Raw genomic sequence first — 57,671 nt, forward strand, 5'->3', positions numbered from 1 at the left:
TGCCCGGTCACCTTGACTATCGGGAAAACGGTGTTACAACCAATAGAACCCACAGTGGGGAAAAAAGATCCGCGGAGTCAATCTTTTTAACGGATTCGACTGCGGATGAATTGGATGATACTCCAGCGATGGAGACTGTTGCAGAGGGATTTGAGCATGGCTGTCGGCAAGGTGAAATGGTTCAACAATGCCAAGGGGTTCGGTTTCATCAACACCGACTCCCGCGAGGGGAAGGACGAGGACGGCAAAGAGATCGATTTCTTTGCCCACTACTCCGCCATTGAAATGGACGGATACAAAACCCTCAAAGCCGGGCAAATCGTCAAATTCGAGATCGTGCAAGGGCCCAAAGGCCTGCATGCCACAAAAATTCAGAATGCCGACGCTGCAAAAGATGCCGCCTCGACCGCTGTTCAGCATCAGTCAGTGACCAGTTGAAGCAACACGGACACCTGCCAGAAAGCAAACCGCCCGGCTCGATCACTCGAGCCGGGCGGTTTCGTTGCAGCTGCCTTTTTACATGTGCTTGACGATCGCCTCACCGAAGCCCGAAGAAGATACCAGCGTGGCGCCTTCCATCAGACGTTCGAAGTCGTAGGTCACGGTTTTGGCCTTGATGGCGCCGTTGGTGCCCTTGATGATCAGGTCGGCCGCCTCGGTCCAGCCCAGGTGGCGCAGCATCATCTCCGCCGACAGAATCACCGAGCCCGGGTTGACCTGGTCCTTGCCGGCATATTTCGGCGCAGTACCGTGGGTCGCCTCGAACATGGCCACGGTGTCGGACAGGTTGGCACCCGGCGCGATACCGATACCGCCCACTTCCGCCGCCAGGGCGTCGGACAGGTAGTCACCGTTGAGATTGAGGGTGGCGATCACGTCGTATTCGGCCGGACGCAGCAGGATCTGCTGAAGCATGGCGTCGGCAATGGCGTCCTTGACGACGACTTCGCGGCCGGTTTTCGGGTTCTTGAACTTCATCCATGGGCCGCCATCCAGCAGCTCGGCGCCGAATTCTTCCTTCGCCACCTCGTAACCCCAGTCCTTGAAGGCACCTTCGGTGAATTTCATGATGTTGCCCTTGTGCACGATGGTCAGCGACTTGCGGTCGTTGTCCACCACGTACTGCAGGGCCTTGCGCACCAGACGCTTGGTGCCTTCCTTGGAAACAGGCTTGATGCCGATACCGCAATCCTGGTCGAAACGGATCTTGGTGACGCCCATTTCTTCTTTCAGGAACTTGATGACCTTGGTGGCCTCAGGCGAGCCGGCCTTCCATTCGATACCGGCATAAATGTCTTCGGAGTTCTCGCGGAAAATCACCATGTCGACGTCGCCAGGCTTTTTAACCGGGCTTGGCACGCCGTCGAACCACACCACCGGACGCAGGCAGACATAGAGATCGAGCTGTTGACGCAGGGCAACGTTGAGGGAGCGGATACCACCACCGACCGGAGTGGTCAGCGGGCCTTTGATGGAAACCACGTAATCCTTGACGGCGTCCAGGGTTTCCTGGGGCAGCCAGGTGTCCTGGTCATAAACCTGAGTTGCTTTTTCGCCAGCATAAACCTCCATCCAGGAAATCTTGCGCTTGCCCCCGTAGGCTTTTTCTACGGCAGCATCAACCACTTTGATCATCACAGGGCTGACGTCGACGCCAATGCCGTCACCTTCGATGAAGGGAATGATCGGGTTATCAGGGACATTGAGAGAATGGTCTGCATTGACGGTGATTTTGTCGCCGACGGCTGGAACCTGAATCTTCTTGTAACCCATGCTGAACTCCATTGTTTGGATTGAACATCTGGCTTGGTTCGAGCGTAACCCAGTTGAATCAACACGCAAACCCTCTGTTCCGGGCCCGACCACATCTCGTTTCGTACAAGCCTGAAAGCAAAGGGAAAAGCGCCAATCTCAAGCATTCACGGCGACTCTACGCCCCACCCCGCCCTGCGACCTTTAGACCAATGGACGAGAATCGTTGCATATGAACCATCGGCAGATTGCCAGCTACCTATGTATAATGCCGCCCGCTGACCAAAGGGTCACGACGGCTGGCCTCTCTAGCACGAGACTTTCCGCCTGATTGGTCGGGTTGTTACCGCAGTCCGACTGCTTGACGCTCTACTGATGCACCCAACATCACCGCGAAGATTCTCGACATTCGGTTCATGGATGACTTTGAACGAACGCGCTTACCCGGCGCCCCTCGAGTTTCTGCGCACGCTTTAGCAAAGAAGAGAGAGTTAATCCGAATATGCCCACCCGCTCGAAGATCATCTATACCTTCACCGACGAAGCTCCAGCCCTCGCCACCTATTCCCTGCTGCCGATCATCGAGGCTTACACCGCCTCGGCCGATATCGCCGTGGAAACCCGCGATATCTCTCTTGCAGCACGCATTCTGGCCAGCTTCCCCGAGCAACTGGGCGACAAAGCCGTAGCCGACCACCTCGCCGAACTGGGCGACCTGGCCGTTACGCCTGAAGCCAACATCATCAAGCTGCCGAACATCAGCGCCTCGGTTCCGCAGCTGCAAGCCGCGATCAAAGAACTGCAAGCCCAGGGCTACAACCTGCCGGACTACCCGGAAACCGTGACCAACGACGCCGAAAAAGAAGCCAAGGCGCGCTACGACAAGGTCAAGGGCAGCGCCGTGAACCCGGTCCTGCGTGAAGGCAACTCCGACCGTCGCGCTCCGCTGTCGGTCAAGAACTACGCTCGCAAGCACCCGCACAAAATGGGCGCCTGGGCCAAGGACTCCAAGTCCCACGTCGCTCACATGAGCACCGGTGATTTCTACGGCAGCGAAAAAGCTGCCCTGATCGACGCCGCTGACGCCGTGAAGATCGAGCTGATCGCCAAAGACGGCACCGCGACCGTCCTGAAAGAAAAAACCACCGTTCAGGCGGGCGAGATCCTTGACTGCTCCGTCATGAGCAAAAAGGCCCTGCGCGCGTTCATCGCCGCTGAAATCGACAGCGCCAAGCAACAAGGCGTGCTGCTGTCGGTTCACCTCAAAGCCACCATGATGAAGGTCTCCGACCCGATCATGTTCGGCCAGATCGTTGCCGAGTTCTACAAGGACGCCCTGACCAAGCACGCCGATGTGCTGGCCGAAATCGGCTTCAACCTGAACAACGGCATCGGCGACCTGTACGCCCGCATCAAATCCCTGCCGGCCGAACAGCAAGCCCAGATCGAAGCTGACATTCAAGCGGTCTACGCCGTTCGTCCGTCGCTGGCGATGGTCAACTCCGACAAAGGCATTACCAACCTGCACGTGCCGAGCGACGTCATCGTCGACGCCTCGATGCCGGCCATGATCCGTGACTCCGGCAAGATGTGGGGCACCGACGGCCAGTTGCACGACACCAAGGCTGTGATCCCGGATCGTTGCTACGCCACCATCTACCAGGCCGTGATCGAAGATTGCAAAGCCAATGGCGCTTTCGATCCAACCACCATGGGCAGCGTGCCAAACGTTGGCCTGATGGCTAAAAAGGCTGAAGAATACGGCTCCCACGACAAGACCTTCCAGATCAAGGCCGACGGCGTGGTTCGCGTGACCGACAGCAAAGGCTCCCTGCTGATGGAGCAGGCTGTTGAAGCCGGCGACATCTTCCGCATGTGCCAGACCAAAGACGCGCCGATCCAGGACTGGGTCAAACTGGCCGTCAATCGTGCTCGCGCAAGCAGCACCCCGGCCATTTTCTGGCTGGACCCGATGCGCGCCCACGACGGCGTGGTGATCGAGAAGGTTCAGGCTTACCTGAAGGATCACGACACCGCCGGTCTGGACATCCAGATCATGTCGCCGGTCGACGCCATGAAGTACACCCTGCAGCGCACCCGCGAAGGCAAGGACACCATCTCGGTGACCGGCAACGTACTGCGTGACTACCTGACCGACCTGTTCCCGATCATGGAACTGGGCACCAGCGCCAAGATGCTGTCGATCGTGCCGCTGATGAACGGTGGTGGTCTGTTCGAAACCGGCGCTGGCGGTTCCGCGCCCAAGCACGTGCAGCAACTGGTCGAAGAGAACTTCCTGCGCTGGGATTCGCTGGGTGAATTCCTGGCCCTGGCCGCTTCTCTCGAGCACCTGGGTGTTAACTACAACAACCCGAAAGCGCTGGTTCTGTCCAAGACCCTGGACCAGGCCACTGGCCAGTTCCTGGACAACAACAAGTCGCCATCGCGCAAAGTCGGCAACATCGACAACCGCGGCAGCCACTTCTACCTGGCGATGTACTGGGCTCAAGCCCTGGCCGCCCAGACTGAAGACGCTGCACTGCAAGCGCAGTTCGCGACTCTGGCCAAGACCCTGACCGAGAACGAAGCGACCATCGTCGCCGAGCTCAATGCCGTTCAAGGCAAGCCAGTGGACATCGGCGGTTACTACCACGCCAATGCCGAGCTGATCAGCAAGGCCATGCGCCCAAGCGCAACCCTCAACGCGGCGATTGCTGCGCTGGTATAAGGTTGTAAAGGGAACTTCACAAACCCCGGCCATGCGCCGGGGTTTGTTTTTTTCAAAAGGTTGAAATTTTGTTTTCGGTCTTACTTACCCCCCCGAGAATCGAGCGCCTTATTCCACATCGTCGCAATGGACGATCGCAAAAAAGCATAATCAACTGTCAAAGTTGACAGGTCACAAGACTCGAGCAAGCCACTAATCTCAGAACACTCGAAATAAAATATCTGCCACCTCACTCACGCTCCCGATAACACAAAACACCGAAATAGCCGGCCGGCCATTACTCCGGAATCAATAATAAAAAACGAGCGAGTCGAATCAACACCTTGCATCCCCGATGCAGACATCCGAGCCCAACAAAAACTTTGAGAGACAACTTTTTCAGATACCTTTAAACCTCGCAAGGAGATAAAAATGAAACCGTCGAGCCTACTCACCAGCTTTGCATTGGCCGCACTTATATCTTCAGCATCTGCCGACACTCTCTCATGGAATGACCCGGCAATCAGTGATGGACCATGCACTGACCCTCCCGCCCTCCAGGTCCCTATGCAACTCTTCAACACTCTGAAAGGCCTGCCACAAGGTTTCAGAGTTTATTTACCTTTTGGAAATCAGGCGTATTACCGCTGGATCCATCAAAAAATAAATGGTGGCATGGCTGCGACAGACGAATCCCAGATTCTGGCAACCAAACCCCGGGTGACTTTCCCGGACTTGCTGGCACCCATATTTTGGGCAGTGGGAAAAGTTGATGTCTACGATCACAACCCCGTCGATAAATGGTATTACGTACAAGCCATCCCCAAGAATCTCATCGCCACAGACTTGAGTGTCAACATTGTCAATCCAAGTCCAGGATCTGCGCCTTATGGATTTGGAGGCACGAACATTCCATCTCGGTATATTTGGGCGGACCCCTACGCACTTGTCGAGTGGCACTGCTTTGCGGGCAACGTTCAAGTCTTTAATGTAATTTCATTAATACCCGCACTTACGAACGAACAGATTTCAAAAATCTCGACTTTCCTGAAAAGTTATGGCTTTCAATCAAAAAACTTTATGAGCATGCCTTATTAAGCAGACTTGCATGAATCGGTTGAGGACTACGACGCCTTGTTGTTTACTTGCGCCCCTCCCCCGAGCAAGAGCAGTCCATGAACTGGCAACCCCACATCACCGTCGCTACCATCGTCGAGGACAACGGTCGTTTCCTGATGGTCGAGGAACACAAGGCCGGGCGTAACGTGCTCAATCAGCCTGCCGGCCATCTGGATCCGGACGAAACCCTGATCGAAGCCGCCGTGCGCGAAACCCTCGAAGAAACCGGCTGGGATGTCGAACCCACCGCCGTGATCGGCATTTATCTGTACACCGCACCGAGCAACGGCGTGACTTACCAACGCGTGTGCTTCAGCGCCAAAGCCGTCAAGCACCACCCGGATTATCAACTGGACGACGGCATCGTCGGCGCCAAGTGGCTGACCCGCGACGAATTATTGGCCCAGCGCGATAACTGGCGCAGCGAGCTGATCATCCGTTGCATCGATGATTATCTGGCCGGCAATCGCTTCGGCCTCGAACTGATCCGCCCTTCCCTTTAGCCTTGAGGGCGTGAGCCTGATAGAATCGCGTCCTTTTTCAAGACACTCATTGAATCCCTATGCGTGATCCAGCCCCTTCTGACACATCCAAGAAGCGCGTCATTGTCGGCATGTCCGGCGGCGTGGACTCTTCCGTTTCCGCTCTCCTGCTGATCGAGCAGGGCTATGAAGTGGAAGGCCTGTTCATGAAGAACTGGGAAGAAGACGACGGAACGGAATACTGCACCGCCATGGACGACCTGGCGGATGCACAGGCCGTGTGCGACAAGATCGGTATCAAGCTGCACACCGCCAACTTCGCCGCCGAGTACTGGGACAACGTGTTCGAGCACTTCCTGGCCGAATACAAGGCCGGCCGCACGCCGAACCCGGACATCCTGTGCAACCGCGAGATCAAGTTCAAGGCGTTCCTCGACTACGCCATGATGCTCGGCGCGGACCTGATCGCCACCGGTCACTACGTGCGCCGCCGCGACATCGATGGCCGCACCGAACTGCTCAAGGGCCTGGATCCGAACAAGGATCAGAGCTACTTCCTGCACGCTGTCGGCGGTGAACAGATCGCCAAGACCCTGTTCCCGGTCGGCGAGCTGGAAAAACCGGAAGTCCGTGCCATTGCCGAGAAATACGAGCTGGCGACCGCCAAGAAGAAGGATTCCACCGGGATCTGCTTCATCGGCGAGCGCCGTTTCAGCGATTTCCTCAAGCAATACCTGCCGGCACAGCCGGGCGAGATCAAGACCACCGAAGGCGAAGTCATCGGCCGTCACCACGGCTTGATGTATCACACCATCGGCCAGCGCCAAGGCCTGGGCATCGGCGGACTGAAAGACGCTGGCGACGAGCCGTGGTACGTGCTGCGCAAGGATCTGGACACCAACGAGCTGATCGTCGGCCAGGGCAACAACCATCCGTGGCTGTTCTCCAGCGCCCTGCTCGCTTCGGAAATCTATTGGGTCAACCCGATCGATCTGAGCCAGCCGCTGCGCCTGACTGCCAAGGTCCGTTATCGCCAGAGCGATCAGGCCTGCACCCTGGAAAAAACCGCAACCGGTTATCGCGCCGTGTTCGACGAGCCGCAACGCGCGGTCACGCCGGGCCAGTCGGTGGTGTTCTATGACGGAGAAATCTGCCTCGGTGGCGGCGTGATCGAAGTTGCCGAGCCGTGGAGCGGCCTGGCATGAGCCCGACTCAGGAGCAACTGACGGCGCTGGGCGGCGTGTTTCTCGCCGCCGTGCTGGTGGACCGGATCGCCAAGACCGGCCAGACCAACGAGGCCGGCCTGAGCTGCATGCTCGGCAGTCTGCTGGTTCGCGACCCGAAAGACACCCTGGATGTGTACGGCGGCGACGATATCAACCTGCGCGAAGGTTACCGCGCGCTGATCGGCGCCCTCGAGCGCGATCCGAGCACCTTGCAGCGCGAACCGCTGCGCTACGCGTTGTCGATGCTTGGCCTCGAGCGACAGCTGGCCAAACGCGACGACATGCTCGATGTGATCGGCAAGCGTTTGCCGCAGATCCAGTCGCAGGTCGAGCATTTCGGCCCGGCCCACGAAAACGTGATCGCGGCCTGCGGCGCGCTGTATCAGGACACCCTGAGCACGTTGCGCCAACGCATTCAGGTGCACGGCGACATGCGCAATCTGCAGCAGCCGAGCAATGCCTCGAAGATCCGCGCCCTGTTGCTCGCCGGCATTCGCTCGGCACGCCTGTGGCGTCAGCTCGGCGGTCATCGCTGGCAGTTGGTCGTGAGTCGGCGCAAGTTGCTCAAAGAGCTGTATCCGTTGATGCGCAGCGAGTAAATCGCCGCGCAATAAAAGCCTTGTAGGCTGTAACGCGTAATACGCCGGTCAGTTGGCGACGGACCGGCGGATTTTTTCATGTATGATACGCGCCCCATTTCGTTGCCCGACTGTCCGAGAACACCCCATGCAGCTCTCTTCGCTCACTGCGGTTTCCCCTGTTGACGGCCGCTACGCCGGCAAAACCCAGGCCCTGCGCCCGATTTTCAGCGAGTACGGTCTGATCCGTGCCCGCGTTCTGGTTGAAGTGCGCTGGCTCCAGCGCCTGGCCGCTCACGCCGGCATCCCGGAAGTGCCAGCCTTCTCCGCCGAAGCCAACGCCGTTCTGAATGAACTGGCCGAGAACTTCTCTCTCGAGCACGCCGAGCGCGTCAAAGAGATCGAGCGCACCACCAACCACGACGTAAAAGCGATCGAATACCTGCTAAAAGAGCAGGCGGCCAAGCTGCCGGAGCTGGCCAAGGTCAGCGAGTTCATCCACTTTGCCTGCACCAGCGAGGACATCAACAACCTGTCCCACGCCCTGATGTTGCGCGAAGGCCGTGACGACGTGATGCTGCCGCTGATGCGCCAGACTGCCAACGCCATCCGCGAACTGGCCCTGCGTTTCGCCGACGTGCCAATGTTGTCGCGCACCCACGGCCAGCCGGCTTCGCCGACCACTCTGGGCAAAGAGCTGGCGAACGTGGTTTATCGTCTCGAGCGGCAGATCGCGCAGGTCGCTGCCGTTCCGCTGCTGGGCAAGATCAACGGCGCTGTCGGCAACTACAACGCTCACCTGTCGGCCTATCCGCAGATCGACTGGGAAGCCAACGCCCGCGCCTTCATCGAAGACGAGCTGGGTCTGGCCTTCAACCCGTACACCACGCAGATCGAGCCGCACGACTACATCGCCGAGCTGTTCGACGCCATTGCGCGCTTCAACACCATCCTGATCGACTTTGACCGTGACATCTGGGGCTACATCTCCCTGGGTTACTTCAAGCAGCGCACCATCGCCGGTGAAATCGGTTCGTCGACCATGCCGCACAAGGTCAACCCGATCGACTTCGAAAACTCCGAAGGCAACCTGGGCATCGCCAACGCGCTGTTCCAGCATCTGGCGAGCAAACTGCCAATCTCCCGCTGGCAGCGCGACCTGACCGACTCCACCGTGCTGCGCAACCTCGGTGTCGGCTTCGCCCACAGCGTGATCGCGTACGAAGCAAGCCTCAAAGGCATCAGCAAGCTTGAACTGAACGCTGACAAGATCGCTGCCGACCTGGACGCTTGCTGGGAAGTCCTGGCCGAGCCGATCCAGACCGTGATGCGCCGCTACAACATCGAAAACCCGTACGAGAAGCTGAAAGAACTGACTCGCGGCAAGGGCATCAGCCCTGAAGCCCTGCAGACTTTCATCGACGGCCTGGACATGCCGGCCGAAGCGAAAGCCGAGCTCAAGCAACTGACCCCGGCCAACTACATCGGCAACGCTGTAGCGCAAGCCAAACGCATCTGATCGACTGCTTGACCCGTTTGAGACGCCCGGCCGCGCCGGGCGTTTTTATTCCCGTCTGAAAAATGCTTTTTTTCAATAGGTTACATATGAATCCCGATATTCCTCTTCAACTTCTGGGTGGTCTTACGGCGCGCGAATTCATGCGCGATTACTGGCAGAAAAAACCACTGCTGATCCGCCAGGCGATCCCTGATTTCGAAAGCCCGATCGACGCCGACGAACTCGCCGGCCTGGCCCTGGAAGAAGAAGTCGAATCGCGCCTGGTGATCGAGCACGGCGAGCGACCTTGGGAACTGCGTCGCGGCCCGTTCGCCGAAGACGAATTCAGCAAGCTGCCGGAGCGCGACTGGACCCTGCTGGTGCAAGCGGTCGATCAGTTCGTGCCGGAAGTCAGCGAGCTGCTGGAAAACTTCCGCTTCCTGCCGAGCTGGCGCGTCGACGACGTGATGATCAGCTTCGCCGCCCCGGGTGGCAGCGTCGGCCCGCATTTCGACAACTACGACGTGTTCCTGCTGCAAGGCCACGGCAAGCGCAACTGGAAAATCGGCCAGATGTGCGATTCGGAAAGCCCGCTGCTGCAACACGCAGACCTGCGCATCCTCGCCGAATTCCACGAGACCGAAGAGTGGGTCCTGGAACCGGGCGACATGCTCTACCTGCCGCCGCGCCTGGCTCACTGCGGCGTTGCCGTCGATGACTGCATGACCTACTCGGTCGGCTTCCGCGCACCAAGCGCCGCTGAAGTACTGACCCACTTCACCGACTTCCTCAGCCAGTTCCTGACTGACGAAGAGCGCTACACCGACGCCGACGCCAAACCGGTCAGCGACGATCCACATCAGATCCAGCACGATGCCCTCGATCGTCTGAAAGCGCTGCTCGCCGAGCACATGAGCGACGAACGCCTGTTGCTGACCTGGTTCGGCCAGTACATGACCGAGCCGCGCTATCCAGAGCTGGTGGTAGGCCCGGAAGAAGTCGAGGAAGAAGACCTTCTCGGTGCGCTCGAAGACGGCGCCATCCTGATCCGCAACCCGAGCGCGCGCCTGGCGTGGTCGGACGTCGATGACGATCTGCTGCTGTTCGCCAGCGGCCAGAGCCGATACCTGCCGGGCAAGCTGCGTGAATTGCTGAAGCTGATCTGCTCCGCCGACGCCCTGCACACCGACAACCTTGGTGAGTGGCTGAGCGACGAAGACGGTCGCGGCCTGCTGTGCGAACTGGTCAAACAGGGCAGTCTGGGGTTCGCCGACGATGAATAAGATTCGCGTACGTGTTGCAGACTGGCAAAAGGACAACGCCGAGATCCGCCGCATTCGCGAAACGGTGTTCATTGCCGAACAATCGGTTCCACCCGAGCTTGAGTGGGACGCCGATGACGCCACGGCGGTGCATTTCCTGGCTTTCGAAGGCGACTTTCCGATCGGCACCGCCCGCCTTTTGCCCGACGGGCATGTTGGCCGGGTTTCGGTACTGAAGGACTGGCGCGGGCTGAAGGTCGGCGATGCGCTGATGCAAGCGGTGATTGCCGAAGCGGAAGCGCGTGGCTTGAAGCAGCAGATGCTCAGCGCGCAGGTGCAGGCCACGGCGTTCTATGAGCGCCTGGGTTTCAACCTGGTCAGCGAGGAATTCCTCGAAGCCGGGATTCCGCATGTCGACATGGTTCGCCATTCGGCATAACGCTTGATGAGCACCACAAAACGCCCCGCCATCGACCGATGCCGGGGCGTTTTGCTGTCTACGATTCAACTTGCCCCACCCCGGGCCGACAAACTGGCAATATCAAGCCTTTCGAAAGCGGAGATAACGGACATGTCCCTACGCACCCTGCTCACCACCCTGCTGCTCGGCTGCAGTTTTTCGGTGATGGCAGCCACAGAAATCGTTCCCCTCAAGCACCACACCAGTGCCGACATGCTGCCAGTCGCTCAGGACTTCATCGGTAAGGACGGCCAGGTCAGCGCCTACGGCAACCAACTGATCGTCAAGGCCGAGCCCGGCAAAATCGAAGAGCTCAAGGATTTGCTCTCGCAACTCGACACCGCACCCAAGCGCCTGCTGATCACGGTCGATACCAACGAAAACAACGGGCGTGGCGACGAAGGCTATTCGGTCAACGGCGCGCAGACCCGCATCATCAGCCGCAGCACTGCCAGCCGAGACGGCGGAATTCAGCAGATTCAAGCCAGCGAAGGTGCGCCGGCGCTGATTCAGGTCGGCCAGAGCGTACCGATCACCAGCAGCCAGACCAACTCGTACGGCGATTACAGCAGCCAGACCCAATATCGCAACGTCACACAGGGGTTCTACGTCACCGCCAGCGTCACTGGCGAAACCGTTCATCTGGCAATCAGTACCAACCGTGACCGCATGAGCCAGGAACGTCCCGATGTAGTGAACGTGCAAAGCACCGACACAACTGTCACCGGACGACTGGGCGAATGGATCACCCTTGCCGGCGTGAATCGCCAGACTCAAGCCGACAAACAAGGTCTGGCCCGCAGCTACTCGACTCAAGGCCGGGATGACATGACCTTGCGGGTGAAAGTCGACACACTGGACTAAAGCACCAAAAACTGACTGGTTAGTCGTATTAGACGAAAGATGTAGTGCTTTAAAAAAAGCACTACAAAATGTTTGACGAGCCAAAAAAGCGAAGGCATGATGGCCTCGCTCCCGCTAATCAGAGGCCCTGGCAAGGGCCTTCGAAGCGCTGCTCGCAACCATCCCCGCGAGCCGTTTCGTGTCTGTACCGCCCACAAGGTGTGTTTGACGAGGTTGCCGACTGGAACGAAGTTGTCCCGAGGGACGGAAGCGTAATTAGGTAACCCGGCTTTACACTGTAGTTCGCATAAAGGCCCACGACACCCGAATGCGCCCACCAGTTGCCTTTACCTGCTCACTTCCCCTCGAGCCCATCGTTCATCCCGTCGCCTGCCCCGCCGAACCCGACCTGACCACCTAAGCTTCTGGTCAGCGAGCGCAAGGAATTTTCCACCGCAGAACAACTTTTCATAAAGACGCGACGAGGTTTATCTCCATGGCACTGACACGCGAACAGCAAATTGCAGCCCTTGAAAAAGACTGGGCTGAAAACCCGCGCTGGAAAGGCGTGACTCGCAATTACTCCGCTGCTGACGTCGTCCGTCTGCGTGGCTCGGTTCAACCAGAGCACACCTTTGCAAAAATGGGCGCCGAAAAACTGTGGAACCTGGTCACCCAGGGTGCCAAGCCGTCCTTCCGCCCAGAGAAAGATTTCGTCAACTGCATGGGCGCCCTGACCGGCGGCCAGGCTGTTCAACAGGTGAAAGCCGGTATCCAGGCGATCTACCTGTCGGGCTGGCAAGTCGCTGCGGACAACAACTCCGCCGAATCGATGTACCCGGACCAGTCGCTGTACCCGGTGGACTCGGTTCCAACCGTGGTCAAGCGCATCAACAACTCGTTCCGTCGTGCCGACCAGATTCAGTGGAAAGCCGGCAAGAACCCGGGCGACGAAGGCTACATCGACTACTTCGCGCCAATCGTGGCTGACGCCGAAGCCGGTTTCGGCGGCGTACTGAATGCCTACGAGCTGATGAAGAGCATGATCGAAGCAGGCGCCGCCGGCGTTCACTTCGAAGACCAACTGGCTTCCGTGAAGAAATGCGGCCACATGGGCGGCAAGGTTCTGGTTCCAACCCAGGAAGCCGTGCAGAAGCTGACCGCCGCTCGTCTGGCTGCCGATGTGGCCGGTGTACCGACCATCATCCTGGCCCGCACCGACGCCAACGCCGCCGACCTGCTGACTTCCGACTGCGACCCGTACGACCAGCCTTTCGTGACTGGCACCCGTACCCAGGAAGGTTTCTACAAGGTTCGCGCAGGTCTGGACCAGGCAATCGCCCGTGGTCTGGCCTACGCACCGTACGCCGACCTGATCTGGTGCGAAACCGCCAAGCCAGACCTGGAAGAAGCCCGTCGCTTCGCCGAAGCGATCAAAAAGGAATACCCGGACCAGATCCTGTCGTACAACTGCTCGCCTTCCTTCAACTGGAAGAAAAACCTGGACGACGCGACCATCGCCAAGTTCCAGCGCGAACTGTCCGCCATGGGTTACAAGCACCAGTTCATCACCCTGGCCGGCATTCACAACATGTGGCACAGCATGTTCAACCTGGCGCACGACTACGCCCGCAACGACATGACTGCCTACGTGAAGCTGCAAGAGCAGGAATTCGCTGACGCCGCCAAGGGTTACACCTTCGTGGCTCACCAGCAGGAAGTGGGCACCGGTTACTTCGACGACATGACCACCGTGATCCAGGGCGGCACGTCCTCGGTGACTGCGCTGACCGGTTCGACCGAAGAAGAACAGTTCCACTGATCGACTTCACCAAGTAAACGGCCTTTGCGGACCGTTTAGAAAGCTAACCGCATTGCCGAAAGACTGACGCCCCGACTGGTTCGGGGCGTTTTTTTACTCGCGCTTTCACCATCACTGCCATTTAAACAGGCCATTTCAGACTGCAGTCGCATAGCGGCTCTTTCTGGTAGCAAGTAAAAGACAAGCGCTTCCGAACAAAATGCCCACCAGCCCGTAGACACTCCAGCTCAACTGGAAACCGATCCCGGCGATCAAAGAGGCGCCGATGCCCACAGAAACCATCCTCGCCAACGCCAGCACTACAGGAATTATCGAAAACAGACTGGCCTGGGTTTGCAACGTGGTTTTCTGCGCAATCAACGCAGTGATGTAGGTAACACCGAGAATCTCACCCAGCGTCCAGAGGAAAACAAACGAGAGGATCAGTGCGGTTTGCTCGAAAAAGGCATAGGCTCCAAATCCGATACCGTAAAAAACCGCCGCCAGGGACAAATTGGTCAGCGCCCCGAAACGCGACGTCAATGCAATCAGAGGCTGCGTCACCACGACCACCAGCAATGCATTGACGATACCTACCGCACCAAACAGCCCGGCGGCCTTCCCCACCGTCACCTGATCAAGCCATAGAGGCAGCTGATACTCGCGCTGGGCATCCAGCACCGACAACGCAAAAAACATGGCGCCCGCCACGATCACGATCCTTGGCACATCGGCCAGTGCGCGAATGGAAGCACTTCTGGTTTCAGTTAAAACATTCTGACGCTCCGGCAACACCAGAAACACACTCGCCAACAGGCACAACACACTGGCAACCATCGCAAACAGCACCAGATAGTGACTGTCGAGACCGAGCAAGTACCCACCCATCACAAATAGCAGCGCTCCCCCCAGATTGCTGGCCAGGTGCAGATAACCAAAGGAGGCGATGCGATTGCTGTCGTCCGCGGCCAGGGACGTAAGCACACTGAATACCGGCGTGATCAGGCCTGCGCACAGCATGAACAACAGCACCATCGCAATTGATGCGATCGTTGAACTGAATACGGCAGCGAACAACAAAAACAGTGATGAACAGGACGACGTACAGATCAAAAGTGCCCGGAAGGTAAAACGACCGATCAGCGCTCCACCCAACAGATTACCCAGCAGATAAAATGCCGACATCAGCGTGATCACCCAGGCCACCGCCGCGCTGTCGAGCTCGTAATGCCGCTGGAAAAACAATGCCGCAAAAGGCCCCAATGCGTTGGCCATGACGAACAGCAAGCGCAGCGCAATGATATTGCGCATCCCTGCCGCCAGACCGATCCTTTTCAGCCATCTCCTCATATGAGCATCACCGCGATGCTCCGCCAGTGCGCAGCTTTGGTCTTCCGGCAATCCAGCGTTCTATTTTCACATCGCTCAAACAAGCCGCGCCGCCGCTCCCGCGCAATATCGCCATCAGCAATAGTTTGAGATCCGACGATGAAGGGACAGCCACCCGCAGTAAATTGTCGAGCAGGCCAAAACTGTGCGGGTATTGCGAGCAGTTGCTTACGCGGATATTGGCCTGAGCGAAAGCGCTGGCCAGACGACCGTCGTGCTCATCCTGCAGCAGCAGAAAGTTCGTGTCGCTCTCATAGACGACGATCGCGTTGGCCCGACAGACTTCGATTATTTCAGTCTTGATCTGCGCAAGATGATCGTGCGCCTGCTGCAAGACTTTCTGATTCTGCAAACAGAACAGCCCGGCTTTCACCGCTACATGGTTCACATCCCATGGGCCACGCACTTTCATCAGTTCACGTATGGATTCCGGTCGCGTGACCACATACCCCAGGCGCAACCCGGCAAGACCGAAGTACTTGGAAAACGAACGAATCACAAACAACTGCCTGACCGCACTGAATGCATCCAGACAAGATTGTTGCAAATACTCGAAATAACATTCGTCCACGATCATCGGTTTGTCTTGCCTGACACAAGCCTCGACGAACACCTGCAATTGCTCTGGATCGATGCGAACACCCAGTGGATTGTTGGGGTTGCACAGGATCAGCCCTTGGCTGGTTTGCAGGGACTGGAGTACCGCCTCGGTGGACAGCACGAATTTTTCGGCCTGTTTTTCAAACCCCACGATCACGGGAGCCACACCGTTTACGTCGAGCATCTGGTAATAAAAGGAAAAAACCGGAGACGGCACCACCACCCGATCCCCTGGCGAAAACAGTAACCGAATCACCAGATCGATGGCCTGATCCGCGCCATTGGTCAGCAGCAAACGGTCGGTGGAGACCTTGCAGTACTGTGCGAGCTGGTTAAGGAGCGGCCGGTAATTGGGATAGGCGAACAGATCCTGGGGCTTCAATTCGTTGGCGATGAACCCTGCCAGAAACCTTTGTAAAAACTGGTTTTCGTTCAAATCCAGCAACACCGATGAAAGATCGCGCTCCGGCGCCTTCCATAATCCGGAACATGAGATGTGAGGGTGAAACTTCATTTGCGCATCCCTCCATAGATCACCTGCTCGCCAAGCGCATACATCTGCCTGACCTCTTCGTGACTGGCATACACCACCGATTTCCCCGTGGCGGCCGATAGAAACTGGCTGGTAATCAAGCGGCTGATTTCGGCAGTGAATGCCACGGCGCGATGAAACGCCTCCGACAGGTCGCGGCCAAAACAGGTAATGCCATGACCGGGCATGACAATGCAGTTGGTGTCACCCGCGCAGCGGGCAATGGCACTGACATCCAGCTCGATATTCACACCTTCGCCGAGAATGCACGGTGGTTTGCCCATGACCAATGCCGTGTCGTTCGACACGTATTTCATCTCACGCCACTGCGAGACAGCGAAGAAGGAAATGACTTCATTGGGATGCAGATGCACCGTCGCATTGACATCGGCGCGACAGCGCATGATTTCCCGATGCATCCGGTGCCCCTGGCTGGGCCGGAAACAACCGTGCAAAAGCTCATCGGATTGCATGTCCAGCACCGACAAATGCTCAAGCCCGCACTCTTCCAGAGAGATGCCGCGGTGTTTGGTGTAGATCACGTCGCGTTGCCAGTACGGAGAGCGGCTGCGTACAGCGATATTGCCCAGCGTATTGACCAGTAGTTGTCGCGCCGCCAGCCGCTGACCGTATTGAACAATGCTGTTGCCGATCGCCATGTCGAACCAAGGTGGCAACCCGGCTCGGGACGATTCAAATCCCGCACGTTTCAATTCAGGCATATCCGTCTGCCTCCCGCGATACACAATCGGAATTGACCACAGTTTCGACTGTTTTCCCCTGTAACAGAGCCAGCAGGGTTTCCAGGGCATTGGCTTTGAGTTGGGCCAGAGAGCGCTCGCTGTAAAAAGCGGCATGCGGCGTTAATAACACCCGCTCATGCTCGATCAAGGCCTGGAGAGGAGCAGGCTCTTCCTGCACGACATCCAGCAGAGCCATGGACACGCCCCCTGCCTGCAAGGCCCGAAGCAGCGCATCGGTGTCGACGATGCCACCTCGCGCGGTATTGACTAAGGTCGCACCGTGCTTCATCCGTGAAAATGCCGCGTCGTTCATAAGATGTGCAGTGTCCGGGGTAAGCGGCAGATGCAGCGACAGAATATCGGCCGTTTCGAGCAGCGAATCCAGCGTCACGCCCGTGGCAATGCCTTCGGCACAGCGCTCGACCCCGGGGTCGTAAAAACAGATGCGGTAACCCAGGGCCGCCGCCCTGCGGGCCAACGCTCGCCCTGTTGCACCATAACCCACGACTCCCAGAACGGTGTCTGCACAGGCTCTCACTTCACCGGTATGGGCTCGCCAGTTCCAGCCTCCCTGGCGGGTGTGTCCCGCGTAGTCGAACAGCTTGCGCTGGGCAAAAAGGATCAATGCCAAGGCGTGCTCGGCAACTTCCTCCACCCCTACAGAACCGATGTTGGCGCACACAATGCCTCGCGCGCTCAACGCCTCGACGTCCACATCATCAAGGCCGATCGTGGCCTTAACCAATGCGCGGCAACGATGCATTCTGGCGATCAGCGGCGCGTCGATGACCACCGAATGAAAGGCGATGATGCCGTCGGCTTTGGCCAGTTGTTCATCCGAGGGCCGGAACGTCACCTCCACGCCGTAGTGTCGATACTCCGACCCCGGGCCATATTCCCCGGGGTCGACGTAGTTCACTCGCTGCGAATCGATCATCAAAATATTCATGGGCATCCTTTTCCTTCCTGCGTCGTTGGCACTGCTGATTCAAAACGTTGCGCCCGGCGACTCTCAGGCATTGAGGTAGTCGCACTGTTGGCCGATATGCCCCTCCACGGCCGCGCCATAGACGCAGGCGGCAACCACCATGTCCTGACTGGCATGGCCAACACTGCGGAAGTAACTGAGGCCTTGTTTGCGGGTAACCGGCGAAGGCTGCTCGACAACCAAAGTACTGATCTCACGGATGTCCTTGCGGTTGATCACCGACCACGCCAAGGCCTGGGCAATTTCGCCCGATTCGCGGCATGCGGCGTCCAAATGATCGACATGTACTTGAGCACTGCCCAGCAATTTTGGATCGACCTCGCACGCCTGCTGCGTACTGCCGCCAACGGCATTGATATGGGCATTGGGTTTGAGCTGATGTACCCCGATCAACGGCAGCGGACTGTCGTAGGAGGTTGTCGTACAGACAATATCCGCGTCTGCCAAAGCATCCTCCATGCGCTCAACAGCCTCGACCGGCTGCGCAAGTTCAATGGACAGACGTTCGGCCAAGGCGACACTGCGGGCCATCGAGCGGGAAAAGATCCTGACCTGCCCCAATTCCCTGATAGCGGCCATCGCCTGGATATGCGCCGCCGCTTGAGCCCCAGCCCCGATCACCGCCAGATTGAGCCGGGCCTGCAGGCAGAGTTTGTCCGTCACCAACGCACTCAGGGCACTGGTGCGAATTGCTGTAAGAGCGGCACTGTCGAGCATCGCCAATAACCTGCCGCTATCGACGTCGATCAGCAAAACCGCGCCATTGACCGCCGAGCGCCCCAGCACTGCGTTGCCGGGATGAAACGACGACACTTTGATGCCCAGCGTCTGGCTCACAGGCAAAAAGGCCGGCATGAACAAAGAGAATGCTTTTTGTCGCGAGTGCGTGATTATCGAACGTGGCGGAACCACGGGTGCCGCGAGAGAAAAACCCTGGTGAGCTTTTTCGAGTACGCGCACAAGCGACGGCAACTCGACACAACGCCCTATATCTTCACGATTAAGCAGCAGCATGGTTTGTCCTTTTCATCAAGGCTCTTTGAAGGTCCCGGCCATTCCCTCACCGGCAGCGCTTCCACGCTGACTGAAGCTGACCTTCAGCCGAGGGGGTAGCCCTGGGAAAACCCCTGCTTTGGAACCAGAAAAGTGCGCAGGTAGGTGATGACCGGAGTGCCATCCTGCTTACGCCCAATCACCCTGATGGTGACGATGCCCTGGCCCGGACGCGACCGGGACTCACGCTTGGAAACCACCTCGCTCTCCGCGTACAGTGTGTCGCCGACATACACCGGGCTGGGCAGGCGTATTTCATCCCAGCCCAGGTTGGCGATGGCTCGTGCGCTCATCGTCGCGACCGTCATGCCGCTGATAATCGACAAGGTCACGGAGCTGTTCACCAGCAACTTTTCGAACTCGGTGCGCTGTGCGTAAGCCACATCGATATGCACCGGATGGTTATTCATGTTCATCAGTGACTGCCAGATGTTATCCAGCTCCGTCACCGTGCGCCCGGGGCGGTGCTCGAACACATCGCCCACCACAAACTCTTCGTAATGCAGCCCATAAGATTCACGGTAGCGATTCGCCCCAATCCGTTCATGCGCCGGAATCATCGGTTCCATGGCGTCCTCCTTAAAGACCCAGTTCCTGGGCGCGCTGGATGACTTTGCGGGCTAGCTTCACAAAGGGCGGCCCGACCATCAGATTCTTCAATCGGGTGATTTTTTCACCGCTGTTTTGCGCAGCCTGCACAACGGCCAAGGCATGTTCGTACTCCGCGATCGAAGGCGTGAATGCCTCATTGATGATCGATATCTGCCTTGGGTGAATGGAGGTCTTGCCACTGAAGCCCAACTCCCGGGTGTCCTGGCATTCCTTCAGTAACCCGGCTTCGTCATCGAGGTTGAAGTAAGCGGTGTCGAACGCGGGAATACCCGCTGCGCTGGCGGCGGCAATGATGCTTGCACGGGCGTGGAGGATGTTGCTCCAGCCGCCAATCGGCACACCCAGGCTGGCCGCGTAGTCGGCGGAACCGAAGATCAGTCCGTCGGCGCTGGATGCAATGGCGTAAATATCCCGAAGACAGGCCGGGGTTTCGACGGTGACCAGGATTTTCGGACTGCTTCCCTGCCCCCCTAAGTTGGCGCGTACCACGTCTATCTCGGCCGCGGCTTCAGTCATTGCCAGGACGACATACTCGGGTCGCTGTTCAAGTGACTGCACCATCAGCAAATCGAGCAATCCCTGATTGTCACGCAAGGGATTGATACGCAGTGCCGTACGCTGCACCACAGCGGATCGATAGAACTGCTCGACACATAGGCGGGCTTCGGCTTTTTTGAGGAGCGGGACGCCGTCCTCCAGATCAATCACCATGACATCCGTCAGGGCACTCTTGGCATATTGCTCAGGGTGCAAGGCAGAGCAATACAACAAGCTTCGTGGTATCGGATGAGTCATCACCACCTCGCGTTCGGCAGGTTCGGGTTCAGACGGGCTTCTTCGATCTCTGCCCAGACTGCGGAGCAAAAACTGCGGATATCTTCTTGCGACATATCGGCACGCATCATCACGCGTAAACCGGACTTGTTTCTGGCCACAATGGGAAAGAACACCGCCGAGGTGTAATACCCTCGTTTGAAGACGCCCTCGGAAACGCTGATCGCCAGGTCCGGGCTGTCCAATGGAATAACCCGAATCGGCAATTCGGACCCCGCGTGTTCCGTATCAAACAAACTGTCGAAGAGGCGAATGTTGCAACGTAGCTTGTCCTGCAAGACGCCAAGCTCAGGACTCTTATGGATATCCAGCGAAGCCATGGCCGCCCCGACAGCCGCCGGATTTATATATTGAGAATAAGACATCGGACCACCAAAGCGTCGGAAGACACTTTGATAATCGGCCTTCTCCGACATGAATATGCCTCCACCATTGGCACCAAATGCCTTGGCCAATGAATAAACCAGAAGCGTTCTGGGATTGAGCTCAGGCATATAAGTACGGATATAACCTTCACCCCGATCGCCATAGGCACTCAAGGAATGAGAGTCGTCAAAATAAAGAAACAGCCCATATTTATCCTGCAACGCCAACAACCGTTCAATAGGCGCACTTCCGCCCATGCTGTAGGCACCATCAGCAACATATGCGACCAACGGATGTCGCTTGCACATATCCTCAATAAAATCTACATCGTTATGATTGCAGGTCATCACCTGCGTTTCATCACCACAAATGGCCTTGACCTGATTCAGTGCAAAATGGGCGTGCTTGTCAAAGATCAAAAAGGGGCGCTGCCCTTCAGTAAACATGCCAGCAGCCAGAAGCGGCAACGAGGCAACAATACCCGCACTGCAGGACGTCGCGGTGAAGGCTCGACAGTTGAAATGCGCGGACAAGGCATCCTCAAGCTCATCGAGTTCTCGCAACCTTATTCTGATACGCGAGGTGGGCAGATTCACCGTACCGCTATTGAGCACATAATCTGCGGCGCGGCGCGCCAGACGCTGATCGACCTCAAGACCCAGGTATGAACAAGAGCACATGTTCATGAATGGATGACCGTTCTGATCCTGCATACGCCCCTGCTGGGTATGTTTGACGCTCAAATCGGTCAATCCCGATTGTTGCGCGAGGGCCCAGGAAGGGTTACCGATATCGACGGACCTGGCGGTATTAATGAATTTATTTCGTTGTTCTGACATACACGACCTCAGTATAAGTCCATATAACAGGAACAATTACTTACATGCGCTCGCACGTAGCCGACTCAATGACAATGCTGAACACCCATAAACATCCGACCTCTACTCAACCAAAGCTTAGCTGACAACAGCCCGCCACCGGCGGTTAAAATCAGAGCCCTTATAGACACTCAAGAAACTTCCTTCACCCATTAATGAATGATCCGTAGGAACACTCTTAAATAATCATTTACACATGCCGAATCACATTAACGGATCTACGTTCTAACCGTGCGCTGCGTACAACTTATAGGCGCGCGCACTGCAGCTTTGTATTATGGAGAACTATTCATGAATGGAAGATTAAGAGGAAAGCGAGCGCTTATAACCGGCGCGTCCTCAGGCATTGGAAGAGCGATAGCCGAAGCCTTCATTACCGAGGGCGCTGATGTATTCATTACCGCTCGCACCGATGAAGCTGCGGCTCGTGAAGTTCTTGAGTTCGCAGCGCGCCAGGGTCAGCGCGCCAGCTTCACCCTCATGGAAGCCACGAGCGTCTGCATCGAGGCGCTCTTTGATGAAGCGCACGCCGCCATCGGGCCCATTGATGTACTCGTCAACAATCCCGCGTTTATCACCCGCACGCCTTTTCTTGAACTGAGCAACGATGAGTATGAGCAGACGCTGGCGGTCAATCTGCGTTTTCCTTTTTTTGCCACTCAGCGCTTCGCAAAAAACTGCATCGCTCGCGGTCAGGGCGGTAGCGTCATCAACATCTCATCTGTCAGTGCTTTCAGGGCGGTCAGTCGCCTGTCGGCTTATCAAGCCAGCAAGGCGGCGCTGTCGATGCTCACACGAAGCTGCGCGGTGGAACTGGCTCCTCATGGCGTCAGAGTCAATACGATTTCACCCGGACTGACCGCGACAGGTGGTAACGCCAGCCAGTGGCGGGACGCCCCGGCGATATGGCAGAAAAGAAAAAAGCACATTCCCCTGCAGCGAGCGGGAATACCTTCAGACATGGCAGGCGCGGCGATCCTTCTGGCCTCTGATGACTCCTCCTGGATGACCGGTGCCGATCTGGTCATTGATGGAGGCCACAGCGCGATTTGAATTACGGAGGTCGGCCGCCTGTTGCGGACCGACCCAAGGCTAACCGACGGGTTGGGAGGTTTTTGCCCGCGATTCGCCCCGCGCCTTGCCATGCCTTCGGCAGAAACATTGATCCAGAGCAGATCCGCCCCTCGAAAAATGCGGTAAAACGACCTCGGCTGCTACTTGCAGTAACCGCTATTCAAGACAACTTCCCACCCACACACCCGCCTAACAATCTAAAAAACCCCGCAAACAATATTGATTATCATTTGGCCGCAACTATGTTCGTTACATTCCAAACAAAACATATTTCCCGTAAACCCGGCTAATGCCCGCAACGCATGGGCTGCGGGCCCTTCGAGGAGCGCTATGTCCTTATTCCAATAAATAATTTCGCTATAGGAATTTTACTTGCAGGGTGTTTAGCCATAAAATCAGCGCGATTGATTGCTGCGACATATCGTCACTGCCTTATTTCTTTATCAAGCTCAGAGACCTTTGCTCTCTGTTAAGGATTTCCAGCATGCCCGAAGCGACAGGACTCATGGCCCACAACTGGGGCTTTGCCATTTTCCTTCTGGGTGTAGTCGGCCTGTGTGCCTTCATGCTCGGCGTCTCCAGCCTTCTCGGGTCAAAAGCCTGGGGCCGCAGCAAAAACGAACCGTTCGAGTCCGGCATGCTACCTACCGGTGGCGCCCGCTTGCGGCTCTCAGCCAAATTCTATCTGGTCGCGATGCTGTTCGTGATCTTCGATATCGAAGCCCTCTTTCTCTTTGCATGGTCTGTGTCCGTCCGCGAAAGCGGCTGGACCGGATTCGTCGAAGCTCTCGTTTTCATAGCAATTCTGTTGGCAGGTCTTGTCTACCTGTTCCGAGTGGGCGCCCTTGACTGGGCTCCGGAAGCTCGTCGCAAGCGGCAGGCGAAGCTGAAACAATGAGGCTTTGGCAATGCAATACAATCTCACCAGAATCGACCCCGATGCTCCTAACGAGCAGTATCCGATTGGCCAGCGGGAAACCGTTTCCGATCCGTTAGAAGATCAAGTCCACAAAAACATTTTCATGGGCAAGCTGGAAGACGTGCTGAGTGGCGCGGTCAACTGGGGACGTAAAAACTCCCTGTGGCCGTACAACTTCGGCCTTTCCTGCTGCTACGTGGAAATGACCACCGCCTTCACGGCGCCCCACGACATCGCGCGCTTCGGCGCCGAAGTAATCCGGGCATCACCGCGTCAGGCCGACTTCATGGTTATCGCCGGGACCTGCTTCATCAAGATGGCGCCGATCATTCAGCGCCTGTATGAGCAGATGCTCGAGCCCAAGTGGGTGATCTCGATGGGTTCGTGCGCCAACTCCGGCGGCATGTACGACATCTACTCCGTGGTTCAGGGGGTGGACAAGTTCCTGCCCGTTGACGTCTACGTACCTGGCTGCCCGCCCCGTCCAGAAGCGTTTCTGCAAGGCTTGATGCTGTTGCAGGAATCCATTGGCCAGGAGCGTCGCCCACTTTCCTGGGTCGTTGGCGATCAAGGCGTTTATCGCGCCGACATGCCTTCGCAGAAGGAACAGCGCCGCGAACAGCGAATCGCAGTCACCAACCTGCGCAGCCCTGACGAAGTCTGATCCAGTCTGTTTCAAAGAAACGAGAAGCTGGCTTCATTCTTTACGTTGACCGAAAGCGAAAAAATAACCATGACTACAGGCAGTGCTCTGTACATCCCGCCTTATAAGGCAGACGACCAGGATGTGGTCGTCGAACTGAACAACCGTTTTGGCGCCGAAGCGTTCACCGCTCAGCCGACCCGCACCGGCATGCCGGTGCTGTGGGTCGCGCGCGCCAAACTCGTCGAAGTCCTGACTTTCCTGCGCAACCTGCCCAAGCCGTACGTCATGCTTTATGACCTGCACGGCGTGGACGAGCGTCTGCGCACCAAGCGTCAAGGGCTGCCGGGCGGTGCCGATTTCACCGTGTTCTATCACCTCATGTCGCTGGAACGTAATAGTGACGTGATGATCAAGGTCGCCTTGTCCGAGAGCGACCTCAGCTTGCCGACCGTCACCAGCATCTGGCCGAACGCCAACTGGTACGAGCGTGAAGTCTGGGACATGTACGGCATCGACTTCAAAGGTCACCCGCACCTGTCGCGCATCATGATGCCGCCGACCTGGGAAGGTCACCCGCTGCGCAAGGACTTCCCGGCGCGCGCCACCGAATTCGACCCGTTCAGCCTGAACCTGGCCAAGCAACAGCTTGAGGAAGAAGCCGCGCGCTTCCGTCCTGAAGACTGGGGCATGAAGCGTTCCGGCCCGAACGAGGACTATATGTTCCTCAACCTGGGGCCGAACCACCCTTCGGCTCACGGTGCGTTCCGCATCATCCTGCAACTGGACGGTGAAGAAATCGTCGATTGCGTTCCGGACATCGGTTACCACCACCGTGGCGCCGAAAAGATGGCCGAGCGTCAGTCCTGGCACAGTTTCATTCCGTACACCGACCGTATCGACTACCTCGGCGGCGTGATGAACAACCTGCCGTACGTGCTCTCGGTCGAGAAACTGGCCGGCATCAAGGTGCCGGAGAAGGTCGACGTCATCCGCATCATGATGGCCGAGTTCTTCCGGATCACCAGCCACCTGCTGTTCCTGGGTACCTACATCCAGGACGTCGGCGCCATGACTCCGGTGTTCTTCACCTTCACCGACCGTCAGAAGGCGTACACGGTGATTGAAGCCATCACCGGTTTCCGTCTGCACCCGGCCTGGTACCGCATCGGTGGCGTCGCCCACGACCTGCCGCGCGGCTGGGACAAACTGGTGAAAGACTTCGTTGAATGGCTGCCGAAGCGCCTCGACGAATACACCAAGGCCGCCCTGCAGAACAGCATCCTCAAGGGTCGTACCATCGGCGTTGCCCAGTACAACACCAAAGAGGCCCTGGAATGGGGCGTCACCGGTGCCGGCCTGCGTTCCACCGGTTGCGACTTCGACCTGCGTAAGGCGCGTCCTTACTCCGGCTACGAGAACTTCGAGTTCGAAGTGCCGCTGGCCGCCAACGGTGATGCCTACGACCGCTGCATGGTTCGCGTCGAAGAGATGCGCCAGAGCGTCAGGATCATCGACCAGTGCCTGCGCAACATGCCGGAAGGCCCGTACAAGGCGGATCACCCGCTGACCACGCCGCCGCCGAAAGAGCGCACGCTGCAGCACATCGAAACCTTGATCACGCACTTCCTGCAAGTTTCGTGGGGCCCGGTCATGCCGGCCAACGAATCCTTCCAGATGATCGAAGCGACCAAGGGCATCAACAGTTATTACCTGACGAGCGACGGCGGCACCATGAGCTACCGTACCCGGATCCGTACTCCGAGCTTCGCCCACCTGCAGCAGATCCCTTCGGTGATCAAAGGCAGCATGGTCGCGGACCTGATTGCGTACCTGGGTAGTATCGACTTCGTTATGGCCGACGTGGACCGCTAAGCATGAACAGCACGCTTATCCAGACAGACCGTTTCACCCTGAGTGAAACCGAGCGCTCGGCCATCGAGCACGAGCTGCATCACTACGAAGACCCGCGCGCGGCGTCGATCGAAGCCCTGAAGATCGTCCAGAAGGAACGCGGCTGGGTGCCGGACGGCGCTCTGTACGCCATCGGCGAGATCCTCGGCATCCCGGCCAGCGACGTTGAAGGCGTCGCCACGTTCTACAGCCAGATCTTCCGTCAGCCGGTCGGCCGTCACATCATTCGCGTCTGCGACAGCATGGTCTGCTACATCGGTGGCCACGAGTCGGTGGTCAGCGAAATCCAGAACAACCTGGGTATCGGCCTGGGTCAGACCACCGCCGACGGTCGCTTCACCCTGCTGCCGGTCTGCTGCCTCGGCAACTGCGACAAGGCACCGGCGCTGATGATCGATGACGACACCTTTGGCGATGTCCAGCCTGCCGGCGTCGCCAAACTGCTCGAGGGCTACGTATGACCCTGACTTCTTTCGGCCCGGCCAACCGCATTCAGCGTTCGGCCGAGACTCACCCGCTGACCTGGCGCCTGCGTGACGACGGCGAAGCCGTATGGCTCGACGAGTACCAGGCCAAGAACGGTTACGCCGCTGCACGCAAGGCCTTCGCCGACATGGGACCGGACGACATCGTCCAGACCGTGAAGGACGCCGGTCTCAAGGGTCGTGGTGGTGCAGGCTTCCCCACTGGCGTGAAGTGGGGCCTGATGCCCAAGGACGAATCCATCAACATCCGCTACCTGCTGTGCAACGCGGATGAAATGGAGCCGAACACCTGGAAAGACCGCATGCTGATGGAGCAACTGCCTCATCTGCTGATCGAGGGCATGCTGATCAGCGCCCGCGCGCTGAAAACCTATCGTGGCTACATCTTCCTGCGTGGCGAGTACACCACCGCCGCCAAGCACCTGAACCGTGCCGTGGAAGAAGCCAAGGCAGCGGGCCTGCTGGGCAAGAACATTCTGGGCAGCGGCTTCGATTTCGAACTGTTCGTCCACACCGGCGCCGGGCGTTACATCTGCGGTGAAGAAACCGCACTGATCAACTCCCTCGAAGGCCGCCGCGCCAACCCGCGCTCCAAGCCGCCCTTCCCTGCCGCCGTTGGCGTGTGGGGCAAGCCGACCTGCGTGAACAACGTTGAAACCCTGTGCAACGTGCCGGCGATCATTGCCGACGGCGTGGACTGGTACAAATCGTTGGCCCGCGACGGCAGTGAAGACATGGGCACCAAGCTCATGGGCTTCTCCGGCAAGGTCAAGAACCCGGGCCTGTGGGAACTGCCATTCGGCGTGACCGGTCGCGAGCTGTTCGAAGACTACGCCGGCGGCATGCGCGACGGTTACAAGCTCAAGGCCTGGCAGCCAGGCGGCGCCGGTACCGGTTTCCTGTTGCCGGAACACCTCGACGCACAAATGTACGCCGGCGGCATCGCCAAGGTGGGCACCCGTATGGGTACCGGCCTGGCCATGGCGGTGGACGACAGCGTCAACATGGTGTCCCTGCTGCGCAACATGGAGCAGTTCTTCGCTCGCGAATCCTGCGGTTTCTGCACCCCTTGCCGTGATGGCCTGCCATGGAGCGTCAAGCTGCTGATGGCCATCGAGCAAGGCCGCGGCCAGCCAGGCGACATCGAGACCCTGCTGGGTCTGGTCAACTTCCTCGGCCCGGGCAAGACCTTCTGTGCTCACGCACCGGGTGCCGTGGAGCCGTTGGGCAGTGCCATCAAATACTTCCGTCCAGAGTTCGAAGCCGGTATCGCGCCTGCAAGCGCCGCCGTCCCGCCTCTGGCGAAGCCGATCACAGTCGGCGCGTAAACGCTTAAAAGGCGAAGGGTCCGTGCCCTTCGCCTTTCGTCCGATGACGCCTTTCGGGGCTGACTGGATTCGGACGGATAACAAGATTCCATTAGCCACGCCCGCTGACACCGGGCCAACGAAGACCTTTGAACCATGGCCACTATCCACGTAGACGGCAAAGCGCTCGAAGTCGACGGGGCAGACAACCTGTTACAGGCATGTCTGTCGCTGGGCCTCGACATCCCTTATTTCTGCTGGCACCCCGCGCTTGGAAGCGTCGGGGCGTGCCGCCAGTGCGCGGTCAAGCAGTACACCGACGAGAACGACACCCGTGGTCGCATCGTCATGTCCTGCATGACCCCTGCCACCGACAACACCTGGATCTCCATCGACGATGAAGAATCCAAGGCGTTCCGCGCCAGTGTCGTTGAATGGCTGATGACCAACCACCCGCACGACTGCCCTGTGTGCGAGGAAGGCGGTCACTGCCACCTGCAAGACATGACGGTGATGACCGGCCACAACGAGCGCCGTTATCGCTTCACCAAGCGCACCCACCAGAACCAGGATCTGGGCCCGTTCATTTCCCACGAAATGAACCGTTGCATCGCCTGCTACCGCTGTGTGCGTTTCTACAAGGACTACGCCGGCGGCACCGACCTCGGTGTGTACGGCGCCCACGACAACGTGTATTTCGGTCGCGTTGAAGACGGCACGCTGGAAAGCGAGTTCTCCGGCAACCTCACCGAGGTCTGCCCGACCGGTGTGTTCACCGACAAGACTCACTCCGAGCGCTACAACCGCAAGTGGGACATGCAGTTCTCGCCGAGCATCTGCCATGGCTGCTCGAGCGGTTGCAACATCTCCCCGGGCGAGCGTTACGGCGAACTGCGTCGCATCGAAAACCGTTACAACGGTTCGGTGAACCAGTACTTCCTGTGCGACCGTGGCCGTTTCGGTTATGGCTACGTCAACCGCGCCGACCGTCCACGTCAGCCAATGCTGGCCGACGGTACCAAGCTTGGGCTGGATGCTGCGCTGGACAAAGCCGCCGACCTGCTGCGCGGTCGCAACATCGTCGGTATCGGTTCGCCGCGTGCCAGCCTCGAAAGCAACTACGCGTTGCGTGAACTGGTCGGCGCCGAGCACTTCTATTCCGGTATCGAAGCCTCCGAGCTGGAGCGCATCCGTCTGGTCCTGCAAGTGCTGAAAGACAGCCCGCTGCCCGTGCCAAACATGCGCGACATCGAAGACCACGACGCCGTGTTCGTCCTCGGTGAAGACCTGACCCAAACTGCCGCCCGCATGGCCCTGGCCCTGCGTCAGTCGGTCAAAGGCAAGGCCGAAGACATGGCCGAAGCCATGCGCGTCCAGCCTTGGCTCGACGCCGCGGTGAAGAACATCGGTCAGCACGAGCTGAACCCGCTGTTCATCGCCAGCCTGGCTGAAACCAAGCTCGACGACATCGCCGAAGAGTGTGTACACGCCGCTCCGGACGATCTGGCCCGCCTCGGTTTCGCCGTGGCCCACGCCCTGGACGCCAGCGCGCCTGCCGTTGAAGGTCTGGACGCCGAAGCCCTGGAACTGGCCAAGCGCATCGCCGATGCCCTGCTCGCTGCCAAGCGTCCGCTGATCATCGCCGGTACTTCGCTGGGCTCCAAAGCCCTGATCGAAGCTGCGGCGAACATCGCCAAGGTCCTGAAGCTGCGTGAGAAGAACGGTTCGATCAGCCTGATCGTGCCGGAAGCCAACAGCCTCGGCCTGGCCATGCTCGGTGGCGAATCGGTTGATGCCGCGCTGCAAGCTGTGATCGACGGCAAGGCCGACGCCATCGTCGTGCTGGAAAACGATCTGTACACCCGCACTGCCAAAGCCAAGGTCGATGCGGCACTCAACGCTGCGAAAGTAGTGATCGTTGCCGACCATCAGAAGACCGCCACCAGCGATCGCGCGCACCTGGTTCTGCCAGCCGCCAGCTTCGCTGAAGGCGACGGTACGCTGGTCAGCCAGGAAGGTCGCGCCCAGCGCTTCTTCCAGGTTTTCGACCCGCAATACATGGACGCGAGCATTCTGGTCCACGAAGGCTGGCGCTGGCTGCACGCCCTGCGCTCGACGCTGCTGAACCAGCCGATCGACTGGACGCAACTCGACCACGTCACCGCTGCGGTTGCTTCGAGCACCCCGCAACTGGCCCGAATCGTCGACGCCGCGCCGTCCGCCTCGTTCCGCATCAAGGGTCTGAAACTGGCGCGTGAGCCGCTGCGTTATTCCGGTCGCACCGCAATGCGCGCCGACATCAGCGTTCACGAACCACGCACCCCGCAAGACAAGGACACCGCGTTCGCCTTCTCGATGGAAGGTTACTCGGGCTCCGCCGAACCGCGTCAGCAGGTTCCTTTTGCATGGTCGCCGGGCTGGAACTCGCCGCAAGCCTGGAACAAGTTCCAGGACGAAGTCGGTGGTCACCTGCGCGCTGGCGATCCGGGCACCCGCCTGATCGAAAGCACCGGTGATTCGCTGAACTGGTTTGCCGCTGCGCCACGTGCGTTCAACCCGGCGCCGGGCACCTGGCAAGCCGTGCCGTTCTTCCACCTGTTCGGCAGCGAAGAAACCTCTTCGAAGGCTGCTCCGGTTCAGGAACGCATTCCGGCGGCTTACGTTGCTCTGGCCAAGTCCGAAGCGGATCGCCTGGGCGTCAACGACGGCGCACTGCTGAGCCTCAATGTTGCCGGCCAGACCCTGCGTCTGCCGCTGCGCATCAATGAAGAACTGGGCGCAGGTCTAGTGGCATTGCCTGCGGGCATCGCCGGCATTCCACCGGCATTCGCCGGCGTATCCGTTGATGGTCTGCAGGAGGCAGCGCAATGACCTGGTTCACCCCTGAAGTGATCGATGTGATCCTGACGGTCATCAAAGCCATCGTGATCCTGCTGGCCGTGGTGGTCGCAGGCGCGTTGCTCAGCTTTGTCGAGCGTCGCCTGCTGGGCTGGTGGCAGGACCGTTACGGTCCGAACCGTGTCGGCCCGTTCGGCATGTTCCAGATCGCAGCCGACATGCTGAAGATGTTCTTCAAGGAAGACTGGACCCCGCCGTTTGCCGACAAGGTGATCTTCACCCTGGCACCGGTGGTGGCCATGTCCGCCCTGCTGATCGCTTTCGCGATCATCCCGATCACCCCGACCTGGGGCGTGGCGGATCTGAACATCGGCCTGCTGTTCTTCTTCGCCATGGCCGGTCTTTCGGTCTACGCGGTGCTGTTCGCCGGCTGGTCGAGTAACAACAAGTTCGCCCTGCTCGGCAGCTTGCGTGCCTCGGCGCAGACCGTGTCCTACGAAGTGTTCATGGGCCTGGCCCTGATGGGCATCGTGGTGCAGGTCGGCTCGTTCAACATGCGCGACATCGTCGAGTACCAGGCGCAGAACCTGTGGTTCATCATTCCGCAGTTCTTCGGCTTCTGTACCTTCTTCATCGCTGGCGTGGCCGTGACTCACCGTCACCCGTTCGACCAGCCGGAAGCGGAACAGGAACTGGCCGACGGTTACCACATTGAATACGCCGGTATGAAATGGGGCATGTTCTTCGTCGGTGAATACATCGGCATCATCCTGATCTCGGCGCTGCTGGTCACCCTGTTCTTCGGTGGCTGGCACGGTCCGTTCGGCATCCTGCCGCAACTGTCCTTCGTCTGGTTCGCACTGAAGACTGCGTTCTTCATCATGCTGTTCATTCTGCTGCGCGCTTCCATCCCGCGTCCGCGTTATGACCAGGTGATGGATTTCAGCTGGAAATTCTGCCTGCCACTGACCCTGATCAATTTGCTGGTGACCGCTGCAATCGTGTTGTGGAACACGCCTGCGGTTGCGGTTCAGTGAGGATTTGACCCATGTTCAAATATATTGGCGACATCGTTAAGGGTACCGGTACCCAGTTGCGCAGCCTGGTCATGATCTTCGGCCATGGCTTTCGCAAGCGCGACACCCTGCAATACCCGGAAGAGCCGGTCTACCTGCCGCCACGCTACCGTGGCCGCATCGTCCTGACCCGCGACCCCGATGGCGAAGAACGCTGCGTAGCCTGCAACCTGTGCGCCGTGGCATGCCCGGTGGGTTGCATCTCGCTGCAGAAAGCTGAAACCGAAGACGGTCGCTGGTACCCGGACTTCTTCCGTATCAACTTCTCGCGCTGCATTTTCTGCGGTCTCTGCGAGGAAGCCTGCCCGACCACCGCGATCCAGTTGACCCCGGATTTCGAAATGGCCGAGTTCAAACGTCAGGACCTTGTGTACGAGAAAGAAGATCTGCTGATCTCCGGCCCCGGCAAAAACCCTGATTACAACTTCTATCGTGTTGCAGGTATGGCCGTTGCGGGCAAGCCGAAAGGCGCCGCACAAAACGAAGCCGAGCCGATCAACGTGAAGAGCTTGCTGCCTTAAGGAAGAACGATGGAATTCGCTTTCTATTTCGCATCGGGTATCGCTGTTGTGTCCACACTGCGTGTGGTCACCAACACCAATCCTGTGCACGCCCTGCTCTACCTGATCATTTCGCTGATCTCCGTGGCCATGACCTTCTTCGCCCTCGGCGCACCGTTCGCCGGCGTGCTGGAAGTGATCGCCTACGCCGGCGCCATCATGGTGCTGTTCGTGTTCGTGGTGATGATGCTGAACCTTGGCCCGGCCTCGGTTCAGCAGGAACGCACCTGGCTCAAGCCCGGCATCTGGGCAGGACCGGTGATTCTCGCCGCCCTGCTGCTGGCCGAACTGCTGTATGTGCTGTTCGCTCACCAGAGCGGTCAGGCCATCGGTCAAACCACCGTTGACGCGAAAGCCGTGGGCATCAGCCTGTTCGGTCCGTACCTGCTGGTGGTCGAACTCGCCTCGATGCTGCTGCTCGCTGCAGCCGTCACGGCGTTCCATTTGGGCCGTAATGAGGCTAAGGAGTAGAACATGCCTGTTATCCCTCTCGGTTCTATACCTATGGAGCATGGCCTGGCCGTTGCCGGCATCCTGTTCTGCCTTGGTCTGGTCGGCCTGATGGTCCGCCGCAACATTTTGTTCGTGTTGATGAGTCTGGAAGTGATGATGAACGCCTCTGCACTGGCCTTCATCGTCGCGGGCGCCCGCTGGGCGCAACCGGATGGACAGATCATGTTCATCCTGGTGATCAGCCTTGCAGCCGCCGAAGCCAGTATTGGCCTGGCGATCCTGCTGCAACTGTATCGCCGCTTCCACACGCTCGATATCGACGCTGCCAGTGAGATGCGCGGATGAACCTACTCTTTCTGACTTTCGTATTCCCTCTGATCGGGTTCCTGTTGCTGTCGTTCTCGCGCGGCCGCTTCTCGGAAAACCTGTCGGCGCTGATCGGTGTCGGCTCCATCGGCCTGTCTGCCATCGTCGCGGCTTACGTGATCTGGCAGTTCAACGTCGCTCCACCGGAAGGTGGCGTCTACACCCAGGTGCTGTGGCGCTGGATATCGGTGGAAGGTTTCCAGCCTGACTTTGCGCTGTACCTGGATGGTCTGTCCGTGACCATGCTCGGTGTGGTCGTCGGTGTCGGCTTCCTGATCCACCTGTTTGCCTCCTGGTACATGCGTGGCGAAGACGGTTACTCGCGCTTCTTCTCGTACACCAACCTGTTTATCGCCAGCATGCTGTTCCTGATCCTGGGCGATAACCTGCTGTTCATCTACTTCGGTTGGGAAGGCGTGGGCCTGTGCTCGTACCTGTTGATCGGTTTCTACTACAGCAACCGCAACAACGGTAACGCCGCACTCAAAGCCTTCATCGTCACCCGCATCGGCGACGTGTTCATGGCGATCGGCCTGTTCATCCTGTTCCAGCAACTGGGCACGCTGAACGTCCAGGAACTGCTGGTGAAGGCGCCTGAGCACTTCAAGGTCGGCGATTTCTGGATCGTGCTGGCGACCCTGATGCTGCTGGGTGGTGCAGTCGGTAAGTCGGCTCAACTGCCGCTGCAGACCTGGCTTGCGGACGCGATGGCCGGTCCTACCCCGGTTTCGGCACTGATCCACGCTGCAACCATGGTGACTGCGGGTGTCTACCTGATCGCCCGTACCCACGGTCTGTTCGCCCTGGCGCCGGATATCCTGCACCTGGTCGGCATCGTCGGTGGTGTGACCCTGGTACTGGCCGGTTTCGCCGCGCTGGTGCAAACCGACATCAAACGTATCCTCGCCTACTCGACCATGAGCCAGATCGGCTACATGTTCCTGGCGCTGGGCGTTGGCGCCTGGGAAGGCGCGATCTTCCACCTGATGACCCACGCCTTCTTCAAGGCCCTGCTGTTCCTTGCCTCCGGTGCGGTGATCGTTGCCTGCCACCACGAGCAGAACATCTTCAAGATGGGCGGCCTGTGGAAGAAACTGCCGCTGGCCTACGCCAGCTTCATCGTCGGTGGTGCCGCCCTGGCCGCCCTGCCGCTGGTGACCGCAGGTTTCTACTCCAAGGACGAAATCCTCTGGGAAGCGTTCGCCAGCGGCAACCACGGTCTGCTCTATGCAGGTCTGGTCGGCGCATTCATGACGTCGCTGTACACCTTCCGCCTGATCTTCATCGCGTTCCACGGTGAAGCCAAGACCGAAGCCCACGCCGGTCACGGCATCGCTCACTGGCTGCCGCTGTCGGTGCTGATCGTGCTGTCGACCTTCGTCGGCGCCATGATCGTTCCACCGCTGCACGGCGTACTGCCCGAGAGCGTTGGCCATGCCGGTGGCGAAGCCAAGCACAGCCTGGAAATCGCCTCGGGCGCCATCGCCCTGGCCGGTATCCTGCTGGCGGCCCTGCTGTTCCTTGGCAAGCGTCGCTTCGTGACCGCGATCGCCAACAGCGGCATCGGCCGTCTCCTTTCGGCCTGGTGGTTCGCTGCCTGGGGCTTCGACTGGATCTACGACAAACTGTTCGTCAAGCCGTACCTTGCGATCAGCCACATGCTGCGCAAAGACCCGCTCGACCAGACCATCGGTCTGATCCCGCGCATGGCCAAGGGTGGTCACACTGCCCTGAGCCGTACCGAAACCGGTCAACTGCGTTGGTACGCTGCTTCGATGGCTACTGGTGCCGTGTTGGTCATCGGTGCTGTCGTGCTGGTAGCGGTCTGATATGAACCTTGCGAATTTGCGAAAGGAAACGAGCCCGTCATGATTCTGCCTTGGCTAATCCTGATCCCCTTCATCGGCGGCCTGCTGTGCTGGATGGGTGAGCGCTTCGGCGCTACCCTCCCCCGCTGGATTGCGCTGTTGACCATGACCCTGGAACTCGCCCTCGGCCTCTGGCTGTGGGCCCACGGTGACTATTCATTTGCTCCGGCGCCTGGCGCCGATCCGACCTGGGCGCTTGAGTTCAAGCATGTCTGGATCCAGCGCTTCGGCATCAACGTGCACCTGGCCCTCGACGGTCTGTCGCTGCTGATGATCCTGCTGACCGGTCTGCTGGGCATCCTGTCGGTACTCTGCTCGTGGAAAGAGATCCAGCGTCACGTTGGCTTCTTCCACCTGAACCTGATGTGGATCCTGGGCGGCGTCGTCGGCGTGTTCCTCGCCCTCGACCTGTTCATGTTCTTCTTCTTCTGGGAAATGATGCTGGTGCCGATGTACTTCCTCATCGCGCTCTGGGGTCACAGTTCTTCGGACGGCAAGAAAACCCGTATCTACGCCGCGACCAAGTTCTTCATCTTCACTCAGGCTTCCGGCCTGATCATGCTGGTGGCGATCCTGGGTCTGGTCCTGGTCAACTACAACAGCACCGGCGTGATCACCTTCAACTACGCCGATCTGTTGAAGACCAAGATGTCGATGACCACCGAGTACATCCTGATGCTCGGCTTCTTCATCGCCTTCGCGGTCAAGCTGCCAGTGGTCCCGTTCCACTCCTGGCTGCCTGACGCTCACGCCCAGGCACCGACTGCAGGTTCCGTCGACCTCGCCGGTATCCTGCTGAAAACCGCGGCCTACGGTCTGCTGCGTTTCGCACTGCCGCTGTTCCCGAACGCCTCGGCCGAGTTCGCGCCGATCGCCATGACCCTCGGTCTGATCGGGATCTTCTATGGTGCTTTCCTCGCTTTCGCACAAACCGACATCAAGCGTCTGATCGCCTTTTCGTCCGTTTCCCACATGGGCTTCGTACTGATCGGCATCTACTCCGGCAGCCAACTGGCGCTGCAAGGCGCCGTGGTCCAGATGCTGGCCCACGGTCTGTCGGCAGCCGCGCTGTTTATCCTCAGCGGTCAGCTGTACGAGCGCCTGCACACTCGCGACATGCGTGAGATGGGCGGTCTGTGGTCGCGTATCGCATACCTGCCGGCGATCAGCCTGTTCTTCGCAGCCGCTTCGCTGGGTCTGCCGGGCACCGGTAACTTCGTCGGCGAGTTCCTGATCCTGATCGGTACCTTCGCCAGCGCGCCATGGATCACCGCAATTGCCACCTCCGGTCTGGTGTTCGGTTCGGTCTACTCGCTGATCATGATCCACCGTGCCTACTTCGGTCCGTCCAAATCGGATTCGATCCTGCACGGCATGGACGCTCGCGAACTGATCATGGTGCTGGGCCTTGCGGTGCTGCTGGTCTACCTCGGCGTCTACCCGCAACCGTTCCTCGACACCTCTGCCGCCACGATGCATGGCGTGCAGCAGTGGCTCGGCACCGCCTTCACTCAACTCGCTTCGGCCCGGTAAGAGCGCTATGGAATTCACGATTCAACACTTTATTGCGCTAGCGCCACTGTTGATCACCAGCCTCACCATTATCGTGGTGATGCTGGCAATCGCCTGGCGCCGCAACCACTCGCAGACCTTCCTGATTTCGGTGGCGGGTCTGAACCTGGCCTTGCTGTCGATCCTGCCGGCCCTGAAAGTCGCGCCTCTGGCCGTGACTCCATTGCTGCAGATCGACACTTTTGCCTGCCTGTACATGGCGCTGATCCTGGTCGCCACCCTCGCTTGCGTCACCCTCGCCCACGCCTATCTCGGCGATGGCGGTTCGGGTTACCCGGGCAACCGTGAAGAACTGTACCTGCTGATCCTGATGGCCGCCGCCGGTGGTCTGGTTCTGGTCAGCGCGCAGCACCTGGCCGGCTTGTTCATCGGTCTGGAACTGCTGTCGGTGCCGGTCTACGGTCTGGTGGCCTACGCCTTCTTCAACAAGCGTTCGCTGGAAGCCGGCATCAAGTACATGGTGCTGTCGGCCGCCGGTTCCGCGTTCCTGCTGTTCGGTATGGCGCTGCTGTACGCAGACTCGGGTTCGCTGAGCTTCGTCGGCATCGGTCAGGCACTGGCCGCAACCGGCCTGCCAAGCTCGCTGGCGCAACTGGGTCTGGGCATGATGCTGATCGGTCTGGCGTTCAAACTGTCGCTGGTACCGTTCCACCTGTGGACGCCGGACGTGTACGAAGGTGCTCCGGCGCCGGTGGCCGCGTTCCTCGCCACCGCGTCGAAAGTGGCTGTGTTCGCGGTCATGGTTCGCCTGTTCCAGATCTCCCCTGCCGCAAGCAGTGGCGTACTGAGCAACGTGCTGACCATCATCGCCATCGCCTCGATCCTGTTCGGTAACCTGCTGGCCCTGACCCAGAGCAACCTCAAGCGTCTGCTCGGTTACTCCTCCATCGCGCACTTCGGCTACCTGCTGATCGCACTGGTGGCGAGCAAGGGTCTGGCGGTGGAAGCCATCGGCGTGTACCTGGTCACCTACGTGATCACCAGCCTCGGCGCGTTCGGCGTGATCACCCTGATGTCCTCGCCGTACAACGGCCGTGACGCAGATGCGCTGTACGAGTACCGCGGCCTGTTCTGGCGCCGTCCGTACCTGACCGCCGTACTGACCGTGATGATGCTGTCCCTGGCCGGTATCCCGCTGACCGCAGGCTTCATCGGCAAGTTCTACATCATCGCTACCGGTGTCGAGTCGCACCAATGGTGGCTGGTAGGTTCGCTGGTACTGGGCAGCGCAATCGGTGTGTTCTACTACCTGCGCGTGATGGTGACCCTGTACCTGATCGAACCGAACCTGCGCCGCCACGACGCCCAGCTGCACTGGGAACAGAAAGCAGGCGGCGTGATGCTGCTGGCGATCGCCGTTGTCGCGTTCTTCCTCGGCGTCTACCCGCAACCATTGCTGACACTGGTTCAGCAATCGGGCCTGGCGGGCTGATCGCTCAGCGATAGTCGGCTACGAACAGAAACGGCACCTTCGGGTGCCGTTTCTGTTTTTGCGGGATTTCCATTTTCTACACCCTCCCCTTTCGGCGACCCTGCCGGCGGGCCCTTGCCCGTCGAACAATAAAACCCACGCCGAAGCACGTTCCCGTCTGCCGGACTCAGGAGCGATTAATGGTCAACAACACAAAAATATCGATGCCGCTCTGGTAGTGGTCGTCGGGACGTCCACGGTGACACCGGTGACGGCCGCAACTCTGTTTCCCGCGATGAACCGGGAACGGCACTGACCCCCAAGCCGATTTGTGCGGTTTTTTCTCAAACTCCATGGGAAAAATCGCCGCACAAGTGCTGCATACAGCCTCGTAAATCCTTCAGTAAGAATTTGCCTCCCCCCCTGCGCTGAAACGTCTGACAGCGACAACAGATAGAACACCTGAGACAGCTGATTCCTTTCGCCTGGTTCGCCCGCTCCCACGCAGGGCTACCCCTCTCAGAAACACGTCCGCCCGGCGTCAATTCACGTTTTATCAGTACGTATTTCGACACCGCTGAAACCCGCTGCTGGAAACGTCTGGACATTTTTGACCCGCCCTCACCGCGCTTTTAGATTCGGCTCGTGCTTGCAACAGCACACTCCCCCAACAACTTAGGAGCGACATCATGGGCTATATGGGCAACTGGAATGCCAACCACATCGACGAACTTGAAGAGCAGGAAGCGCCCTCGGCAGAGCAGATCGAAGCACTGCAACTGACCGAGGAAGAACAGGCAGAGCTGAACGCCGAGTGACAGAACCTGCGAGGGCCTTGCGCCCTCGCAGGCTTTCCAGGAAGGGAATCATGGACAAGACAACGTTGGCCGAGCGTAAGCTCACGGCCGATCAGGCAGAACGGCGTATTCATACCGAACTTTCACGCCTGGGCCTCACGCCGCACACCCGCACCCTCGGCAGCAAAGTCGTTGCGGTTCACGCAAGTCTGCAGGGCAGCGACAACCGTCATGCCCGTGGCTGCGGCAAAGGCTATGCCGATCAGGCACACCTGGGTGCGCTTTATGAAGCACTCGAACACTACTGGACCGATGAGCTCTGTACCTCCGATGTTCACCACGAGACAGAAGGTTATTTCAAAGATGCGCCGATGTTTGCCGATGACTCGCTTCTGCACAGGCTCACCTGCCAGCAAAACGTGCGCATCGCCTGCCGGACTTATGTCTGTCCGCCGTGGCATGACCGGTTTTCCTATCCGGTTGCGCTGACTTCGCCGAACGGTTCACGTTTGCCCTCGTCACCGGGCATGGCGGACTACCGCGCCGTGCGGCGCTACGCCAGCAACAGCGGCACCGCGATTGGCGCCACTTACAACGAAGCGATGCTGCACGCCGCCAACGAATGCATCGAGCGCGATGCCGTGTCGTTGTTTCTGCTCGATCATTTTTATTACCAGAACCATCCGCCGCTGCGACGGGTAGCGCGTCTCAATGAAAGCGACCCACTCGGACGTCTGTGGGCCGATGCCGAACAGGAAATCGACGGCGAGATCATCCTGGTGGATATCAGCACCGAATTCAAGGTACGGACCTTTCTGGCCTTCACGACCAGGCCGGGCGTTCACCCACAGGTGTTTGGCAGCGGTAGCTCTCTCGACCCGCGCCACGCGGCATGGCGGGCGCTCACTGAACTGGTGCAATTGCAACTGAATGCCGCCGAACCCGAATACTGCCAGACGCTGGCCAATGCGTTACGCAACCTGCGACCCTTCCCGCGCCTGCTGCGCTGCGCGCAGTTCGATACGCAGACGCTGCTGCATCGCTGCGTTCAACACGAGGTGAGACTGCCGGATTGCGCTAAAAACCTGTCAGTGGAAAACCAGCTGTACTTGCTGACTCAAGACCTGCGGATTCATGGCCGTACGCTGGGTACAGCCGTCCTGCAACGAACCGAGCTCGACACCACCCTGCTCAACGTGGTGATCCCCGGCCTTGAGCGCTTCTTCGTGGTTTCCAGCGGCAACGTCGTCATCCCGCAAGCCCGGGGCCGTACGCTGGAGAGGCGAGCCCCATGAACCGACTCGATCGCACCCGGGAACTGACATTGGCCCGATCCATGCGCCTTCATCTCAATGAGAACGGCGCTGTTGGCCACTTCCTCGAACCGCGAGGCAGCGGACTGCATCAGGTTTTTTTCCTGCGGGTGAGCGATGAGCTCTGGGTCGGCCGCAAGCTCCTGCAACGTGACCGGCATTTTCGCTGGCAGGCCAGCAGCGTGCTCAAACCCGGCATGTTGTTTGGCCCGCATCTGCATTCATTGTGGGGGGATGACGGTTTGTCGATCGGCTATCGAACGGCCTCCCCCGCGGAGAAAACGCAGGTCTTCGAACATGCATTGCATCAGGCTGACAGCGAGATCCTGGTTCCCTTTCCACTGCTGGATGAGGCGGGCCGGGAAGCGGTCTGCCCGGCAGAGTTCTGGCAAGGCAACGAATCACTGGCCGAACAGCTGAACACTGACGAGCACCACCTGCGCGAATACTGCGCCGGGCTGCTCCAGGCCATCACTGAAAAAGGCGCACTGGTTTACGACCCGGCTTGTTCAACGGGCGCGTTCATCGCCCATCTCGCCCGCGCCCTGCCCGATTGTCTTTGCCTGGGCAGTGACCGCTCGGCCTCGATGATCGAACATGCCAGGCGATGGCACAGCGGAACATCCGTCGAGTTCGACGTGCTGGAGGCGAGTGAGGCCTTCGATACCGGGATTCGCTGCGATGTCTTGATCCTGCGTTTCCTCAACGCCGAAGTCTTGACCCGCCGAGAGGCGCAAACCGCATTCGAGTCGCTGATCCGCTGCGTCAAGCCCGGCGGCACGATCCTCGTTTTCGGTCACACCCCGGTGCTGATCCCGGTCACCTGGCTTGCCTCCATCCACCACCTGAAACTTGAATCCAGCGTCGCGGCCCGGCCGGGGCAAGTCGAGCTGTTCCAGTTTTATCGTCTGACGGTTCACGCGTCATGACCTTTTCCCTGCACAGCCGAGGTTATTACCCGACTGGTGACGGACATCGGCTCTATTGGGAACGCCATGGTGTTCCGGGACACGAACCGGTGTTTTTCCTCCATGGCGGCCCCGGCGGACGTATCAGTCGTCACCATCTGCAGTTTTTCGACCTGGGCCGGTTCGACATCATCCTGTTTGACCAACGAGGTTGCGGGCGCTCGACGCCCTACGGCGAGCTGCAGTACAACACCACCGGGTTGTGTGTCGAAGACATCGATGCCCTGCGCCAGCATTTCGGCTTCGAAAGAATCAGTGTGTTGGGAGTGTCATGGGGCAGTTGGCTGGCGATTCAGTACCAGCAGCGTTACCCGCAGCACCTGCTGAAAACCACGCTGGTTTCGGTATTCGTGCCGTTTGCCGCCAATGTCCGGGCTTACGATCAGGCGCTCAATGACGGGCTGAGGCAATCGCCAGAATCATCGTCCGGCCAACGCGCCAGGGACATCTACCGGATACTCGGCGAAGGCCGCCCATCGCAGCAACACCGCGCCGCCATCGAATGGTTGAACGCTGTTCTACGTCGCACAGGGCAGACGATCTGCCCCGACACCCTGGAGCGCTTTGTCGATCAGGAAGCGGTGCTCGCCATCCGCCTCGAACTGCATTACCACCTGCAGAACTACGGCTTCACGCCAGAGGATGAAGATCTGACTCTCGATGACAACACCCAGCTGATCCAGGGCATTCGCGACACCCATGGCATGGCCAGCGTGCGCTGGCTCAGGCAACGCATGAACATCCACTGCCGACTGCTGCACACCGGGCACAACGCTTTTGAAAACGCCACACTCAAAGCGGTGCGCCGGGCGGTGAAACGTGAAATCGAAGGCTAAAAAAAACGGCACCCGAAGGTGCCGTTCCGTCCTGCAAAAGCGCTTACTTGCGTGCCGCCTCCCACGACTTGAGCAGTTCGTTGTAGCTCACGGTTTCGCCTTTTGGTTTCTCGTTGGCCAGTTTCGGTTTTGGTGCGCCCGGCTGGTCGAACCAGTATTGCGCGTCGCGCTCGGGGTTCATTTTCGGTGCGCACACCGCCTGGGCCTTGGAGCGTTCCAGGCGAGTCATGATCGCGTCCTGATCCTTGGCCAGACCATCGAGGGCCTGTTGCGGGGTCTTCTCGCCGCTGGCGGCTTCGGCGATGTGGCTCCACCACAGTTGCGCCAGGCGTGGATAGTCCGGCACGTTGGTGCCGGTCGGCGTCCATTGCACCCGGGCCGGGCTGCGGTAGAACTCGACCAGACCACCGAGTTTCGGCGCCAGATCGGTCATCGCTTGCGAGTTGATGTCCGACTCGCGGATCGGCGTCAGGCCGACGATGGTTTTCTTCAGCGACACGGTTTTCGAGGTCACGAACTGCGCGTACAGCCAGGCTGCGAGTTTCTGCTTCTCAGGCGTGGATTTCATGAAGGTCCAGGAACCCACGTCCTGATAACCGAGTTTCATCCCCTCTTCCCAGTAAGGCCCGCGTGGCGACGGCGCCATGCGCCATTTCGGCGTGCCGTCGGCGTTGACCACCGGCAGGCCCGGTTTGGTCATGTCGGCGGTGAACGCGGTGTACCAGAAGATCTGCTGGGCGATGTTGCCCTGGGACGGCACCGGGCCGGACTCGGAGAAGGTCATGCCCGCCGCTTCCGGTGGCGCGTACTTCTTCAGCCAGTCGACGTATTTGGTGGTGGCGAACACCGCGGCCGGGCCGTTGGTGTCGCCGCCACGGGTCACGCTGGAACCGACCGGATGGCAATCCTCGACACGAATCCCCCACTCGTCCACTGGCAAGCCGTTGGGAATGCCCTTGTCGCCGCCACCGGCCATGGAGAACCAGGCATCGGTGAAGCGCCAGCCCAGGGACGGATCTTTCTTGCCGTAGTCCATGTGTCCGTAAATGCGCTTGCCGTCGATTTCCTTGACGTCTTCGCTGAAGAACTTGGCGATGTCTTCATAGGCCGACCAGTTCACCGGCACGCCCAGTTCATAGCCGTACTTTTCCTTGAACTTGGCTTTCAGGTCGGGGCGTTCGAACCAGTCGGCGCGGAACCAGTACAGGTTGGCGAACTGCTGGTCGGGCAATTGGTAGATCTTGCCGTCCGGCGCGGTGGTAAAGGAGATGCCGATGAAGTCCTTGATGTCGAGGGTCGGCGAGGTGAAGTTCTTGCCTTCGTTGGCCATCAGGTCGGTGATCGACTCGGTCTTGCCGTAGCGAAAGTGCGTACCGATCAGATCCGAGTCGTTGACCCAGCCGTCGTAGATGTTCTTGTCCGACTGCATGACGGTCTGCATTTTTTCCACGACGTCGCCTTCCTGCAACAGGTCGTGGGTCAGCTTGATGCCGGTGATTTCGCTGAAGGCCTTGGCCAGTACCTTGGATTCATATTCGTGGGTGGTCAGGGTTTCCGAGACGACCTTGATGTCCATCCCGCGAAACGGCTCGGCCGCCTTGATGAACCACTTCAGTTCTTCGAGCTGCTGCTCGGCTGTCAGGGTCGACGGCTTGAACTCGCTGCCGATCCATTTTTTTGCGGCATCTTCGTAGGCGTCGGCCCAGGCGGACGCGCTCAAACCGCTGAGTGCCAGCATGGCTGCCAATGAAATGCTATGTCGCAGCTTATTTTTCTTATCGAACATAGAGACCTCCTGTTAGGTTTTCGGAGCAAAATTGCCGAGCGATTCGACTAGCCCCAACGCATCACAGCCAACAGCCACACCAGGGACAACGCGGACGCTACCCAGATGCTCCAGTCGGTCACGCCAATTACCAGCAAATGCAGGTAGGCGCTGCCGAGAAGACCAATGAACAAGCGATCGCCACGGGTGGTGGCAATCGGCAGAAACCCTCGCCGCAAGATGCTCGGCGAGCGCAGTTCCCAGGTGGTCATGCCCACCAGGATCAAACCAATCACGATGAAAAACGCCGCCGTCGGGACGGTCCAGCTCATCCATTCCATCATCAGTTCCTCAGACCCGGCCCAGGGCAAAGCCCTTGGCCACGTGGTTGCGAACGAACCAGATCACCAGCATGCCGGGGAGAATAGTCAACACCCCCGCCGCCGCCAGTACACCCCAGTCAATGCCGGACGCCGACACCGTGCGCGTCATCACCGCTGCGATCGGTTTGGCGTTGACCGAGGTCAGCGTGCGCGCCAGCAACAGTTCGACCCAGGAAAACATGAAGCAGAAAAACGCCGTCACACCGATGCCGGAGCCGATCAGCGGGATGAAGATCTTCACGAAGAACTTGGGAAAGCTGTAGCCGTCGATGTAGGCGGTTTCGTCTATTTCCTTCGGCACCCCGGACATGAAGCCTTCGAGGATCCACACCGCCAGCGGCACGTTGAACAGGCAGTGCGCCAGCGCCACGGCTATGTGGGTGTCGAACAGGCCGATCGACGAATACAGCTGGAAGAACGGCAGCAGGAACACCGCCGGTGGCGCCATGCGGTTGGTCAGCAGCCAGAAGAACAGGTGCTTGTCGCCGAGAAAGCGATAACGCGAAAACGCATAGGCCGCCGGCAGTGCCACGGTCAGAGAAATGATCGTGTTCAGACTGACGTAGTACAGCGAGTTGATATACCCGGTGTACCAGCTCGGGTCGGTGAAGATCACCTTGTAGTTCGCCAGCGTGAAATCCTGTGGGAAAAGGGTCAGTCCGCCGAGGATTTCGGTGTTGCTCTTGAACGACATGTTCAGCAGCCAGTAGATCGGCACCAGCAGGAACAGGATGTAGAGCAGCAGGGGAATCAGCTTTCTTTTGCTCATGGCCGGGCCTCAGCGGTTGGCATCGTTGTGGGTCATGGCGGTGTAGAACAGCCAGGACACCAGCAGGATGATCAGGAAGTACACCAGCGAGAATGCCGCCGCCGGCCCCAGGTCGAATTGGCCTACGGCCATCTGGGTCAGGGTCTGACTCAGGAAGGTCGTCGAGTTACCCGGCCCGCCGCCGGTGAGCACGAACGGCTCGGTGTAGATCATGAAGCTGTCCATGAAGCGCAGCATCACCGCGATCAGCAGCACACTCTTCAACTTGGGCAACTGAATGTGCCGGAATACGGCCCAGGCCGAGGCCCGGTCGATACGCGCAGCCTGGTAGTACACATCGGGAATCGCCCGCAGCCCGGAGAAACACAACAGCGCCACCAGCGAAGTCCAGTGCCACACGTCCATCACCAGCACGGTGACCCAGGCGTCCATGGTGTTGGCGGCATAGTTATAGCTGATGCCCATGGCGTTGAGGCTCGACCCGAGCAGGCCGATGTCGGCGCGGCCGAAAATCTGCCAGATGGTGCCGACCACGTTCCACGGAATCAGCAGCGGAATCGCCAGCACGATCAGCACCACTGACGACCAGCGCCCCTTGGTCGGCATGGTCAGCGCGATGGCGATGCCGAGCGGGATTTCGATCAGCAGCACGCACGCCGAGTAGATGAACTGACGCAACAACGAGTCGTGCAGACGCGGATCGAGCAGCACCTGCTTGTACCAGTCGGCGCCCACGAAGTAGCGGCTGGACTGGTCGAAGATGTCCTGCACCGAATAGTTGACCACGGTCATCATCGGAATGACGGCACTGAAGGCCACCAGCAGGAACACCGGCAACACCAGCCACCAGGCCTTGTTGTTTTGCACCTTGTTCATGGCTGTACCTCGCTGTCGGTGGCATCCAGCAGAAACTCGTCGGCATAGACCATCAGCCACTGCGCCGGAAAACTGATGTAAGCCGTGCCCTGCGGCACCGGTTTGTCTTCGGCCAGACGCACCTTCAGCGGGGCGCCGTCCAGGTCCAGGGTCATGATCTTGTAGGTGCCGAGGTCTTCGACGTGTACGACCCGTGCCTGCATCGCGTCATCAAACGGCTCGTCCCACACATGGATGAACTCGGGGCGGATGCCGACCTTCAGATTTTTCCACTGGCAGTGTTCGATATGGCGCTGCAAGGCGTCGGACAACGGCAGATGGGTCGAGTTGAAACCGACACCGCCCGGTTGCGGCTGTACCTCAATCAGATTCATCCCCGGGCTGCCGATGAAGTAGCCGACAAAGGTGTGGCTCGGCCGCTCGAACAATTCCCGTGGCGTACCGAACTGGACGATCTGCCCGCCGTACATCACCGCAATCTTGTCGGCGAAGGTCGACGCCTCCAGCTGATCGTGGGTGACGTAGACCATGGTGATGTTGAACTGCTCGTGGATCTGCTTGAGCTTGCGCCGCAGTTTCCATTTCAGGTGCGGGTCGATCACCGTCAGCGGCTCGTCGAAGAGGATCGCCGACACGTCGTCGCGCACCAGGCCACGGCCCATGGAGACTTTCTGTTTTTCGTCGGCGGTGAGGTTGCGCGCCTTTTTGCTCAACAGGTTTTGCAGATCGAGGACTTCGGCGATTTCCTGCACCTTGCTGTGTACTTTCGCCTCGGCCAGGCCCTGATTTCTCAAGGGAAAGGCCAGGTTGTCGAACACGGTCATGGTGTCGTACACCACCGGAAACTGAAAAACCTGAGCGATGTTGCGCTTCTCCGGGGTCAGGTCGTTGACCGCTTTGCCGTCGAACAACACATGCCCCTGGGACGGGCTGAGCAAACCGGAAATGATGTTGAGCAAGGTCGATTTGCCGCAGCCCGAAGGGCCGAGCAAGGCATACGCGCCGCCCTGCTCCCAGATGTGGTCCATCTCGCGGATCGCGTAATCCTCGGGCCCGCTCGGGGTTTTGCTGTAGCTGTGGGCGAGGTGCTGCAAACGGATTTCGGCCATCAGGCAACCCTCGCGACACGCCGGCCCGGTGCCTGCACCAGCCGGCCCTGCGCATCGAACACAAACAGTTTATGGGTCGGGATATAGATGCGGATCGGCGCATCGACGTCGTATTCGTGAACACCCGGCAGATGCAGCACCAGCAGGAAATGCTCGTTGCGCACGTGCAGGAAGGTTTCCGAACCGCTGATCTCCGCCACCTCGACGGTCACCGCCAGTTCCAGGTCGTCATCGTTGCTCGGTACCAGCGAGATGTGGCTCGGGCGCACGCCAAAACGGTACTCGCCCTCGCCCACCGGCCGCAGATCGACGTTCAACGGAAAGTGTACGAAGTTGGCGAAGCTCACTTCGTTGCCGGCGATACGTCCCGGCATCAGGTTGATCGGTGGCTCGGAGAACAATTCGGCCGCCAGCACGGTTTTCGGCTGGTGATAGACCTCGGTCGAAGGGCCGCTCTGGATCACCCGACCTTCGTGAAGAATGGTAGTGGTGCCGCCCAGCGCCAGCGCTTCGTTGGGTTCGGTGGTGGCGTAGATGGCGATGGTATGGCGCGCCTTGAACAGCTCGCGCATCTCCTGGCGCAGCTCTTCGCGCAATTTGTAGTCGAGGTTGACCAGCGGCTCATCGAACAGGATCAGCTCGGCATCCTTGACCAGCGCTCGCGCCATGGCGGTGCGCTGCTGCTGGCCGCCGGACAGTTCCAGCGGATAGCGCTTCAGAAACTTCTCGATGCGCAGCATCTTCGCGGTTTCCTGCACCTTGCTCTGGATCAGCTCGTTGGAGATCCCGGCCTGGCGCAACGGCGAGGCAATGTTCTCGAACACCGTCATGGTCGGGTAATTGATGAATTGCTGATAGACCATCGACACGTTGCGCAAACGCACCGGGCGCTGAGTAACGTCGACGCCGTTCATCAGGATGCGGCCGCTGTCGGGCTTGTCCAGACCGGCCATCAGGCGCATCAGACTGGTTTTGCCGGACAGCGTACGTCCGAGCAAAACGTTAAAGGATCCAGGTTCGAATTTCAGGCTCGCATCGTCGATCCAGGTCTGGCCCTCGACGGTACGGCTGACGTGCTCCAGGGTGAGTGACATTGCTCGGCCTTTTTATTATTGGAGTCAAGCGACCTGTCCTGTAGAGCGACATTCGTGCCAGAAACGGCAAGCTGTTGATTTACCGTCGAATTCACTGAAAGCCACGCAAACCGTGGTTCGTAGCTGAACACAAATGAACAGTTGTGACTGAACAATTGAACAGTCGCGCGATTGACAATGAACAATAGTGAACAACACTCTATGGATGCTTTTTGGCACGGATCCTGTGAGAGCGAGCTTGCTCGCGATGGCGGTATGTCATTCACCGTTGATGTAACTGACACATCGCTATCGCGAGCAAGCTCGCTCCCACAGAGATCTCAATAACAATAATAAAAATGCTGTATTCAGAGGCTGACTGCCATGGCCGCACCTGCCCCGCCGCTTTCCCATGACGCCATCGTCCAGGACTCCTGGTCCCGTTGCCGCGCCTTCGGTCTCAATCATCAAAGCGCCCCGGCTTTCGATCAGCTGCCCGCCGCCGGCATCGCGCAGTTGCTCGACCGCCATCATTCGCTGGTGCAGACCACTCACCAGGAAGTGCTGCCGTATTACGAGAACATCCTGAGCAACTCCAACTGCCTGATCATGCTGGCCGACAATCAGGGCCAGGTTTTGACGTCCTGGGGCACCCAGCGCTTTATCGAGCCGAATCTGGCGCGGGGTTTCCAGGCCGGCGCCAGTTGGGTCGAGCGCGCCAGCGGCACCAACGCCATCGGCACGGCGCTGGCCTGTGAGCAGGCGGTGCACATCGAACACGATGAACACTTTCTCAAGGCCAACCGTTTCATGACCGGTTCCGCTGCACCGATTTTCGATGCCGAGCGCAAGGTCATCGCCGTGCTCGACGTGTCCAGCGACAGCTACCTGCCGCCCTCGCACACCCTCGGCATGGTCAAGATGATGAGCCAGACGGTGGAGAACCGACTGATCCTCAACCTGTTCCACGGCCAGCACTTTCAACTGACATTCAACACCGGGTTGAACAACCTCGACAGCCAGTGGGCCGGGCTGCTGATCTTTGATGAGAGCGGTCAGGTGCTGTCGGCCAACCGTCGGGCCGACAATCTGTTGGGTGTGCGGTTATCCCGGGTCAGCGTTGAAAGCCTGTTCAAGGTGTCGTTGCTGGAGTTGATCAATCAGCCGGACGGATTGCCGTTTGCCTTGCAGACCTCGGGGCGCAATCGTTTCCAGTGTTTGTTGAAACGGCCTAAACAGGTGCCGATTCAGGCGCGGGTCTTCAATGAAACCAGAACCGCTGAAACCAGAACCGCCGAACCGAAAGTCGCCGTACCGACGGCGATCAGCCTGAGCACTTTGCATTTCGGCGACAGCCGCGTGGAAAAAGCCGTGCGCCAGGCTGAACGCCTGCTGGAAAAGGACATCCCGCTGCTGATTCACGGCGAAACCGGGGTTGGCAAGGAAGTTTTCGTCAAAGCCCTGCATCAGGCCAGCTCACGCTGCAAACAGGCGTTCATCGCCGTCAACTGCGCGGCGATCCCCGCCGAACTGGTGGAGTCAGAGCTGTTCGGCTACGAGAAAGGCGCGTTCACCGGCGCCAACCAGAAAGGCAGCATCGGGCTGATCCGCAAGGCCGACAAAGGCACGCTGTTTCTCGATGAAATTGGCGATATGCCCCTGCCAACCCAGGCAAGGCTGTTGCGGGTGTTGCAGGAGCGCTGCGTGCAACCGGTGGGCAGCAGCGAGCTGTTTCCTGTGGATCTGCGGATCATCTCCGCCACCAACCGTTCGCTCAGGGAACAGGTGCAACTGGGGCGCTTTCGCGAAGACTTGTACTACCGCATTGGCGGTTTGACTCTGGAGTTGCCACCGCTACGCGAGCGCAGCGACAAGCAGGCGCTGTTCAAACGGCTGTGGGAACAGCATCGCGAGCCGACGCAGTGGGCGGGATTGAGTCGTGAAGTGCTGGAACTGTTCGAACGGCACCCGTGGCCGGGCAATCTGCGTCAGGTCAGCAGCGTGATGCAGGTGGCGCTGGCGATGGCCGAGGAACAACCGATTCGACCCGAGCATCTGCCGGACGATTTTTTCGTCGATCTGGAGATGGAGCCGGTAGAGGTGGCCGAGCCGTTGGGCATTGATCTGAACGATGCCGAGGCGTTGAACCGGGAGTTGCAGTTGGCCGGGGGCAATATTTCCCATCTGGCGCGACGGTTGGGGGTGAGCCGCAATACGCTGTACAAGCGATTGCGGCAGCTTGAAAACTGAGCGCCCCACGGGATCGATCCCATGCTCTGCGTGGGAACGATCACGCCGTCAGAAAAACAAAAACCCGCACAAGGCGGGTTTTGTTTGTAACAGGCGCAGCAATCAGTCAGCCAGACGCCAGGTCGTGCCGCCCTTGCCGTCTTCCAGCACCACGCCCATGGCGGTGAGCTGGTCACGGATGCGGTCGGATTCAGCCCAGTCCTTGCCGGCACGTGCCGCCAGACGCGCAGCGATCAGCGCCTCGACTTCAGCTGCATCGACACGCCCTTCGGCGCCGGCCTGCAGGAAGTCATCGGCCTCGAGCTGCAACACACCGAGCACGCTGGCCAGTTCTTTCAGGCGCGCCGCCAGACCGGCCGCGGCATCGAGATCGCTCTCGCGCAGACGGTTGATCTCACGGACCATCTCGAACAGCACCGCGCAGGCTTCCGGGGTGCCGAAGTCGTCGTTCATCACCGTGGTGAAACGCTCGACGAACGCTTCGCCGCCAGCCGGCGCCACGTTCGGCAGGCCTTTCAACGCGTGGTAGAAACGCTCCAGTGCGCCCTTGGCGTCCTTGAGGTTGTCTTCCGAGTAGTTGATCGCGCTGCGGTAGTGGCTCGACACCAGCAGATAACGCACGACTTCCGGGTGGTACTTGTCGAGCACGTCGCGAATGGTGAAGAAGTTGTTCAACGACTTGGACATCTTCTCGCCATTGATACGGATCATGCCGCAATGCATCCACGCGTTGGCGTAGGTCTTGCCGGTGGCCGCTTCGCTCTGGGCGATTTCGTTTTCGTGGTGCGGAAACTCGAGGTCGCTGCCGCCGCCATGAATGTCGAAAGTCTCACCGAGGCAGCAGGTGGACATCACCGAGCACTCGATGTGCCAGCCCGGACGCCCGGCGCCCCACGGCGACTCCCAGCTCGGCTCGCCCGGCTTGACGCCTTTCCACAGCACGAAGTCCAGAGGATCTTCCTTGGCTTCGTCGACTTCAATCCGCGCACCGATGCGCAGGTCTTCGATCTTCTTGCGCGAAAGCTTGCCGTAGCCCATGAACTTGCCGACGCGGTAGTACACGTCGCCATTGCCCGGGGCGTAGGCGAAGCCCTTGTCGATCAGGGTCTGGATCATCGCGTGCATGCCAGGGATGTGATCCGTGGCGCGCGGTTCCATGTCCGGCTTCTGGATGTTCAGGCGCGCTTCGTCTTCGTGCATCGCCGCGATCATGCGTTCGGTCAACGCTTCGAACGACTCGCCGTTCTCGTTGGCCCGGTTGATGATCTTGTCGTCGATGTCGGTGATGTTGCGCACGTAGGTCAGGTCATAACCGCTGAACCGCAACCAGCGGGTCACCAGGTCGAACGCGACCATGCTGCGGCCGTGGCCCAGGTGGCAGTAGTCGTACACGGTCATCCCGCAGACGTACATGCGCACCTTGTTGCCATCCAGCGGCTTGAAGACTTCTTTGCTCTTGGTGAGCGTGTTGTAGATCGTAAGCACGGTGTTTCCTTAAGACTTGATCACTGGCCCCACGAATCACGCAGGGTCACGGTACGGTTGAATACCGGCTGACCGGGTTTCGAGTCCTTGATATCCGCGACGAAGTAGCCTTCACGCTCGAACTGGAAACGGTCTTCCGGCTGTGCATTGCCCAGCGAAGGCTCAGCACGACAACCGGTCAGCACTTGCAGTGAGTCAGGGTTGATGTTGTCCAGGAAACTCGCGCTGTCTTCGGCCTTCTCCGGGTTCGGAGAACGGAACAGGCGATCGTACAGACGCACTTCGCACTCGATGCTGGCAGCGGCCGGCACCCAGTGGATCACGCCCTTGACCTTGCGGCCTTCAGGGTTCTTGCCCAGGGTGTCCGGATCGTACGAGCAACGCAGTTCGACGATGTTGCCGTCGGCGTCCTTGATCGCTTCGTCGGCACGGATCACGTAGCTGCCGCGCAGACGCACTTCACCGTTCGGCTCCAGGCGCTTGTAGCCTTTTGGCGGCTCTTCCATGAAGTCATCGCGGTCGATGTAGATTTCACGGGCGAACGGCAGCTGGCGCACGCCGAGTTCTTCTTTCTGCGGATGACGCGGCAGTTCGAGGTTCTCGACCTGGTCTTGCGGATAGTTGGTGATCACGACTTTCAACGGACGCAGCACGCACATGGCGCGCGGGGCGTTCGCGTCCAGGTCCTGACGGATGCTGAACTCGAGCATGCCGAAGTCGACCACGCCGTCGGAACGGTTGGTGCCGATCATCTCGCAGAAGTTGCGGATCGACGCCGGGGTGTAGCCACGGCGGCGGAAGCCCGACAGCGTCGACATGCGCGGATCGTCCCAGCCGTTGACGTGTTTCTCGTCAACCAGTTGCTTGAGCTTGCGCTTGCTGGTGATGGTGTAGTTGAGGTTCAGACGGCTGAACTCGTACTGACGCGGGTGCGCCGGCACTGGCAGTGCGTCGAGGAACCACTCGTACAGCGGACGATGGCTTTCGAACTCCAGGGTGCAGATCGAGTGAGTGATGCCTTCGATGGCGTCCGACTGACCGTGGGTGAAGTCGTAGTTCGGGTAGATGCACCACTTGTCACCGGTCTGGTGGTGATGGGCGTGGCGGATGCGGTACATGATCGGGTCGCGCAGGTTCATGTTCGGCGAGGCCATGTCGATCTTGGCGCGCAGCACACGGGCACCGTCCGGGAACTCGCCGGCGCGCATGCGGGCGAACCAGTCCAAGTTCTCTTCCACCGAACGGTCGCGGAACGGGCTGTTCTTGCCAGGTTCGGTCAGGCTGCCGCGGTACTCCTTGGCCTGCTCAGGCGTCAGGTCGTCGACGTAGGCCTTGCCGGCCTTGATCAGCTCGACGGCCCAGTCGTGCAGCTGGTCGAAGTATTGCGAGGCATAGCGCACTTCGCCGGACCATTCGAAGCCCAGCCATTTGACGTCGCTTTCGATCGCGTCGATGTATTCCTGGTCTTCCTTGGCCGGGTTGGTGTCGTCGAAACGCAGGTGAGTGACGCCGCCGAACTCCTGGGCCAGGCCGAAGTTCACACAGATCGACTTGGCGTGACCGATGTGCAGGTAACCATTGGGCTCAGGCGGGAAACGGGTGACGATCTGCGTGTGCTTACCCGAGTCCAGGTCCGCCTGGATGATCGGGCGCAGGAAATTGACCGGCGTAACGGGGCCGGTCTTGGAATTCGAGGTAGGGTCGACAGTGGGCTTGCTCATAGGATCCTTGAACGTACAGTGCGCGGCCGGGACACGGGCCTGACAAAACAAAGCCGCTATCATAGCCGATGCTGTCAAGCCCCTGACAGAGCGGGGCTTAAAAGGAATGCATTTAATCGCCGGGTTTTGAAAAACAGCCTCGAAATTCGCGCCTGTCACGCTAAACTGCGCACCTTGGCCCTCAGGGGCTGAACCGGTACGGGGCCGAAATGTCCCAATACCCACGAATTCCTTATAAAGAGTAGCGATCATGACTCAAGTTAAATTGACCACCAACTTCGGTGACATCGTCCTGCAACTGGACGCTGAAAAGGCGCCGGTCACCACCGCCAACTTCATCGAGTACGTTAAAAAGGGTCACTACGAGAACGTCGTGTTCCACCGCGTCATCAAAGGTTTCATGATCCAGGGCGGCGGTTTCGAGCCAGGCATGAAAGAAAAGAAAGACAAGAGCCCGAGCATCCAGAACGAAGCCGACAACGGTCTGAAGAACGACAAGTACACCATCGCCATGGCCCGTACCATGGACCCGCATTCGGCTTCGGCGCAGTTCTTCATCAACGCCTCCGACAACAGCTTCCTGAACCACACCGCCAAGACCGCTCAGGGCTGGGGTTATGCCGTGTTCGGTAAAGTGGTTGCGGGCACCGACGTTGTCGACAAGATCGAAGGCGTTTCCACCACGTCCAAGGCAGGCCACCAGGACGTACCGGCAGACGACGTGATCATCGAGAAAGCCGAGATCATCGAAGCGTGATATTGCTGATTTCAGACTTGCATCTGGAAGAGGAGCGCCCGGACATTACCCGGGCGTTTCTGGATTTGCTCGCCGGACGCGCCCGCTCGGCGAGTGCGTTGTACATTCTGGGCGACTTCTTCGAAGCGTGGATTGGCGACGACGCCATGACCCCCTTCCAGCGTTCCATCTGCCAGGCCCTGCGCGAACTCAGCGACAGCGGCACGGCCATATTTCTGATGCACGGCAATCGCGACTTCATGCTCGGCAAGGCCTTTTGCAAACAGGCCGGCTGCACGCTGTTGAAGGACCCGAGTGTCGTGCAGTTTTACGGCGAACCGGTATTGCTGATGCACGGCGACAGCCTGTGCACCCGCGACGAAGACTATATGAAGCTGCGCCGTTATCTGCGCAACCCGCTCAGCCTGTTCATCCTGCGCAACCTGCCCTTGCGCACCCGCCACAAGCTCGCCCGCAAGTTGCGCAGCGAAAGCCGCGCGCAGACACGGATGAAGGCCAATGACATCGTCGATGTCACGCCGCAGGAAATTCCGCGGATCATGCAGGAATACGGAGTGAAAACCCTGGTTCACGGGCACACCCATCGCCCGGCGATCCACAAGTTGCAGATCGGCGATCAGGCGGCGAAGCGGATTGTGCTGGGGGATTGGGATCGTCAGGGTTGGGCATTGCAGGTGGATGAGAACGGGTTTGCGTTGGCGCCCTTTGACTTTGCGCCACCGCCAGCATTACCCGCCCCTGCCACCGCCTGATCGTTCCCGGACTTAGTTGATCGTTCCCACGCTCTGCGTGGGAATGCCTCAATGGACGCTCCGCGTCCGCTTCGGCATGGGACGCGGAGCGTCCCGGGCTGCATTCCCACGCAGACGGTTCGACGCCTCGACGTGGGAACGATCTGCCTGACTTAGTGACCGCTGGCGGCCGGGCCTGCCTTGGCAGCAAACGGCGGTTTCGCCAGCCACACAATCAGAATCAACCCCATAAAGCCCCAACCGAGCAGCGTGAAGTAATCCACGGTGGAGAGCATATACGCCTGACTGGTGAGAATCTGATCCATCTGCGCATACGCCGATTGGCTCGCGCCCCCCAGCGAATGCAAGGTCTCGCGAGTCGCTGGTTCGAAGGTGCTGATGCTCTCGCTCATATAGGCATGATGCTGATCCGCCCGGCGAATCCAGATCCATGTCGTCAACGACGCCGCAAAGCTGCCGCCCAATGTCCGCAGGAACGTCGCCAGACCGGCGCCATCGGCAATCTGACTTGGCGGTAGATCCGACATCAGAATGCTCAAGGTCGGCATGAAGAACAGCGCCACCCCAATCCCCATGAACAGCTGCACCAGGGCGATGTGCTGGAAATCCACCTCGTTGGTGAATTCGGCACGCATGAAGCAGCTCAGGCCGATCGCCAGGAACGCCAGACCGGCCAGCAGGCGCAGGTCGAACTTGTGCGCGTACTTGCCGACAAACGGTGACAGCAGCACCGGCAGAATGCCGATCGGCGCCACCGCCAGCCCGGCCCAGGTCGCGGTGTAACCCATCTGGGTCTGCAACCACTGCGGCAAGATCAGGTTGATGCCGAAGAATCCGGCATACCCCAACACCAGCACCAGCGTGCCGATGCGGAAGTTGCGATAGGCAAACAGCCGCAGATTGACCACCGGATGCTGGTCGGTCATTTCCCAGATCACGAACACCGCCAGCGCAATCACCGAAATCGCCGCGCCGATGATGATGAAGTTCGATTCGAACCAGTCCAGGTCATTGCCCTTGTCGAGGATCACCTGCAAGGCGCCCACGCCGATGATCAGCGTGATCAGCCCGACGTAATCCATTGGCTGACGACTGGTGACCACCGGGCGCTTGGCCAGCTGCTGGCGCACCACCATCACCGCGAAGATCCCGATCGGCACGTTGATGAAGAAGATCCAAGGCCAGCTGTAACTGTCGGTAATCCAGCCGCCGAGGATCGGCCCGGCGATGGGCGCCACCACCGTGACCATCGCCAGCAACGCCAAGGCCATGCCCCGCCTTGCTGGCGGATAGACCGCAATCAACAGTGTCTGGGTCATCGGGTACAACGGCCCGGCCACCAGGCCTTGCAGCACGCGAAAACCGATCAGTTCCGGCATCGAGGTGGAAATACCGCAGAGGAACGAAGCCAGCACAAACAGGATGGTCGCCCACAGAAACAGCTTCACCTCGCCGAAGCGACGGCTCAGCCAGCCGGTGAGCGGCAGCGCGATGGCGTTGCTCACGGCGAACGAGGTGATGACCCAGGTGCCCTGCTCCGAACTCACGCCGAGGTTGCCGGAAATGGTCGGCAGCGCCACGTTGGCGATGGTGGTATCGAGCACCTGCATAAAGGTCGCCAGCGACAGGCCGATGGTGCTGAGCAACAGGCTGGGCGGCGAAAAAGAGGCGTTATTGCTCATCGCGAATCCTTTGGAACTCGGCGGGTGCCGCGCTTGTTACAGACGCAGTAACCTTTGTGGGAGCGAGCTTGCTCGCGATGGCGGTCTGTCCGATAAATCAATGCTGAATGACACACCGCTCTCGCGAGCAAGCTCGTTCCCACAGGGGAAGGGATCAGCGTTGCGCGGTCTTGCTGACCGCCGCGCTGTTGTCGTGGATCAATTGGGTGATCATCGCGTCGGCTTCGGCCAATTGACGGTCGTAGACGTTGGTGCTGAACGAAGCTTTTTGCGGCGGCTGCTGGGCCAGTACCGGGCCGCTCTGGTCATGCAGGTTGACCTCGACATTGGTCGACAGACCGACGCGCAGCGGGTGTTTGGCCAGTTCTTCGGCGTTGACGTGAATCCGTACCGGCACCCGTTGCACGATCTTGATCCAGTTACCGGTGGCGTTCTGCGCCGGCAACAGAGCGAACGCGCTGCCGGTGCCTGCGCCGAGGCTGTCGACAGTGCCGCTGAACTTCACGTCGCTGCCGTAGATGTCCGACTCGATCTCCACCGGTTGGCCAATGCGCATGTCACGCAGCTGGGTTTCCTTGAAGTTGGCGTCGATCCACAGCTGATCCAGTGGAATCACCGCCATCAGTGCGGTGCCCGGCTGCACACGCTGGCCGAGTTGCACGGTACGTTTGGCGACATAACCGGTAACCGGCGCAATCAAGGTGCTGCGAGCGTTGGTCAGGTAGGCCTGACGCAGTTGCGCGGCGGCGGCCATCACGTCCGGGTGCGAGGAAACCACAGTGTCATCGACCAGCGCGCTGGTGGTTTTCAGTTGCTGTTTGGCATTGGCCAGAGCGTTCTGTGCCGAGGTCAGGTCATCGCGGGCGTGGGACAGTTCTTCCTGGGAAATCGCCCCGCCGGCCGCGAGATTTTTCCGCCGGTTGAAG

The 57,671-nt window shown here is 59.3% G+C and carries 51 protein-coding genes (1 of these 51 only partly in view); 32 read left to right on the forward strand and 19 right to left on the reverse strand.

The features are described from left to right. Positions 1–156 precede the first annotated feature (156 nt). Entirely contained in the window at positions 157–438 is a 282-nt protein-coding gene (locus I5961_RS17475; protein ID WP_085699139.1) for a cold shock domain-containing protein, read from the forward strand. Between the two features lie 78 nt (positions 439–516). On the opposite strand, the gene icd is transcribed toward I5961_RS17475, so the two are convergent. Continuing rightward, on the reverse strand, positions 517–1,773 hold the full coding sequence (gene icd / locus I5961_RS17480; RefSeq protein ID WP_085699137.1) for an NADP-dependent isocitrate dehydrogenase: 1,257 nt from the start codon (positions 1,771–1,773) through the stop codon (positions 517–519). Between the two features lie 481 nt (positions 1,774–2,254). On the opposite strand from icd, the gene I5961_RS17485 reads away from it, so the two are divergent. The 10 genes from I5961_RS17485 to aceA all read left to right on the forward strand — a co-directional run bounded on the left by I5961_RS17485 (position 2,255) and on the right by aceA (position 13,749). Beyond that, positions 2,255–4,480, forward strand: coding sequence for an NADP-dependent isocitrate dehydrogenase (locus tag I5961_RS17485; RefSeq protein WP_227232931.1), 2,226 nt, complete (start codon positions 2,255–2,257; stop codon positions 4,478–4,480). A 411-nt stretch (positions 4,481–4,891) separates the two neighbouring features. Continuing rightward, entirely contained in the window at positions 4,892–5,557 is a 666-nt protein-coding gene (locus I5961_RS17490; RefSeq protein WP_227232932.1) for a hypothetical protein, read from the forward strand. Between the two features lie 77 nt (positions 5,558–5,634). Continuing rightward, the gene (locus I5961_RS17495) at positions 5,635–6,081 is read left to right on the forward strand and encodes an NUDIX hydrolase (RefSeq protein ID WP_085699131.1); all 447 of its coding nucleotides are present in this window, start codon (positions 5,635–5,637) and stop codon (positions 6,079–6,081) included. Between the two features lie 59 nt (positions 6,082–6,140). After that, entirely contained in the window at positions 6,141–7,265 is a 1,125-nt protein-coding gene (mnmA, locus tag I5961_RS17500; protein WP_085699129.1) for a tRNA 2-thiouridine(34) synthase MnmA, read from the forward strand. Beyond that, complete coding sequence (gene hflD / locus I5961_RS17505) at positions 7,262–7,885, forward strand: high frequency lysogenization protein HflD (RefSeq protein ID WP_011334953.1); 624 nt, start codon at positions 7,262–7,264, stop codon at positions 7,883–7,885. Before mnmA ends, hflD begins: the two co-directional genes overlap by 4 nt. A 127-nt stretch (positions 7,886–8,012) precedes the next feature. After that, positions 8,013–9,383: an adenylosuccinate lyase gene (gene purB, locus I5961_RS17510; protein WP_085699127.1), complete on the forward strand. Its 1,371-nt coding sequence runs from the start codon at positions 8,013–8,015 to the stop codon at positions 9,381–9,383. Positions 9,384–9,469: 86 nt separating this feature from the next. Then, positions 9,470–10,645, forward strand: coding sequence for a cupin domain-containing protein (locus I5961_RS17515; protein ID WP_085699125.1), 1,176 nt, complete (start codon positions 9,470–9,472; stop codon positions 10,643–10,645). Continuing rightward, positions 10,638–11,063: a GNAT family N-acetyltransferase gene (locus I5961_RS17520; protein WP_007951452.1), complete on the forward strand. Its 426-nt coding sequence runs from the start codon at positions 10,638–10,640 to the stop codon at positions 11,061–11,063. Before I5961_RS17515 ends, I5961_RS17520 begins: the two co-directional genes overlap by 8 nt. A gap of 132 nt (positions 11,064–11,195) precedes the next feature. Beyond that, positions 11,196–11,948 carry a secretin N-terminal domain-containing protein gene (locus tag I5961_RS17525; protein ID WP_227232933.1) on the forward strand — a complete coding sequence of 251 codons (753 nt, stop codon included), beginning with the start codon at positions 11,196–11,198 and terminating at the stop codon, positions 11,946–11,948. 475 nt (positions 11,949–12,423) lie between these two features. Continuing rightward, positions 12,424–13,749: an isocitrate lyase gene (gene aceA, locus I5961_RS17530; RefSeq protein ID WP_039767419.1), complete on the forward strand. Its 1,326-nt coding sequence runs from the start codon at positions 12,424–12,426 to the stop codon at positions 13,747–13,749. A gap of 135 nt (positions 13,750–13,884) precedes the next feature. Here aceA and I5961_RS17535 read toward each other — a convergent pair whose 3' ends face one another. The 8 genes from I5961_RS17535 to I5961_RS17570 all read right to left on the reverse strand — a co-directional run bounded on the left by I5961_RS17535 (position 13,885) and on the right by I5961_RS17570 (position 21,684). Further along, positions 13,885–15,039, reverse strand: coding sequence for an MFS transporter (locus I5961_RS17535; RefSeq protein ID WP_227232934.1), 1,155 nt, complete (start codon positions 15,037–15,039; stop codon positions 13,885–13,887). A 46-nt stretch (positions 15,040–15,085) separates the two neighbouring features. Beyond that, positions 15,086–16,231 (reverse strand): pyridoxal phosphate-dependent aminotransferase, encoded by a 1,146-nt coding sequence (locus tag I5961_RS17540; protein WP_227232935.1) that lies wholly within the window; start codon positions 16,229–16,231, stop codon positions 15,086–15,088. Continuing rightward, positions 16,228–16,971: a class II aldolase/adducin family protein gene (locus I5961_RS17545; protein ID WP_085699119.1), complete on the reverse strand. Its 744-nt coding sequence runs from the start codon at positions 16,969–16,971 to the stop codon at positions 16,228–16,230. The genes I5961_RS17540 and I5961_RS17545 overlap by 4 nt, the downstream gene beginning before the upstream one ends. Continuing rightward, on the reverse strand, positions 16,964–17,941 hold the full coding sequence (locus tag I5961_RS17550; protein ID WP_227232936.1) for an NAD(P)-dependent oxidoreductase: 978 nt from the start codon (positions 17,939–17,941) through the stop codon (positions 16,964–16,966). Before I5961_RS17550 ends, I5961_RS17545 begins: the two co-directional genes overlap by 8 nt. A 63-nt stretch (positions 17,942–18,004) precedes the next feature. After that, positions 18,005–18,994, reverse strand: coding sequence for an ornithine cyclodeaminase family protein (locus I5961_RS17555; RefSeq protein WP_227232937.1), 990 nt, complete (start codon positions 18,992–18,994; stop codon positions 18,005–18,007). 83 nt (positions 18,995–19,077) lie between these two features. Further along, on the reverse strand, positions 19,078–19,602 hold the full coding sequence (locus tag I5961_RS17560) for a MaoC family dehydratase (RefSeq protein WP_085699115.1): 525 nt from the start codon (positions 19,600–19,602) through the stop codon (positions 19,078–19,080). Between the two features lie 10 nt (positions 19,603–19,612). Beyond that, on the reverse strand, positions 19,613–20,440 hold the full coding sequence (locus I5961_RS17565; RefSeq protein ID WP_085699112.1) for an HpcH/HpaI aldolase/citrate lyase family protein: 828 nt from the start codon (positions 20,438–20,440) through the stop codon (positions 19,613–19,615). Continuing rightward, positions 20,440–21,684, reverse strand: a complete 1,245-nt coding sequence (locus I5961_RS17570; protein ID WP_085699111.1) for an aminotransferase class I/II-fold pyridoxal phosphate-dependent enzyme — start codon at positions 21,682–21,684, stop codon at positions 20,440–20,442. The genes I5961_RS17565 and I5961_RS17570 overlap by 1 nt, the downstream gene beginning before the upstream one ends. Positions 21,685–22,014: 330 nt before the next feature. Here I5961_RS17570 and I5961_RS17575 point away from each other — a divergent pair, with 330 nt between their 5' ends. The 18 genes from I5961_RS17575 to I5961_RS17655 all read left to right on the forward strand — a co-directional run bounded on the left by I5961_RS17575 (position 22,015) and on the right by I5961_RS17655 (position 42,123). After that, the gene (locus tag I5961_RS17575) at positions 22,015–22,776 is read left to right on the forward strand and encodes an SDR family NAD(P)-dependent oxidoreductase (protein WP_085699109.1); all 762 of its coding nucleotides are present in this window, start codon (positions 22,015–22,017) and stop codon (positions 22,774–22,776) included. A gap of 505 nt (positions 22,777–23,281) precedes the next feature. Next, positions 23,282–23,695 (forward strand): NADH-quinone oxidoreductase subunit A, encoded by a 414-nt coding sequence (locus I5961_RS17580; protein ID WP_003223812.1) that lies wholly within the window; start codon positions 23,282–23,284, stop codon positions 23,693–23,695. Positions 23,696–23,705: 10 nt separating this feature from the next. Further along, entirely contained in the window at positions 23,706–24,380 is a 675-nt protein-coding gene (locus I5961_RS17585; RefSeq protein WP_007951456.1) for a NuoB/complex I 20 kDa subunit family protein, read from the forward strand. A gap of 69 nt (positions 24,381–24,449) precedes the next feature. After that, positions 24,450–26,234, forward strand: a complete 1,785-nt coding sequence (nuoC, locus tag I5961_RS17590) for an NADH-quinone oxidoreductase subunit C/D (protein WP_085699107.1) — start codon at positions 24,450–24,452, stop codon at positions 26,232–26,234. A gap of 2 nt (positions 26,235–26,236) precedes the next feature. Continuing rightward, entirely contained in the window at positions 26,237–26,734 is a 498-nt protein-coding gene (gene nuoE / locus I5961_RS17595) for an NADH-quinone oxidoreductase subunit NuoE (RefSeq protein WP_003223804.1), read from the forward strand. Further along, complete coding sequence (gene nuoF / locus I5961_RS17600; RefSeq protein WP_085699105.1) at positions 26,731–28,086, forward strand: NADH-quinone oxidoreductase subunit NuoF; 1,356 nt, start codon at positions 26,731–26,733, stop codon at positions 28,084–28,086. The genes nuoE and nuoF overlap by 4 nt, the downstream gene beginning before the upstream one ends. Positions 28,087–28,221: 135 nt before the next feature. Next, a complete protein-coding gene (gene nuoG / locus I5961_RS17605) occupies positions 28,222–30,936 on the forward strand; it encodes an NADH-quinone oxidoreductase subunit NuoG (protein ID WP_227232938.1) in 2,715 nt (904 codons plus the stop codon). Continuing rightward, positions 30,933–31,940, forward strand: coding sequence for an NADH-quinone oxidoreductase subunit NuoH (gene nuoH, locus I5961_RS17610; RefSeq protein WP_007951460.1), 1,008 nt, complete (start codon positions 30,933–30,935; stop codon positions 31,938–31,940). The genes nuoG and nuoH overlap by 4 nt, the downstream gene beginning before the upstream one ends. An 11-nt stretch (positions 31,941–31,951) precedes the next feature. Further along, the gene (gene nuoI / locus I5961_RS17615) at positions 31,952–32,500 is read left to right on the forward strand and encodes an NADH-quinone oxidoreductase subunit NuoI (protein WP_085690002.1); all 549 of its coding nucleotides are present in this window, start codon (positions 31,952–31,954) and stop codon (positions 32,498–32,500) included. 9 nt (positions 32,501–32,509) lie between these two features. Beyond that, positions 32,510–33,010, forward strand: coding sequence for an NADH-quinone oxidoreductase subunit J (gene nuoJ, locus I5961_RS17620; protein WP_085690004.1), 501 nt, complete (start codon positions 32,510–32,512; stop codon positions 33,008–33,010). A 3-nt stretch (positions 33,011–33,013) separates the two neighbouring features. Further along, on the forward strand, positions 33,014–33,337 hold the full coding sequence (gene nuoK / locus I5961_RS17625) for an NADH-quinone oxidoreductase subunit NuoK (RefSeq protein WP_085699101.1): 324 nt from the start codon (positions 33,014–33,016) through the stop codon (positions 33,335–33,337). Then, positions 33,334–35,187, forward strand: coding sequence for an NADH-quinone oxidoreductase subunit L (nuoL, locus tag I5961_RS17630; protein ID WP_085703242.1), 1,854 nt, complete (start codon positions 33,334–33,336; stop codon positions 35,185–35,187). The genes nuoK and nuoL overlap by 4 nt, the downstream gene beginning before the upstream one ends. Before the next feature lie 39 nt (positions 35,188–35,226). Further along, positions 35,227–36,759, forward strand: coding sequence for an NADH-quinone oxidoreductase subunit M (gene nuoM, locus I5961_RS17635; RefSeq protein ID WP_085699097.1), 1,533 nt, complete (start codon positions 35,227–35,229; stop codon positions 36,757–36,759). Between the two features lie 7 nt (positions 36,760–36,766). Continuing rightward, positions 36,767–38,230, forward strand: a complete 1,464-nt coding sequence (gene nuoN, locus I5961_RS17640) for an NADH-quinone oxidoreductase subunit NuoN (RefSeq protein WP_011334964.1) — start codon at positions 36,767–36,769, stop codon at positions 38,228–38,230. Positions 38,231–38,898: 668 nt separating this feature from the next. Then, positions 38,899–39,027, forward strand: a complete 129-nt coding sequence (locus I5961_RS28665) for a hypothetical protein (protein ID WP_256574697.1) — start codon at positions 38,899–38,901, stop codon at positions 39,025–39,027. A 50-nt stretch (positions 39,028–39,077) separates the two neighbouring features. Beyond that, a complete protein-coding gene (locus I5961_RS17645; RefSeq protein WP_227232939.1) occupies positions 39,078–40,301 on the forward strand; it encodes a YcaO-like family protein in 1,224 nt (407 codons plus the stop codon). A gap of 29 nt (positions 40,302–40,330) precedes the next feature. Beyond that, on the forward strand, positions 40,331–41,248 hold the full coding sequence (locus tag I5961_RS17650) for a class I SAM-dependent methyltransferase (protein WP_227232940.1): 918 nt from the start codon (positions 40,331–40,333) through the stop codon (positions 41,246–41,248). Continuing rightward, a complete protein-coding gene (locus tag I5961_RS17655; RefSeq protein ID WP_085703245.1) occupies positions 41,245–42,123 on the forward strand; it encodes an alpha/beta fold hydrolase in 879 nt (292 codons plus the stop codon). Before I5961_RS17650 ends, I5961_RS17655 begins: the two co-directional genes overlap by 4 nt. A gap of 43 nt (positions 42,124–42,166) precedes the next feature. On the opposite strand, the gene I5961_RS17660 is transcribed toward I5961_RS17655, so the two are convergent. The 6 genes from I5961_RS17660 to I5961_RS17685 are packed head-to-tail and all read right to left on the reverse strand — an operon-like array spanning position 42,167 to position 48,119. Beyond that, positions 42,167–43,909: an ABC transporter substrate-binding protein gene (locus tag I5961_RS17660; RefSeq protein ID WP_085703246.1), complete on the reverse strand. Its 1,743-nt coding sequence runs from the start codon at positions 43,907–43,909 to the stop codon at positions 42,167–42,169. A gap of 47 nt (positions 43,910–43,956) precedes the next feature. Next, entirely contained in the window at positions 43,957–44,229 is a 273-nt protein-coding gene (locus tag I5961_RS17665) for a DUF2160 domain-containing protein (protein ID WP_039767461.1), read from the reverse strand. Between the two features lie 10 nt (positions 44,230–44,239). Further along, positions 44,240–45,040 carry a carbohydrate ABC transporter permease gene (locus I5961_RS17670; protein WP_007951486.1) on the reverse strand — a complete coding sequence of 267 codons (801 nt, stop codon included), beginning with the start codon at positions 45,038–45,040 and terminating at the stop codon, positions 44,240–44,242. Positions 45,041–45,049: 9 nt separating this feature from the next. Beyond that, entirely contained in the window at positions 45,050–45,916 is an 867-nt protein-coding gene (locus tag I5961_RS17675; RefSeq protein WP_007951487.1) for a carbohydrate ABC transporter permease, read from the reverse strand. Beyond that, a complete protein-coding gene (locus I5961_RS17680) occupies positions 45,913–47,025 on the reverse strand; it encodes an ABC transporter ATP-binding protein (protein ID WP_085703247.1) in 1,113 nt (370 codons plus the stop codon). Before I5961_RS17680 ends, I5961_RS17675 begins: the two co-directional genes overlap by 4 nt. Continuing rightward, positions 47,025–48,119, reverse strand: coding sequence for an ABC transporter ATP-binding protein (locus I5961_RS17685; RefSeq protein ID WP_085703248.1), 1,095 nt, complete (start codon positions 48,117–48,119; stop codon positions 47,025–47,027). The genes I5961_RS17680 and I5961_RS17685 overlap by 1 nt, the downstream gene beginning before the upstream one ends. A 363-nt stretch (positions 48,120–48,482) precedes the next feature. Between I5961_RS17685 and I5961_RS17690 the strand changes: the two genes are divergently transcribed. Then, positions 48,483–50,348, forward strand: coding sequence for a sigma-54-dependent Fis family transcriptional regulator (locus I5961_RS17690; RefSeq protein ID WP_085703249.1), 1,866 nt, complete (start codon positions 48,483–48,485; stop codon positions 50,346–50,348). A 102-nt stretch (positions 50,349–50,450) separates the two neighbouring features. Here I5961_RS17690 and cysS read toward each other — a convergent pair whose 3' ends face one another. Next, positions 50,451–51,833, reverse strand: coding sequence for a cysteine--tRNA ligase (cysS, locus tag I5961_RS17695; RefSeq protein ID WP_085699081.1), 1,383 nt, complete (start codon positions 51,831–51,833; stop codon positions 50,451–50,453). A 20-nt stretch (positions 51,834–51,853) separates the two neighbouring features. Beyond that, positions 51,854–53,554 carry a glutamine--tRNA ligase/YqeY domain fusion protein gene (locus I5961_RS17700; RefSeq protein ID WP_085703250.1) on the reverse strand — a complete coding sequence of 567 codons (1,701 nt, stop codon included), beginning with the start codon at positions 53,552–53,554 and terminating at the stop codon, positions 51,854–51,856. Positions 53,555–53,804: 250 nt separating this feature from the next. Between I5961_RS17700 and I5961_RS17705 the strand changes: the two genes are divergently transcribed. Further along, positions 53,805–54,311, forward strand: a complete 507-nt coding sequence (locus I5961_RS17705; protein ID WP_085690022.1) for a peptidylprolyl isomerase — start codon at positions 53,805–53,807, stop codon at positions 54,309–54,311. Then, positions 54,308–55,063, forward strand: a complete 756-nt coding sequence (lpxH, locus tag I5961_RS17710; protein WP_085703251.1) for a UDP-2,3-diacylglucosamine diphosphatase — start codon at positions 54,308–54,310, stop codon at positions 55,061–55,063. Before I5961_RS17705 ends, lpxH begins: the two co-directional genes overlap by 4 nt. A 152-nt stretch (positions 55,064–55,215) precedes the next feature. On the opposite strand, the gene I5961_RS17715 is transcribed toward lpxH, so the two are convergent. After that, the gene (locus I5961_RS17715) at positions 55,216–56,745 is read right to left on the reverse strand and encodes a DHA2 family efflux MFS transporter permease subunit (RefSeq protein ID WP_085703252.1); all 1,530 of its coding nucleotides are present in this window, start codon (positions 56,743–56,745) and stop codon (positions 55,216–55,218) included. A 154-nt stretch (positions 56,746–56,899) separates the two neighbouring features. Further along, positions 56,900–57,671 carry the 3' portion of an efflux RND transporter periplasmic adaptor subunit gene (locus I5961_RS17720; protein WP_085699073.1) on the reverse strand. The gene runs 431 nt beyond the window's last position, so 772 of the gene's 1,203 nt are visible here — the last part of the coding sequence; its start codon lies off the right edge, out of view — the gene reads right to left on this strand; the stop codon is at positions 56,900–56,902.

The organism is Pseudomonas sp. IAC-BECa141, assembly GCF_020544405.1.
Taxonomy (GTDB): Bacteria; Pseudomonadota; Gammaproteobacteria; order Pseudomonadales; family Pseudomonadaceae; genus Aquipseudomonas.

Coding starts and splice junctions, on each gene's coding strand:
- I5961_RS17475 (WP_085699139.1), top strand. CDS start 157: ATGGCTGTCGGCAAGGTGAAATGGTTCAACAATGCCAAGGGGTTCGGT.
- icd (WP_085699137.1), bottom strand. CDS start 1,773: ATGGGTTACAAGAAGATTCAGGTTCCAGCCGTCGGCGACAAAATCACC.
- I5961_RS17485 (WP_227232931.1), top strand. CDS start 2,255: ATGCCCACCCGCTCGAAGATCATCTATACCTTCACCGACGAAGCTCCA.
- I5961_RS17490 (WP_227232932.1), top strand. CDS start 4,892: ATGAAACCGTCGAGCCTACTCACCAGCTTTGCATTGGCCGCACTTATA.
- I5961_RS17495 (WP_085699131.1), top strand. CDS start 5,635: ATGAACTGGCAACCCCACATCACCGTCGCTACCATCGTCGAGGACAAC.
- mnmA (WP_085699129.1), top strand. CDS start 6,141: ATGCGTGATCCAGCCCCTTCTGACACATCCAAGAAGCGCGTCATTGTC.
- hflD (WP_011334953.1), top strand. CDS start 7,262: ATGAGCCCGACTCAGGAGCAACTGACGGCGCTGGGCGGCGTGTTTCTC.
- purB (WP_085699127.1), top strand. CDS start 8,013: ATGCAGCTCTCTTCGCTCACTGCGGTTTCCCCTGTTGACGGCCGCTAC.
- I5961_RS17515 (WP_085699125.1), top strand. CDS start 9,470: ATGAATCCCGATATTCCTCTTCAACTTCTGGGTGGTCTTACGGCGCGC.
- I5961_RS17520 (WP_007951452.1), top strand. CDS start 10,638: ATGAATAAGATTCGCGTACGTGTTGCAGACTGGCAAAAGGACAACGCC.
- I5961_RS17525 (WP_227232933.1), top strand. CDS start 11,196: ATGTCCCTACGCACCCTGCTCACCACCCTGCTGCTCGGCTGCAGTTTT.
- aceA (WP_039767419.1), top strand. CDS start 12,424: ATGGCACTGACACGCGAACAGCAAATTGCAGCCCTTGAAAAAGACTGG.
- I5961_RS17535 (WP_227232934.1), bottom strand. CDS start 15,039: ATGCGCAATATCATTGCGCTGCGCTTGCTGTTCGTCATGGCCAACGCA.
- I5961_RS17540 (WP_227232935.1), bottom strand. CDS start 16,231: ATGAAGTTTCACCCTCACATCTCATGTTCCGGATTATGGAAGGCGCCG.
- I5961_RS17545 (WP_085699119.1), bottom strand. CDS start 16,971: ATGCCTGAATTGAAACGTGCGGGATTTGAATCGTCCCGAGCCGGGTTG.
- I5961_RS17550 (WP_227232936.1), bottom strand. CDS start 17,941: ATGAATATTTTGATGATCGATTCGCAGCGAGTGAACTACGTCGACCCC.
- I5961_RS17555 (WP_227232937.1), bottom strand. CDS start 18,994: ATGCTGCTGCTTAATCGTGAAGATATAGGGCGTTGTGTCGAGTTGCCG.
- I5961_RS17560 (WP_085699115.1), bottom strand. CDS start 19,602: ATGGAACCGATGATTCCGGCGCATGAACGGATTGGGGCGAATCGCTAC.
- I5961_RS17565 (WP_085699112.1), bottom strand. CDS start 20,440: ATGACTCATCCGATACCACGAAGCTTGTTGTATTGCTCTGCCTTGCAC.
- I5961_RS17570 (WP_085699111.1), bottom strand. CDS start 21,684: ATGTCAGAACAACGAAATAAATTCATTAATACCGCCAGGTCCGTCGAT.
- I5961_RS17575 (WP_085699109.1), top strand. CDS start 22,015: ATGAATGGAAGATTAAGAGGAAAGCGAGCGCTTATAACCGGCGCGTCC.
- I5961_RS17580 (WP_003223812.1), top strand. CDS start 23,282: ATGCCCGAAGCGACAGGACTCATGGCCCACAACTGGGGCTTTGCCATT.
- I5961_RS17585 (WP_007951456.1), top strand. CDS start 23,706: ATGCAATACAATCTCACCAGAATCGACCCCGATGCTCCTAACGAGCAG.
- nuoC (WP_085699107.1), top strand. CDS start 24,450: ATGACTACAGGCAGTGCTCTGTACATCCCGCCTTATAAGGCAGACGAC.
- nuoE (WP_003223804.1), top strand. CDS start 26,237: ATGAACAGCACGCTTATCCAGACAGACCGTTTCACCCTGAGTGAAACC.
- nuoF (WP_085699105.1), top strand. CDS start 26,731: ATGACCCTGACTTCTTTCGGCCCGGCCAACCGCATTCAGCGTTCGGCC.
- nuoG (WP_227232938.1), top strand. CDS start 28,222: ATGGCCACTATCCACGTAGACGGCAAAGCGCTCGAAGTCGACGGGGCA.
- nuoH (WP_007951460.1), top strand. CDS start 30,933: ATGACCTGGTTCACCCCTGAAGTGATCGATGTGATCCTGACGGTCATC.
- nuoI (WP_085690002.1), top strand. CDS start 31,952: ATGTTCAAATATATTGGCGACATCGTTAAGGGTACCGGTACCCAGTTG.
- nuoJ (WP_085690004.1), top strand. CDS start 32,510: ATGGAATTCGCTTTCTATTTCGCATCGGGTATCGCTGTTGTGTCCACA.
- nuoK (WP_085699101.1), top strand. CDS start 33,014: ATGCCTGTTATCCCTCTCGGTTCTATACCTATGGAGCATGGCCTGGCC.
- nuoL (WP_085703242.1), top strand. CDS start 33,334: ATGAACCTACTCTTTCTGACTTTCGTATTCCCTCTGATCGGGTTCCTG.
- nuoM (WP_085699097.1), top strand. CDS start 35,227: ATGATTCTGCCTTGGCTAATCCTGATCCCCTTCATCGGCGGCCTGCTG.
- nuoN (WP_011334964.1), top strand. CDS start 36,767: ATGGAATTCACGATTCAACACTTTATTGCGCTAGCGCCACTGTTGATC.
- I5961_RS28665 (WP_256574697.1), top strand. CDS start 38,899: ATGGGCTATATGGGCAACTGGAATGCCAACCACATCGACGAACTTGAA.
- I5961_RS17645 (WP_227232939.1), top strand. CDS start 39,078: ATGGACAAGACAACGTTGGCCGAGCGTAAGCTCACGGCCGATCAGGCA.
- I5961_RS17655 (WP_085703245.1), top strand. CDS start 41,245: ATGACCTTTTCCCTGCACAGCCGAGGTTATTACCCGACTGGTGACGGA.
- I5961_RS17660 (WP_085703246.1), bottom strand. CDS start 43,909: ATGTTCGATAAGAAAAATAAGCTGCGACATAGCATTTCATTGGCAGCC.
- I5961_RS17665 (WP_039767461.1), bottom strand. CDS start 44,229: ATGGAATGGATGAGCTGGACCGTCCCGACGGCGGCGTTTTTCATCGTG.
- I5961_RS17670 (WP_007951486.1), bottom strand. CDS start 45,040: ATGAGCAAAAGAAAGCTGATTCCCCTGCTGCTCTACATCCTGTTCCTG.
- I5961_RS17675 (WP_007951487.1), bottom strand. CDS start 45,916: ATGAACAAGGTGCAAAACAACAAGGCCTGGTGGCTGGTGTTGCCGGTG.
- I5961_RS17680 (WP_085703247.1), bottom strand. CDS start 47,025: ATGGCCGAAATCCGTTTGCAGCACCTCGCCCACAGCTACAGCAAAACC.
- I5961_RS17685 (WP_085703248.1), bottom strand. CDS start 48,119: ATGTCACTCACCCTGGAGCACGTCAGCCGTACCGTCGAGGGCCAGACC.
- I5961_RS17690 (WP_085703249.1), top strand. CDS start 48,483: ATGGCCGCACCTGCCCCGCCGCTTTCCCATGACGCCATCGTCCAGGAC.
- I5961_RS17700 (WP_085703250.1), bottom strand. CDS start 53,554: ATGAGCAAGCCCACTGTCGACCCTACCTCGAATTCCAAGACCGGCCCC.
- I5961_RS17705 (WP_085690022.1), top strand. CDS start 53,805: ATGACTCAAGTTAAATTGACCACCAACTTCGGTGACATCGTCCTGCAA.
- I5961_RS17715 (WP_085703252.1), bottom strand. CDS start 56,745: ATGAGCAATAACGCCTCTTTTTCGCCGCCCAGCCTGTTGCTCAGCACC.